Source organism: Paenibacillus rhizosphaerae, from assembly GCF_014192015.1.
GTDB classification, from domain to species: Bacteria; Bacillota; Bacilli; order Paenibacillales; family Paenibacillaceae; genus Paenibacillus_AQ; species Paenibacillus_AQ rhizosphaerae.
On the sequence record NZ_JACHXJ010000003.1, the window covers coordinates 57,672 to 115,342 of the forward strand.

The 57,671-nt window shown below is 52.3% G+C and carries 43 protein-coding genes (2 of these 43 cut by a window edge); 5 read left to right on the forward strand and 38 right to left on the reverse strand.

From position 1 onward, the window contains the following. The 5 genes from FHS19_RS16900 to FHS19_RS16920 all read right to left on the reverse strand — a co-directional run. Position 1: a 1-nt sliver of a TetR/AcrR family transcriptional regulator gene (locus tag FHS19_RS16900; protein WP_183583059.1), read on the reverse strand. It extends 596 nt beyond the left edge of the window; just 1 of its 597 coding nucleotides falls inside the window; the start codon is cut by the window's left edge — 1 of its three bases falls inside, at position 1; its stop codon lies beyond the left edge, outside the window. A gap of 66 nt (positions 2–67) precedes the next feature. Beyond that, on the reverse strand, positions 68–1,543 hold the full coding sequence (locus tag FHS19_RS16905) for an FAD-dependent oxidoreductase (RefSeq protein ID WP_183583060.1): 1,476 nt from the start codon (positions 1,541–1,543) through the stop codon (positions 68–70). A 261-nt stretch (positions 1,544–1,804) separates the two neighbouring features. Beyond that, on the reverse strand, positions 1,805–2,323 hold the full coding sequence (locus FHS19_RS16910; RefSeq protein ID WP_183583061.1) for a P-loop nucleotide/nucleoside kinase family protein: 519 nt from the start codon (positions 2,321–2,323) through the stop codon (positions 1,805–1,807). Between the two features lie 66 nt (positions 2,324–2,389). After that, positions 2,390–2,746 carry a VOC family protein gene (locus FHS19_RS16915; RefSeq protein WP_183583062.1) on the reverse strand — a complete coding sequence of 119 codons (357 nt, stop codon included), beginning with the start codon at positions 2,744–2,746 and terminating at the stop codon, positions 2,390–2,392. Positions 2,747–2,983: 237 nt separating this feature from the next. After that, positions 2,984–4,480 (reverse strand): alpha-L-fucosidase, encoded by a 1,497-nt coding sequence (locus tag FHS19_RS16920; protein ID WP_183583063.1) that lies wholly within the window; start codon positions 4,478–4,480, stop codon positions 2,984–2,986. A 184-nt stretch (positions 4,481–4,664) separates the two neighbouring features. Between FHS19_RS16920 and FHS19_RS16925 the strand changes: the two genes are divergently transcribed. After that, positions 4,665–5,507, forward strand: coding sequence for an AraC family transcriptional regulator (locus FHS19_RS16925; protein ID WP_183583064.1), 843 nt, complete (start codon positions 4,665–4,667; stop codon positions 5,505–5,507). Between the two features lie 122 nt (positions 5,508–5,629). Here the strand turns inward: FHS19_RS16925 and FHS19_RS16930 are convergent, their stop codons facing one another. The 4 genes from FHS19_RS16930 to FHS19_RS16945 all read right to left on the reverse strand — a co-directional run bounded on the left by FHS19_RS16930 (position 5,630) and on the right by FHS19_RS16945 (position 12,091). Beyond that, on the reverse strand, positions 5,630–7,489 hold the full coding sequence (locus tag FHS19_RS16930) for a beta-L-arabinofuranosidase domain-containing protein (protein WP_183583065.1): 1,860 nt from the start codon (positions 7,487–7,489) through the stop codon (positions 5,630–5,632). Between the two features lie 134 nt (positions 7,490–7,623). Beyond that, a complete protein-coding gene (locus tag FHS19_RS16935; protein WP_183583066.1) occupies positions 7,624–8,652 on the reverse strand; it encodes an endo-1,4-beta-xylanase in 1,029 nt (342 codons plus the stop codon). A gap of 63 nt (positions 8,653–8,715) precedes the next feature. Beyond that, positions 8,716–10,251 carry a glycoside hydrolase family 43 protein gene (locus FHS19_RS16940; RefSeq protein ID WP_183583067.1) on the reverse strand — a complete coding sequence of 512 codons (1,536 nt, stop codon included), beginning with the start codon at positions 10,249–10,251 and terminating at the stop codon, positions 8,716–8,718. Between the two features lie 19 nt (positions 10,252–10,270). Beyond that, positions 10,271–12,091: a family 43 glycosylhydrolase gene (locus FHS19_RS16945; protein ID WP_183583068.1), complete on the reverse strand. Its 1,821-nt coding sequence runs from the start codon at positions 12,089–12,091 to the stop codon at positions 10,271–10,273. 178 nt (positions 12,092–12,269) lie between these two features. Between FHS19_RS16945 and FHS19_RS16950 the strand changes: the two genes are divergently transcribed. Further along, positions 12,270–13,046: a helix-turn-helix transcriptional regulator gene (locus FHS19_RS16950; RefSeq protein WP_183583069.1), complete on the forward strand. Its 777-nt coding sequence runs from the start codon at positions 12,270–12,272 to the stop codon at positions 13,044–13,046. A 146-nt stretch (positions 13,047–13,192) separates the two neighbouring features. Here FHS19_RS16950 and FHS19_RS16955 read toward each other — a convergent pair whose 3' ends face one another. The 9 genes from FHS19_RS16955 to FHS19_RS16995 form a co-directional block, all read right to left on the reverse strand. After that, positions 13,193–14,140 carry a carbohydrate ABC transporter permease gene (locus FHS19_RS16955; protein WP_183583070.1) on the reverse strand — a complete coding sequence of 316 codons (948 nt, stop codon included), beginning with the start codon at positions 14,138–14,140 and terminating at the stop codon, positions 13,193–13,195. 17 nt (positions 14,141–14,157) lie between these two features. Next, on the reverse strand, positions 14,158–15,069 hold the full coding sequence (locus tag FHS19_RS16960; protein ID WP_183583071.1) for a carbohydrate ABC transporter permease: 912 nt from the start codon (positions 15,067–15,069) through the stop codon (positions 14,158–14,160). Then, a complete protein-coding gene (locus tag FHS19_RS16965) occupies positions 15,066–17,618 on the reverse strand; it encodes a DUF5696 domain-containing protein (RefSeq protein ID WP_183583072.1) in 2,553 nt (850 codons plus the stop codon). The genes FHS19_RS16960 and FHS19_RS16965 overlap by 4 nt, the downstream gene beginning before the upstream one ends. Positions 17,619–17,635: 17 nt before the next feature. Continuing rightward, a complete protein-coding gene (locus FHS19_RS16970; RefSeq protein WP_183583073.1) occupies positions 17,636–18,262 on the reverse strand; it encodes a Yip1 family protein in 627 nt (208 codons plus the stop codon). Then, positions 18,252–19,715 (reverse strand): hypothetical protein, encoded by a 1,464-nt coding sequence (locus tag FHS19_RS16975; protein ID WP_183583074.1) that lies wholly within the window; start codon positions 19,713–19,715, stop codon positions 18,252–18,254. The genes FHS19_RS16970 and FHS19_RS16975 overlap by 11 nt, the downstream gene beginning before the upstream one ends. A 16-nt stretch (positions 19,716–19,731) precedes the next feature. Beyond that, the gene (locus FHS19_RS16980; RefSeq protein ID WP_089550090.1) at positions 19,732–20,595 is read right to left on the reverse strand and encodes a carbohydrate ABC transporter permease; all 864 of its coding nucleotides are present in this window, start codon (positions 20,593–20,595) and stop codon (positions 19,732–19,734) included. Between the two features lie 13 nt (positions 20,596–20,608). Further along, positions 20,609–21,568 carry a carbohydrate ABC transporter permease gene (locus tag FHS19_RS16985; RefSeq protein WP_183583075.1) on the reverse strand — a complete coding sequence of 320 codons (960 nt, stop codon included), beginning with the start codon at positions 21,566–21,568 and terminating at the stop codon, positions 20,609–20,611. A 12-nt stretch (positions 21,569–21,580) separates the two neighbouring features. Continuing rightward, a complete protein-coding gene (locus FHS19_RS16990) occupies positions 21,581–24,463 on the reverse strand; it encodes an extracellular solute-binding protein (protein WP_183583076.1) in 2,883 nt (960 codons plus the stop codon). A gap of 93 nt (positions 24,464–24,556) precedes the next feature. Beyond that, complete coding sequence (locus FHS19_RS16995) at positions 24,557–25,951, reverse strand: ABC transporter substrate-binding protein (RefSeq protein ID WP_183583077.1); 1,395 nt, start codon at positions 25,949–25,951, stop codon at positions 24,557–24,559. A 277-nt stretch (positions 25,952–26,228) separates the two neighbouring features. Between FHS19_RS16995 and FHS19_RS17000 the strand changes: the two genes are divergently transcribed. Continuing rightward, the gene (locus FHS19_RS17000) at positions 26,229–26,999 is read left to right on the forward strand and encodes a helix-turn-helix domain-containing protein (RefSeq protein WP_183583078.1); all 771 of its coding nucleotides are present in this window, start codon (positions 26,229–26,231) and stop codon (positions 26,997–26,999) included. Positions 27,000–27,110: 111 nt separating this feature from the next. On the opposite strand, the gene FHS19_RS17005 is transcribed toward FHS19_RS17000, so the two are convergent. The 9 genes from FHS19_RS17005 to FHS19_RS17045 all read right to left on the reverse strand — a co-directional run bounded on the left by FHS19_RS17005 (position 27,111) and on the right by FHS19_RS17045 (position 42,365). Then, positions 27,111–29,846, reverse strand: a complete 2,736-nt coding sequence (locus FHS19_RS17005) for an endo-1,4-beta-xylanase (RefSeq protein WP_183583079.1) — start codon at positions 29,844–29,846, stop codon at positions 27,111–27,113. A gap of 136 nt (positions 29,847–29,982) precedes the next feature. After that, positions 29,983–30,876, reverse strand: coding sequence for an ABC transporter ATP-binding protein (locus tag FHS19_RS17010; RefSeq protein WP_183583080.1), 894 nt, complete (start codon positions 30,874–30,876; stop codon positions 29,983–29,985). A 3-nt stretch (positions 30,877–30,879) separates the two neighbouring features. Then, positions 30,880–33,753 (reverse strand): ABC transporter permease, encoded by a 2,874-nt coding sequence (locus tag FHS19_RS17015; protein WP_183583081.1) that lies wholly within the window; start codon positions 33,751–33,753, stop codon positions 30,880–30,882. Positions 33,754–33,804: 51 nt separating this feature from the next. Next, a complete protein-coding gene (locus FHS19_RS17020) occupies positions 33,805–34,863 on the reverse strand; it encodes an efflux RND transporter periplasmic adaptor subunit (RefSeq protein ID WP_246426668.1) in 1,059 nt (352 codons plus the stop codon). After that, a complete protein-coding gene (locus tag FHS19_RS17025; protein ID WP_183583083.1) occupies positions 34,826–35,557 on the reverse strand; it encodes an ABC transporter ATP-binding protein in 732 nt (243 codons plus the stop codon). The genes FHS19_RS17020 and FHS19_RS17025 overlap by 38 nt, the downstream gene beginning before the upstream one ends. 223 nt (positions 35,558–35,780) lie before the next feature. Beyond that, complete coding sequence (locus FHS19_RS17030; protein ID WP_183583084.1) at positions 35,781–37,214, reverse strand: glycoside hydrolase family 43 protein; 1,434 nt, start codon at positions 37,212–37,214, stop codon at positions 35,781–35,783. 128 nt (positions 37,215–37,342) lie between these two features. Further along, positions 37,343–38,974 (reverse strand): response regulator transcription factor, encoded by a 1,632-nt coding sequence (locus FHS19_RS17035; protein ID WP_183583085.1) that lies wholly within the window; start codon positions 38,972–38,974, stop codon positions 37,343–37,345. Beyond that, the gene (locus FHS19_RS17040) at positions 38,952–40,715 is read right to left on the reverse strand and encodes a sensor histidine kinase (protein WP_376771914.1); all 1,764 of its coding nucleotides are present in this window, start codon (positions 40,713–40,715) and stop codon (positions 38,952–38,954) included. The genes FHS19_RS17035 and FHS19_RS17040 overlap by 23 nt, the downstream gene beginning before the upstream one ends. Positions 40,716–40,733: 18 nt before the next feature. Further along, positions 40,734–42,365 (reverse strand): extracellular solute-binding protein, encoded by a 1,632-nt coding sequence (locus tag FHS19_RS17045; RefSeq protein WP_183583887.1) that lies wholly within the window; start codon positions 42,363–42,365, stop codon positions 40,734–40,736. 397 nt (positions 42,366–42,762) lie between these two features. Here FHS19_RS17045 and FHS19_RS17050 point away from each other — a divergent pair, with 397 nt between their 5' ends. Next, positions 42,763–43,554, forward strand: a complete 792-nt coding sequence (locus tag FHS19_RS17050; protein ID WP_183583086.1) for a helix-turn-helix transcriptional regulator — start codon at positions 42,763–42,765, stop codon at positions 43,552–43,554. Positions 43,555–43,615: 61 nt separating this feature from the next. Here the strand turns inward: FHS19_RS17050 and FHS19_RS17055 are convergent, their stop codons facing one another. The 3 genes from FHS19_RS17055 to FHS19_RS17065 all read right to left on the reverse strand — a co-directional run bounded on the left by FHS19_RS17055 (position 43,616) and on the right by FHS19_RS17065 (position 47,474). Continuing rightward, positions 43,616–44,989: an ABC transporter substrate-binding protein gene (locus FHS19_RS17055; protein ID WP_183583087.1), complete on the reverse strand. Its 1,374-nt coding sequence runs from the start codon at positions 44,987–44,989 to the stop codon at positions 43,616–43,618. Between the two features lie 354 nt (positions 44,990–45,343). Then, entirely contained in the window at positions 45,344–46,114 is a 771-nt protein-coding gene (locus FHS19_RS17060) for an alpha/beta hydrolase (RefSeq protein WP_183583088.1), read from the reverse strand. Between the two features lie 61 nt (positions 46,115–46,175). Further along, a complete protein-coding gene (locus tag FHS19_RS17065; protein WP_183583089.1) occupies positions 46,176–47,474 on the reverse strand; it encodes an SGNH/GDSL hydrolase family protein in 1,299 nt (432 codons plus the stop codon). 319 nt (positions 47,475–47,793) lie between these two features. On the opposite strand from FHS19_RS17065, the gene FHS19_RS17070 reads away from it, so the two are divergent. Then, entirely contained in the window at positions 47,794–48,558 is a 765-nt protein-coding gene (locus tag FHS19_RS17070; RefSeq protein ID WP_183583090.1) for a helix-turn-helix transcriptional regulator, read from the forward strand. Positions 48,559–48,576: 18 nt separating this feature from the next. Here FHS19_RS17070 and FHS19_RS17075 read toward each other — a convergent pair whose 3' ends face one another. The 8 genes from FHS19_RS17075 to FHS19_RS17110 form a co-directional block, all read right to left on the reverse strand. After that, positions 48,577–50,121 (reverse strand): carboxylesterase/lipase family protein, encoded by a 1,545-nt coding sequence (locus FHS19_RS17075; RefSeq protein ID WP_183583091.1) that lies wholly within the window; start codon positions 50,119–50,121, stop codon positions 48,577–48,579. Between the two features lie 55 nt (positions 50,122–50,176). Beyond that, on the reverse strand, positions 50,177–51,943 hold the full coding sequence (locus FHS19_RS17080; protein WP_183583092.1) for a type 2 periplasmic-binding domain-containing protein: 1,767 nt from the start codon (positions 51,941–51,943) through the stop codon (positions 50,177–50,179). 39 nt (positions 51,944–51,982) lie between these two features. Beyond that, positions 51,983–52,891 (reverse strand): carbohydrate ABC transporter permease, encoded by a 909-nt coding sequence (locus tag FHS19_RS17085; protein ID WP_183583093.1) that lies wholly within the window; start codon positions 52,889–52,891, stop codon positions 51,983–51,985. Continuing rightward, positions 52,888–53,808 (reverse strand): ABC transporter permease subunit, encoded by a 921-nt coding sequence (locus FHS19_RS17090; RefSeq protein WP_183583094.1) that lies wholly within the window; start codon positions 53,806–53,808, stop codon positions 52,888–52,890. Before FHS19_RS17090 ends, FHS19_RS17085 begins: the two co-directional genes overlap by 4 nt. Before the next feature lie 428 nt (positions 53,809–54,236). Beyond that, entirely contained in the window at positions 54,237–55,517 is a 1,281-nt protein-coding gene (locus tag FHS19_RS17095; protein WP_183583095.1) for a glycoside hydrolase family 27 protein, read from the reverse strand. Positions 55,518–55,644: 127 nt separating this feature from the next. After that, positions 55,645–56,559 (reverse strand): helix-turn-helix transcriptional regulator, encoded by a 915-nt coding sequence (locus FHS19_RS17100; protein ID WP_183583096.1) that lies wholly within the window; start codon positions 56,557–56,559, stop codon positions 55,645–55,647. Between the two features lie 143 nt (positions 56,560–56,702). Continuing rightward, positions 56,703–57,326 carry a 50S ribosomal protein L4 gene (rplD, locus tag FHS19_RS17105; protein WP_183583097.1) on the reverse strand — a complete coding sequence of 208 codons (624 nt, stop codon included), beginning with the start codon at positions 57,324–57,326 and terminating at the stop codon, positions 56,703–56,705. A 335-nt stretch (positions 57,327–57,661) separates the two neighbouring features. Beyond that, on the reverse strand, positions 57,662–57,671 hold the 3' end of the coding sequence (locus FHS19_RS17110) for a CD3324 family protein (RefSeq protein WP_183583098.1). 254 nt of this gene lie beyond the right edge of the window; only the last 10 of its 264 coding nucleotides appear in the window; its start codon lies beyond the right edge, outside the window — the gene reads right to left on this strand; the stop codon is at positions 57,662–57,664.

The following is a 57,671-nucleotide window of genomic DNA, read 5'->3' on the forward strand; positions in this document are numbered from 1 at the left end:
ATGTCAAGTACCCCTTTGCCGGAAGCTACCGTTTTCTATCAGTATATCAAATCCATCTTCACTATCGCTATCGTCTGACCAGCTCGAACGGGGATTCCGGGAACCGTGGAAGCATTTCTTCAAGAATCGTTTCAACGGGTTGGCCGTTGTCCGCCGTAAGACTGGAGAGCAGCTTCCTGCCTTCTTCCGAAGCGGTTAACACCTGGACTGCGGTTTCAGGATTGAAAATGTTTCGGGGAGATACCGATAACGTATTGACCGCCCAATAAAGTCCATAGAACTTCCAATCGGGTTTGGTGACGGCATACCTGAGGAACAGTTCCATATATTCGCGGCTGAAGGCATTCTCCTTGCTCGAGTCCGCCCCATCGTATTCGACTCCCTCCCACCGGAGATCGGCCGTACAGTTCAGCCAGAACGCCGGCTCGATGGCCTCTTTGATTCGGCGAAGCACGCCGCGCTCCCAATCGGGCCGCTTCTCAGCCCGCTGTTCCCGCAGACACGCCTCCAGAATGTCAACAGAGATCGCCGCAACCGTCATTCCCTGGCCGAAAATCGGGTCATAAATGCAGTAGGCGTCGCCCAGAACCAGTAAGCCCTGCGGCCACCGCGGCATCTGTTCGTATCGATGGCAGTACAATTCCGGGACGCGGAAAGGTCTGGGTGAGGCGATCGGTTCAAAATCGCGGACGATTTCCGCAATCTTCGGGCTCGGAAGCTGCTCCAAGGCGCGCTCGAATTCGGCGGCATCCGTCGGAGGGTAATTCCCGCCCGGACGGGCGAGCAGCACTTCTGCCGTTTCGTTTTCGATAAAGGAGAAGACGCTCGTATACGTACCGCTGGCAGGCTGACCTTGAATGTTGATAACGTCCCACTCATCGATTAAATGAGTCAGATGCGGCGGCACTTTATAGCGGCGGGTGCTGTATCCGAGCGAGACCTTCAACAGATCCGGCTTGGGAACCTCGTAGCCCAGGTCCGCAAGCCAGCCCGAGAGCTTTGAAGATCGCCCGCTTGTATCAATAACCAGGTCGGCCATCAGGGCTTTCTCCTTGCCGGACTGCTCGCGATCTCTGGCTTGCACCCCCATTACCTCGGATCCTTCTGGGCTCGTTAACAACCCCGTCACCTGGTGTCTCGTCAGAAATTTCACGTTGGAAATGGCTGCCGTCCGCTCGCGGATGACCCACTCCAGAAGCGCCCTGCTGAATTTAAGATCATCCCGGTCGTACTTCATTTCCAGGGTGCCGTACTGGTTCATGAAATACGCGGTTTTGTTCAGTGAAGACGGGCAGCCGTTCGCGATCATATCCTGCTCATAGCCAGGAAAGAGCCGCTCAATGACCGCTTTCCCCCGCGGCGTAAAGCGATGCGGATGGAATGCCTGAGGCGTTCCCGGCCGGACGTCCGGCCCTGTCGGATAGGCATCATTTTCGACGATCAGCACCTCTTTGAAATGTTCCGAGAGCACGCGTGCGGTCATGAGTCCCGCCATACCTCCTCCGATGACGATAGCCTTGCTTGTGATCGCTTTGTTAACCATAAAATGATTCCTCCCTAATTTTAGATTGACTCATTCAGTCGATAAAAATTCAAAAAAATATGATGTGTTACAATTTTAGATTGACTCAGTCAGTCAATGTTATTATGCGGCGATTAACAGTTATTGTCAACCCCTTTTTCGAGGCATCAGCAGCTGCCTTATCAGACACTTTCGGACACAACAAAACGGCGGCCGGCGAAGACTTGATAATGGCAGTCTATCGCTGCGGCAGCCGCTGTTTAGCCGCGCTTTCCGTTACATTCAAATATGGACGTAAAATCTGTTGTTTTGGATCACTCCCGCGGCAATCTCGGCCGGATCCCGCTGATTCGTATCCACAAGATAATCCGTATTGACTGCCGCTGTTTTCAGTTTATTTAGCAAAAACAGCGAACGGTCCAATGAATGAATATCCCCCCGCTTATTGAGGCGCTCCGTTATCGTTTCTTCGTCTGCGTGCAGTACCGCATATTTGAGCTGTACGTTTAAATCCGCAATATGCCGGCAGAACCACTCGAATTCATCCTCTACGACAAAGTCGATCACGACATGATAACCGCTTTGGATAAAGTTTCTGGTGACCGATAGAATATTCATCCAAGCTAAACTTAAGCGTTCCTCCCATGTCGGCGCAGGCTCCGTCATATACAGGTGGAGTAAATCGTCGCCCTCGATCAGCACGCAGCGTTCCACGAGCCGCGCCAATTCTTTCGACGTGGTGGATTTTCCGACCCCGAGCGGTCCGGAGATCAGATAGATTTGCTTCGTATCTCCATCCATATGTAGCCATCCTCCTTTCTACAAAAAAGCCTTCGGCTCCGTCTAACCCTGTCCAATCAGCTGGGATCACACTTCGGTTATATGCCAGAGCACGCCGGCGGGATCCAGCAGATGGATGGCGCGTCTGCCGTACGGCTGCATTTCAGGGGACTTTACTTTAACGCCGTATTTTCCGATGACACCGGAATGTTGAAGATGGCTCCACCACGCATCCAAGTCCTGAACGCATAGTTCCAGCATATAGTTCATCTGCAATTCAGCGTTCTGATAGTTCTGTAAATGGAACTCCGTTTCGTCCATCCGGAAAATCGTGAGCTCATCGCTGGTAAACATCTTTTCAAATCCCAAATCCTCATAGAACCGCACGGCAAGCGGATAATCCTCACCGGACGGAACAAAAGGTCTTAACTTCAGCGATTTCATCGTCATCATCTCCCCAACTATGATAAGAAAAACATCTACCGACGTACTTTCTAAGAAGACAGAGATCAGGATGTTTAGCCTCTGAAGCTTTATACCTTCTGAGCTCTTTATAAAAAACGCCCCTCGGCATCATTATAACAGCCGCAGGGCGTAATCCAACGAGTATTAAATTTTTATACCGATCATATGCCTAACTCAGCCAGCGATGCTGGTCTTTCGTTTGATCATCAAGCACTGTTATCCAAGCTCAATAGCCAGGCAGTGAGCATAACTTGTCGGCCTATGCTCCGGGAGGGAAACAACCAAAGCTCCGTAAGGCTGTTCGAACGCTACATCGCCCACGCCCAGCAGCCGCACGGACTTTACTTTGTCGGCCGGCGTCAACGATCGAATGACGGCGAGATGATCCTCCGGCCAGCTCATTTGAAAGGCATAGAGGATATTCCCCTTCTGCGTGAATCGGTAATCTGCCGCTGTCCATTCCACTTTGTTTTCCGTGAAGTGGTCAATGACCACCTGAGAAGGACCTTCTCCTGACACGCGGAACGGGCGGGTGCCAAATATTCCTTCTCCGCAAACTCGAATCCACTCGGCCATCTCTCTGAGGAGATACGTGCACTCCTCGTCGATCGTCCCATCCGGCTTCTGCGGAATATTCAAGAGAAGATTGCCGTTTTTAGAAACGATATCGACCAGGATTTCGATAACGTGCCCCGGCTTTTTATAGACAGACCGCACATTATAGAACCAGTCTCCTACACATGTATCAGTCTGCCACGGCTCGGGCTTAATGTCGGGCTCTTGGCTCCTTTCGATATCCAGCACGCCTATCGCATATATTTCCTTGCGCCGATCCTTCTGGTTATAGACCGCACGGTTCACGCCGCCATGGATCGCCGCGCTGGTATTATACAGGTGCGCGACAGCGCGGAGGCCAGCCTCGTAAGCAGGATCATCCAGAGATAGCTCCGGCCGCTCCCAGTAGCCTGGTGCGAACGGCAGCCCGCCGTCTGAATACAACAGATCCGGCTGATACTTGTCAATGATTTCCTTGATCACGGAAAACCAGTGACGATGCCACCACGGATTAGATGTATACCAAGGCGCAATCGAATCAACCTGTATCCTTCCTTGATGGTGTTCCTGATTGGGCAGATACAAATCTTCATTCGCCGGATCGTTCCCATCATAAGGGATGCCCGCAAAGGGTCCCTGCTTATCGCTGCCTTTATTCCAGTGGAACCAGCTGAATGTGGCGCCGAGATGCTCCGTTAGACCAAAAGGCAGTCCACGCCGTGCAGCGGCATTCTTCCACAGAGCAACAATATCTTTTTTGGGTCCCATATTGACCGAATTCCAGCGATGAATGCTAGAATCATAATTGAAGAAGTTATCATGGTGCATCGCCTGCGCTACGAAGTATTTGGCCCCGGCTGCCGTGTATAAGTCCATAAGTGCATCCGGATCAAACGCCTCCGCTTTCCACAGCTGCACAAGATCTTTATAGCCAAACTTCGATGGGTGCCCGTAGTGACGAATATGATAACGGTATTGTTCCGAACCTTCGATGTAGATGTTCCGTGCATACCAGTCTCCGTACATCGGTACGGACTGGGCGCCCCAGTGTGACCAGATCCCAAACTTGGCGTCCCGGAACCACTCCGGACATTCGAATTGGCGGAGCGATTCAAGGGTAGGTTGATAGGGGCCTGCGGCGATTTCATTCCAGTTCATCGATATTGCCTCCTTTGTTAGTTCGAATTAGGAATTGATTTAATCCTAGCAATCCTCATGCGATGAATGAATATAGAATCCTAACCTTCTGTTGGATAAAATTATCTATGGATAAACCATGACAACAGGGGCTTCAATTCGAAACTTGAGTTCAATCTATCTATAGGAAATGGAGAACGTGGATATGGGCAACCAATCATTAGCCAGGCTGTACATGGAGAATCTGGATGTACGGGTAATAGAGATGGGATACAACCAGGTATGGACGGATTGGCGGGAGCTCGACTATACGCCGGATTTTAACAAGTTTTATTTGATTTGTGACGGGGAGGGATGGCTAAAAATCGGCGATTCGGAATTCACTCCGAAACCCGGGCAATGGTTTCTGATGCCTCATGGCGTTAAGCAATCCTATTCTTATACTTCAGGGCCCAGGTACACCAAATATTGGTGCCATTTTACCGCTCGGGTTGGAGATCGCAATCTCTTTGACCTGATTCAAACTCCCCTGTATGTCGATATCAAAAATGACAACGAAGCGATCCGGCTGTTCCGCGAATTGCTCGAAAGCGATTCAGCTGCTTCCATTAGCGGTCCGTTGCTTGTGAAATCAGCCATGCTGAGACTGGTTTCCTATTACATAGAGCATGCAGTTTCCTCCGAGGTCAGCCTCCATCGTTGGACGGAGCCCGAACCTCTCGAACAGGTGATTTCGTATATTCAGAACAACTACCATCACGCCTTGACCATTACGGACCTGGCAGAAAAGGCTCACCTGCATCCCAACTATTTCATCCGTGTATTTAAAAGGCAGTTCGGCATTTCACCGATCCAATACATCAAAAAAAGAAGGCTGGAGGAAGCAAAACTGCTGCTTGTGACGACGAACCTCCTGTTATCTGAAATCGGCGACCGGGTCGGAATATCCGATATCTCCTATCTTTCAAGGATTTTCAAGGAATCGACCGGCTTCTCACCGACCGCATACCGGATTACCTTCAGTTCTCATCCAGCGGTATCGTCTTAATTTAAATGTGGTACAGCCACCTTTAATACGTAAAAAAATGCTGCTTGTACAAGCACCATTCGAATGATTTCGGGCTTTCACCCCGATCCCCGTTTCCACTGACCGCTTTCAATTCCTCTTTATTATGATTTTACTTTAAAGTAAACCTGGTATGGTTCATATCCTATATCCCGGATTCTCCTAAATGGAATGGCCGGGTCCTGGTTTACGGTTTTAAAGAAATATCTCCAGCTCCCCCACTCCCGTTCATTTTCCATCGTCAATTCGGATGCAGCGTCTTGGATGTCAGCAAACAGTATTCTCTCGGCATCACAAATACCTGCCAGCACTTCGGGCCCATAGCGGAAGGCACCGATGCTCTCATCATCTGGAAGCGGTATGAACCCGACTCCTATAGGCAAGATCACGCTGACCTTGTCGCCATCCATCCATTGCCGTTCAATTTTATAAAAAGCCGTGCTGTCTTTGGTTTTACCGTGAAGTTCGGAGTTTACGTAAATGGCCGCTTCCGATGTAATCCATTCCGGAATCCGAAAACGGAGCGAGAAGTTCATAGGTTTGAACGTATTTACTATAAAATCAAACTTTTTGTACGAAGGCATGTTTTCATACAGCTCTGTTTTTTCGTTAAGTTTCTGAAATCCTGTAATATCAGAAGAAGTTAGCAGGCTTCCGGTCATATGGTCTTGTTTTTGAATGAGGCGAATGTCTTCGCCATCCACTGTCGTTGTTAGTTCCGAGTCAAAATACTGGCATACAAAGAAATCGTTATCGTCCCTGTAATATAAGTTTCGATTTAAAGCAGCATTCGCCTGAACCATGGTGCCATGGCAGCAGAAGAAGCTTTCGGTCTCCGAACTCCAATCCTTACGCAAGCCTGCCATCATTGGGAGGAAATACGTCAGCAGTCCGGTTGACGGATGATTATGCTTATTACCTGTTAATCCATATTCTTGATAATAGGCCTGCGCCATAATACCGTTATACAAATTGTATTCGATATATTGCGCATAAGCAGGATCACCTGTATGTCTGAACAAAAACTCCGCCAGACGCATCATGTTATACACCGTACAGTGTTCCTGATTTTTGTCACCCAGCCTGGACTTCATCTTCATTTTTGGCATCCAGACTTCTCCAGCGGTTTGGCCACCAGTAACAAGGAAGCCTCTTTCCGTCACGGCGCACTTCCAATAGGCCCTGACAATATCCATCCACCGCTCCTCCCCCGTTACTTCATAGGCCTTTGCACAGCCCAAAACCTCAGGAATCGTCGTATTGGCATGCATATTGGTAAGAGGATCTTTTCCTTCTACTAGCGGTTGAAAGAGTCGGCTGCGATAATACCGTTCCAGCAGGTTCCTGTATTTATCTTTCCCCGTAATTTCAAGCAGTTCAGCCCAAATTTCAAGCATCCCCCCCGTTTCCGCATCCAGAATGTCATCGAACTTTTCTCTTGAAAATGTACTGCTCCATTGCACAAACCAATCCGCAAATCGGTCGGCGATGTCCAAGGCTTTCTGATTGCCCGCAAACAGATACATGTCGACAAGACCCATAAAGGTCTTATGAAGATTGTACTGAGGCGCCCAAATATTTTTTCCGTTCGCTATCCAATGCAAATATTTCTCCGGGATGGGACCTACCCACTGCCCTCCATTATCCTTCTGGCATTCGGCCAACTCGTCTATGATCAGGTCCGATTTCACCTTCAGCTCCGCATCCCCGCTCGCATCATAACGGATTGCCGCAGCAGACAGCCAGTGCCCCAAGAAATGGCCGCGAAGCTGGCACACCGGGGATTCCCAGCCCCCGTGCGCTCCTGGCGGAATATCTCTTCCCGTGTATCTTCCTGCTTCCAGATTAAAATTAAATAGAAGATGGTTACTGGTTAGTTTCATCAGATAGTTTCTGTTTGCTGCTTCTCTGCGTCTTAGCTCGTTATCATGGAGCTTCACATGTTTCCCTCTCAATTCTTCCATAACCGAACCCCCAAATAGATTAATTTGAAGCGTAGGATGTGACCCCCGGGATGATTAACAAAATCAGATGATCATTGAAATTGGATCCGGGACATCCTCCCAAATCACCAGGTTCGTGACGGTGGAGCGGCGACTTAATCGTTATTCTCCTTCATGACGCCGGAATTCGCACTCGTTCCTACTGTCTTCAGCACTTCCCAATAAGACGGTTTGGGCTGATGCTTCACATCAAATAAGAAGGGCCAGTTCTTCCGGCCCCTTACAGGAAAATGGTCCAGCCAGGTATAATCATCGGCAGCGCCCCAAAAAGTGACGGATGTGATATGTTCGCTGTATTCCTGGAACAACCGGAAAAATTGTCCGTAACGTTCCGCCTGAAGAGCCAGCATATCTTCGGTCGGAGCCGTGAGGTCGGTCCGCCGGTCATCGAACGCAAACATCGAAACGTCCAGCTCTGTAATGTGCAGCTTCACGCCCAAACTGGCGTATTTCTCGATCGCCCGGCGGAAATCGTCCAGCGACGGATGATACAGGCTCCAATGCGCCTGAAGCCCGATGCCGTGAATCGGCACTCCCTGCTCGAGCAGTGATTTGACGAGTGTATAGATTTTCTCGCTTTTCACCGGATCAGACTCGTTGTAATCGTTGTAGAACAGCAGCGCCTCCGGATCGGCTTCATGGGCATACTCAAACGCCTTGGCGATGAAATCCTCGCCGATGATGTCGTGCCACTTCGAGGGCCGCAGCAGTTCGCTGCCGCTGTCGGACACCGCTTCGTTCACTACGTCCCAGGCATAGAGTTCTCCCCTGTAATGGGAAACGACCGTATTGATGTGAGATTTCATGCGGGCCAGGAGCGTCACCCGATCCGCCGGGCTGCCATCTTCATGCTCAAACACCCATTTCGGCGTCTGATTGTGCCACACCAGCGTATGGCCCCTTACCCCCATGCCGTTGGCTTTAGCCAGAGCCACCAAACGGTCTGCCGCCTCAAACGTATACCGGTCCTCCGCGGGATGCACCCTTTCGAATTTCATTTCATTTTCGGCCGTCACGCTGTTGAAATGCTCGATAAGCAAATCACGCTGCGTATCTAACGTCACCGGATTGACGGCGGCCCCGACCATAAACTGTTCTTTAAACGCTTCACGCAAACTCATCATACCCATCCCCTCCTAGAGAAGTTCTATACTTCAATGCTCATGAAAGACACCTCGGAAGTCGGATTACTTCAACACCTGGTATTGAAAATCGGAAAAATCCGCCGTCCCTCCAGCCTCCCGGGTGGAAAACAAAAACAGGCCGATGCGGCATCCCATAAAATGGTCCAGCTTGTATACCATCTTGTGCGTAATTCCGAGCTGCTGCCAATCCGCGCCGTCCCGGTAATAAAACATGCACTCATCCGCATTATTCACGAAATTGCCGGTTGCCTTGAGCGTGACGACGTCTCCGGAAACGGGAATTCTGGCGACCTCGGTCCCGGGCTCTTCGTCGACCAATTTGCCGAATATAGAGCGGTCTTTGGCTTCTCTCGCCAGCATAACCAGATAGGATCGGCCGGCCTCCTTGGTCAGGGCGATCAAGCCGTACGTGCCGATCAAGAAGCACAGCCCTGCATAATCGCCATCCTTCATCCCGCTGCCGTCCAGCGTGACCGTCGCTTCGCATGCCGGTCCCATGGCGCGCTGCGTCAGCGTATTGACCGCAAACGTCAAATTGGGGCTGATCTTTCCGGATTGGATCCGGTAGACTCCCGGTTTGTCCGTTACGGACCATAATGCATCGTCAGGCGTATGATTCCACTGCCAAACGTCCTTCAGGCGCACGTTGCCGTGCTCGTCCGGCGTGTAATGAAAGTCGTCGCTTCCAACCAAAGGCTGGTAGGAATAACCGGGTCTTGTGCTTGGCAGTTCGATCATTTTGGGTGCTTCTGTGGCGAATACCGGAAAACCGTTCTCGAAGCGCAGCGGAACAAGCACCGGAATCCGGCCGACGGCGCCGTGATCCTGAAACAGAACGGCCAACCATTTCCCGTCCGGTGTATCCACGATGCCTCCCTGCGCTACGCCCGAATTAAAATACCCCATATCGTCATTAAAGACCTCTCCGCCCGTAAACTCGCCCTCCAGGGAATCCGCCGCAAAGCAGGCCTGCGTCCGGCGTCCCGTCGCCTTTGAAATATGGATAAAGAAGGCGTAATACCTGCCGCCGATCTTATAAAAATGGGCACCCTCATATCCGAGATGGTACGGCTCGCGTTCTTTGACGATGATACGGTTCAGCCCACCGGGCTTGGGACCGGAAAGATCCGCCTTCAGTTCGAGCAGGTGAATCTCGGCATTCCCGTAAATCAGATACGCCCGGCCGTCATCGTCAAACAACAGCGAGCAGTCGTGATAAAAGCCTTCGATGTATTGTTTCGTCCATGGACCGGATACGGTATCGGCCGTGTACAGATAAGTTCGGCGGGTATCGTTCGCCACGAAGATAACGTAGAATTTCCCCTTGTGGTAACGAAAGGATGGTGCCCACATGCCCTGTCCATAAATATGCTTGCCGTCTTCGAGCCGCTGTGCCGGCGTATTGTCCAGAACGTCGTACACATGTGAAGCCACTTCCCATTGAATCAGGTCGTATGAACGCAGAATGACGCAGCCCGGCATCATGTGCATCGTCGTGCTGACCATATAGTAGGTATCCTCTACCCGGATCACGTCAAGATCCGGATAATCGGCCCAAATAATCGGATTTGGATACATATTCTCTCTCTGCCCCTTCCTAGTCGCGTTTTACAATGACTTCGATCGAAACCTCGGCCAAAGCCGGGTTCAAATCCCTTTCTTCGGTCAAATCAAGCACCGGGTATCCGTCCACATCAAAATGAACGCGGCGGATTCCGGAGCCTCTAGGCTCCTCTACTCCCGGTCTGGCATGGTACACGTTCCAAGTGACGCCCTCATCATCCGTAACGTAGGAATTATGGCCCGGACCGTATTCGCCCGGGACGCTTCTCGACGTCAGCAGCGGATAATTGCCCTTCGTCCAGCTGCCGGGATTCAGCAGGTCCGCATTCGTGTCGGCGGTCAGCAGGCCCACGCAATAAGTGGCGTCTACCGCTGCGCTCGAGAAGGTTATAAAGATTCTGCCATCCCGGATCAAGGCAAACGGCCCTTCATCGACAAAGGTATGGTTATTGGCCCAGCCAACGTCCGGTCGGGTTAACAGCACCGGGTCGCTCGTCAGCCTCCACGGCTCTTTCGGATCCAATTTCGCGATATAAATCCAGGCACCAAGATCTTCAGGCACGAACTGCCGTTCCGACCAGGCCGCGTAACATTCCCCGTTCACCTGGATGACCGTCATGTCCAGGGAGATCACCTTGCCCGCCTCGCATAACTCGGTACCGTCTTTCCTGACGACGCGCCGGGGCATCGACCAGTCTGCGGCACAGGTGGGATCCCCACCCTCGCGCAGCTTCATCACATGGCACTCTTCATCGAAAAATTCGCCTGTCGTTGCCGCATGAAAAATGTACAGCCCGCCCTCAATGATATGGAACTCGGGCGCCCATAACAGCCCTTTAATGTGATCATAGGTTTGTGTATCGAGAATTAAGGACTCGCCGGCCTGAACAAGACCGGATATCGTTTCTGCTTCCCGGATATACAAGGTTCGGTTGCCGTCGGCGTCGTTGGTCGCAATGAAATAATACTTGCCGTTCCATTTCGCGATACAAGGGTCCGCCCGGTTCGCCGCGACCGGAAATGCGTAATGTTCCTGACGGACCGTTCCCTTCACCCGATATGTTCCGGACCGGTCCCAGCGAACCGCCGCCGCATCCCAGTCCACGGCCTTGGGAGCCGTGGTGCCATCGCTGTATACTGCAGTCGCTTTGAGCATCTTCAAATCCTCGGCCGATGCCGCCGTGATGCATTCCGGGACCTCGATAGCAACATTCTGCGGAACCGTAAGCCGGCATACGAGGCGTTGTGCGGTTTCCCGCGGAACGCGGATCACATTTCGGGGCTGTATGCCTTCAATGTCAGCTGATACGGCTTCCAGAGTAAACGGCTCAGCTCTTTCCGGAGTCCCGGCGCCATCCAGATCATTAAGATCCTGTATCTCATTTCGGTAGCTGCGTCCGTTACTGTCGCACCAGTGAATGACGTAGGCCTGGCATGATTCATCATATTCGCAAGTGGCGTCGAGAACGTAAGCATCGCTCTTCAAATCGACCAGCCCGACTTCTTGATATTGCAGCAAATCGTTGGAAGTAAAGAACAGCACCGCCCCTCTGCTTTCTTCATCCTCCTGGCCATCCGCCTCTGTCCGTACGGCAACAACGCCGAATCTTCCGTCGGCCATGTGGAAGAGGTACGGATTTTTCAGGCTTTTGGCTCGGAGCTTCCCGTTTTCATGATGCGTGGCTTTGGCGAACAGAACGCCTGAATTATGGTTCAATGCCTGAAATTGATTGCCGTCCCCGCTATAGGCAAGATGCATGCTGTGCGCCAGCCTGGACGCATAGATGATGTCCTCCTGCGGGGTGCGCGTATAGCATAAGACCTCGATGTATTCGCTTTCCATTTTTGAAATCATGGCATGACCTCACTTTTATTGATCATTTCAAATACGGATGCCTAAACGGAGTCTCGCCACTTCTTACTGTTCTATTGACTTTGTATTGTGTTTACTATGAAATTATAAAATAGGACATTTTGCCAATGAATGATCTATGCTGACAGAAACTTGATCTATTCTAAGATTGGAGATTGCGATGACGACATCCATTTACTATGTCGGATATGATGCCGCCCATCCCGGAGACTTTATTTATGACATTCCGGAAGGGCATGATTTTTGGCTGCTTATTCTTACGCAAACCCCTGCAGAGTTCTGGGTTCAGGGAGAAATCAGGGAATACCCGGCAAACTGTGCCGTCCTCTTTCCCCCTCGCCAAAAGATAATGTACCGCGCCTGCTCAGGCAAATTTGTGAATGACTGGGTCCGTTTCGAAACGGACGAATCGTACATTCTGGGGACGACGCTTCCGCGGGGCGTTCCGATTCCGGTGCCGGATCCCGGTTACTGCCGCCAGCTGTTTCAGCTTCTGGCCACCGAAAATTTTTTCAGCTGCGATTACCGTGAACTCTCCATCGACTACCTGTTCCGGATCTTGTTCAACAAGCTGCTTGAAGCTTTTCAATCCAAGGAAAATTCGCCGCATTACCAGAAACTGCTGGATCTGCGCAAGGCGATTCATAACCGTCCCGGCGGCGAATGGAGCGTCCCCTCCATGGCCGATGATGTTCATTTGAGCCCCGGGTACCTGCAAACGCTGTATAAGTCGACATTCGGGATTTCCTGTATGGACGACGTGATCCAGTGCAGAATTCGCCTCGCCAAGGAAAGGCTGATTTACGGCTCGCTCCGAATCGCCGATATCAGCGAGCTGTGCGGATACAATAATGTCGAGCATTTCTCCAGACAATTTCGGCGTATCGTGGGCTGCACGCCTCGTGAATACCGGCAATCGGCTGATTTACGGCTTTGAGACGCTGCCGGCATGGCCATTTTTTTCTTGCGAGATCATGAAGCCGAAGCTCCGAAACTTATACTTTCTGATCTCTTAAAGAAACGCCTTCCGGTACCAGCCAGCTGCAGCCTGATTCCGAAAGGCGACTTGCATTTTATCCAACGTTACCCGACGATACCGGTCCGCTCGATGCTTTCCACAAAGTACCGCTGCACGAACAAATAAATAATGATCAGCGGCAGGATGGCCAGCAAGATGCCGGTATCCTGCACCATGCTCATATAGAAAGGATCCTTGTTGGTCGCAACCCCGCCTTCGAGCATGATGGAGAGGTTGTGCGGCAGCGACGCCAGTTGGGTGGACATCACTTTGCCCGACGTTAAATACGTGGTCGTAAAGAAGCTGTCATTCCACTGCCATACAAACGAAAACAGCAGCACGGTGACGATGGCCGGAACGGCATTAGGCAGCATGATGCGCATGAAAGTTTTGCCTACGCCCGCCCCATCGATATAAGCCGCCTCCTCCACTTCTTTCGGGATGCCCCGGAAAAACTGCCTGAAAATAAAAATGTAGAGACCCGCCTTCAGCGAGTTTGCGGTGACCGAGGTGAGAAAGAAAGGCCAGTACGAATCCAGCAGGTTCACCGACTTCCCGGTCAGTAGGGGGATCAGCCCCATGAGGCTGAAATCCTTCAAATTCATGTAGATCGGTATCAGAATAGTCGTTGGAGGCACCAGAATGGTCAGGATGACGCCTCCAAAGAGCAAATTGCTGCCTTTAAATTTAAGCCGCGCAAAGGCGTAGCCTGCAAACGCACAGGACACGGCCGTCAGGATCGTCGTCATAGCCGATAACGTGAACGTATTGAACAGCGTGTGCCAATAGTCCATGATCGATATGGCTTGTTTGAAATTGTCCAGCGAATAATGCTCCGGGATAAAGACGACGATCGGCGAATACAGGTCGCTCTTGTCCTTGATGGCCGTCGAAATTTTTTGAAGAATAGGGTACAGAATAACAAACGACAGTCCTGCCATCAGGACCAGCCGCACGACGGTCCACAGCCAGCGCTTCCAGCTTTCGGGCGACAATAAACGGGCGATGATCAACGCTGCTCACGCTCCTTCTACTCTTGATAGAAAATTCTTTTGGAAATGAAAAACGTAATGATCAGCAAAATGACCATGATCGCCAAGAAGTAGATCCAGGCCATTGCCGAGCTGAGGCCGAAATTGAAATTTGTGAATCCCGTTTCCTGGATCAGCTTCGTCATTTCGCTCCGGGAGAACGAGTCGATCACCGTATAGATCACGTTGACGAGGATCAGCGGGCTGACCATGGGCAGTGTGATTTTCCAGAACGCTTCGTAGCCGGTCGCTCCTTCGATCTTGGATGCCTCGTACAGCTGGGGGGATACCGACTGGATCCCTGCAAGGAAGATCAATATTTGCACGCCCGACTGGCTGACAATCTGATAGATGCGGTCCACTGCGCTGGTCAGGTACGTAACGATGTTTTCGCTGACGCCGGAATTGATCATAATCCGCGTCAGCTCGCTGGTACCAAGACCGCTCACGGCGCCGCCGGCGTTCTGCTCATTGATGGCTTGAACCAGGCTGGTCGTCTCCAAATTCGCGATGACTCCGGAGGCCAAGATGACCGGCAGGAAAAAGATCGATCTGGCAATGGCTCTGCCGACAAACCTTTGGTTCAGCAGTACAGCCAAAAACAGGCTGAAGATCACGATCAGCGGCACGTTGATGACCATGTTGACGATCGAGGTCGTCAGCGTACGGTTAAAGCTCGTATTCACCGTAAGAGCTTCCACGTAATTGGAGATGCCGATAAAGCTGATGTTCATGCCGCTTGCATTGGCCTCGATGGAGCTGAAGCTGTACCTTAATGAAGAAACTAACGGGATCAGAAAAAAAAGGAGGAATCCCAGCAGCCACGGCAAAACGTAGATAAAGCCCCAAAGCGCCTTCTGTTCGGCGTACGTCCGCCGCTTCGTGCCGCCGAATTTCAGTATAGACTTCAAGATTGCACACCACCCGTCAAATAGCTCTCGGCTTTCACCGTTTGGCCGCCCACCTTCACATCCGAACGGTTATAGTTCACAATGACGTAAATACCGTTCCCGTACACGGTCTTGAACACGCCTTCGCCAAGCTTCTCATGGCCAGTGATCGGCTCATTCCGGACGTTCTTCAGCACATCGTTCAACTCGCGGTACATTTCGGCGGCCTGATCGATCCACTGCTTGTAATGGACGGCATACAGGTCGTTATAATCCGTATCCTTCACTTTGTCATTCGGTTCATAAATCCATTCGAAATACACGCCCGCCCCGTATTCGAGGCATTTCAGGATATACTGCCGTTCATCCGTATAGGTTGACAGGTTAAACGGGCTTCCGGTGTAATCAACGTACCCGCGGGTGACCATTTGATAGAACGGGATCTCTTCGTCCTCGATCTTGAACTGGCTGCCGGACATCGGCGCGTTCGTAATATCCGACAAGAATGGAAGTGCATAAGCGTTGCCGCCGTCCGCCATGACCTTCAAATTCTCCTGCGAGATGCTGCCCAGCGCTTGAACCGATATGCTCTCGGACTGGGTGCGATCCAGCTGATTGTGCTTTCGGTAATCGCTGTTGAGCTGATCGGCGAGATCCCGGAGTGAAATGCCGACAGTCTGGTACCCTTTCAAGCCCTTCAGCAATAACTCGGTATAGGATACGGCAAGCCGCGGGGATACCACGTACGACGGCGACTTATCCCGGTCTCTTCGATTGAGTGCCTGATCCAACGGATAGAGAGCAGCGGGAACGCCTCTCAACGTTCTCGCAGCATTTGCGTTCTCATCGAACCCCTTTCCCGTATTCGCAGTCAGAACCGCAACGTCAGGAAAGAATGAAACTCCTTGATCCCGTGCGAACGACAAGAAGCCCCGCAATCCCTTGCTGCCGCCGACCGCTTTGTCGACCGAAATGTGATCTGGTACCTCATGATTCATTCCGCCATTGAACCAGCCTGAAAATTTCAGTTTGATGTTGGATATGTCGCGGCTCTTCATCTGGTTGATGATTTCCTCCGATTGTTCGAACGTCGTGAGAGGCTCAATTGTCCGGTAAGGAATGCCGGCGACATGCTTCTGTTTGGCGATGCCGCCGACCAGCTGCAGGTAGAACGGCGTATCTGCCGCATCGGTGGCCTGCTCTGGCTTAGGGAGACCGCCATGCTCCTCCAAATAACGCTGGTAATAGTGAGCCAATCCTTGGTAAGAGGCTTCCTCTTTGCTCAAAAACGCGTACCGGACCGAAAAGTCCGTTTTCATCGCCTGTTCCTGGAACCTGGGCAGCGTGCGCTCCTGGCCGTTCGCTTGCAGCGTCACTTCTCCTTTGTTCATGACATTGAAGCTGGGATATACATAGTTATAGCTGTTCAGTTTCCCGCTGATATCGGCATGAATGGCCGCAGCCGATGCGCCTTCCTCGATGATGCCGAGGATCGCGCCGCTCTCCCGAATGATGCCGAACACCGGCAGCCGGACCGGCTGCTCGGTCTTGGCATCCTCGGTCGTTTTCATCGTCAGGTCTTCCCCGTACACCGGCTGCTGATAAGCGGGATACTGCTTCTTTCCGTTATTGAAATGGATGAGCGCACCGGAGCCGTCCGGCACGAAGATTGCCCCCTGCTCCTTGGAGCTGCCGGCGCCGAAAAAGCTGAGGAAGGAAATATTCCCGATCGGATATGCGCTCGGATATTGAATACCGGATGCTGGGATTTTGGCGACTAAACTGCCGCCGTCCAGGGCGTATTCGATCGATGCCAGGAATATCCGCGGTTCCGGCTTCTCCTGCGTAAAGTGCAGCTCCTCCATGTCCTTCATCAGGTCCTCTTCGGTATATCCGGCATCGTCGAACGCCTTGAAGGCGCGATCGAGCTGGAGTCCATTTAAGGCGCTGTCGTTGCGGACATACACCTTTTTATCCGGATCTTCTTTATAGGCGATTTTCAAAGCCCGCTGACCCGTTTTGTCCAGCTTGCCCAGCATTGCCTCCATTCGCTCGCTGCTGAGCATCATCGGCAAATCGGCTGCCGATTTCACGGCCGTTCCGAACTGGTACGTGACCCTTACCCCGCTTGGAATCGGTTCGAATTTGATCTGCTTATGCGAGACGCTGTCCGTGAACGTATTGATGGAATTCACCTGGCCGAAATTGTTGTAATAATCGATCTTGAGCTGGGACGAAAGATTGGCTTTGTTCACCCCGGAGGCGAGCGGGTCCTTACCTTGCTCCGGCGGGTTGCTGTACCAAGTCTCTCCGGTCTCCTTATTTAATACGGCAATGGCGCCCGAACTCTCATCGACAAACAGCCGCAGTCGTTCATTTTCGGCCACGCCTTTCATACCGGCTGCGCGTGCGTCGGTAAATGCAGCTTTCAAAGGCTGGCCCTTGGTGAATTCGGCTGCAGCTGGTGCATCATTCGCCCCGGTATGGGCCGCGTTCGAATCGGCGCAGCCGGCCAGTGCGATCCCCGCGAGCAGTACCGGGAGCCACAGGGCGTTTCTGGCTTTGCGCATGGTTTCTCCTCCTTTCTTTAATTTCTAAGCATAATTTCCTGGTAGATCACGTGAACGAACGAAATCATCTGCTGAATCAGTCCGAAAAACAGCAGGCAGATAAAAGCCATGAATCCCATCGCCACGATCGTCAGCAGAATCGTCCCGATGGTCTTCGACGGTGAGTATTGATGCACGGTCATGTTGCCGACGAACAAGAGATACGCCGACCAGAGGTAGGCCGCGCTGCTGCAGAAGTAATAAAAAGCCGTCTCCTGGAGCGAAATGACGTTGCTGAGCCAAATCCACGGAAAGTTGATGATCATCATCGGAACGAGGGCAAAGCACGTCGACGTAAAAATTTCAACAAACTTCCCTTCTCCGTCCATGAGCGTCGTCAGCGACCAGTTAGCTAAGCACCAGAACAAGACCGGGACAACGATGTACACCACTTCCATCAGGCTGTTCATATCATCCGGATTGGACAGGTTGACCAGGAAGCCGCTGTACTGGTTGCTCAGGACATTCGTGATGATCATCAAAAACAAAATGATCAAAGAAGCGATCAGGGTGTGCCGCTTGTTTCGTTCGTATTTCAGATCCGAATAGGCGTTAAAGGGATGCACAATGAGATAAAGCGGGTATTTTACGTGCTCACGATTCAATCGTTACACCTCCTTGTCTTCTCATCCGCTTACGGAGCTTTTTGAAGAACAAGAGAACCACGGCGAGCACGATCAACCCTGTCATGACTGCCGGGAAGTATTCTCGCAGCACCTGTTTGCGGTAAAGCAGGTAGGCCTTTGAATAATTGGCATAGTCGTAGCTTTCCTTGAAATACTGCATCGCCCCTTTGTAGTCCCCTTTTCGAAGGAGGGCCTTACCCACGCCGGAATAAGCAAATTCCAGGTTCGCATTCGTATTGATCGCCTGCTGATAGAGATCAAACGCCTTTTCTTCATCGCCCCTGTAGTAGCTCCGGACCGCTTCGTTTAACATTCGGCCGTACGCTGTCGTCTGAAACACCGTAATCTCGCCGAATGCCTTATCCAGTACAAGAAAATCGTCCCCGACCCGTTCAATCGCCGCAGGAGTATTGAATTGGCCCAGTTGGTTGCCCAGGCCACCGAATATGTACATCAGATGTCCATCCCCGCTGTATGTGAAGACCCTGCCCCGCTTGGAATCGAGGACCGAATACATCTCGCTGTCGGTGACATCGATATCGATGAGCCGGGATGGACCGATATCGCTTGAATACCGGATATCACCCACCAGGCTGAGATATCCTGTCCGCCGGAGAATATCGTTGCCCTGCGCGTTCAATTTTTTGATCGGGTTATTCGAATAGTCACCGCTCGTTGCGTAAATGAAGCCTTCGTCATCCATATCCAGGTTCGTGAATTCGGTAGGCGTAAACATCACCATCCGGCTCCGCTGCGCCTGCGTAGACATCTTTTTCCAGAACAGTTCCACCGGATCGACCGTCACCCGGTTTGCGCCGATGAACGAGGTGAACGCCCCGTCCGCATTGAATTCCATGAAACCGTCAAATACGCCGGTCGACATCACGTAGATTCGCTGCGCCTTGTCGACGACCACCCGAACCGGCTGGAAATCGAAATTGGCCTGCAGCAAGTCTGACTTCGGCGCTTCAAGCACTCCTGCCATCCTTAAGTTTGAATCCAGATGGACCACCCGCTTATTGCCCGTATCGGCGATAAACAGTTCTTTCCGGTCGGTCACGAATATCCCTTGCGGATTATTGAACGTATCCTTCTTCCCCTCGCGGTCAAAGGAATCTACCACTTTAACCGGCTTAAAATGCTGGTCGAGAATGACGATACGGTTGTTGCCGGAATCGAGCACATAGATCTCTTTGTCAGCCGTTACATGGATGTCGCTCGGGTTTTTGAAGGGGCCGACGCCAAGCTGCGCGCCATTCAGCAAAAACGTGGCCTCATAGGCGGCGGGAGCCGGGGTGGTATCATTCCAGAAGGAATAATTGTAGGAGGCGCTGCCTTCGGCGTGAGCCACGTTTACGCCTATATTCGTCCCCAGCAGGCAGCAGAGGGCAGCCAGGAGGTACATTTTCACTTTGGGTATGCTTATTCGCATCGTGCTAGTCTCCCCTCTATTCTTTCATTCCGGAGGTGGCCATCGTCTGAAGGACATTGCTCTGCGAAATGATAAAGAGTGTAATCGGCACGACCATCAGAATCAGCGCGACGGCGGCCCCCACGCCTGCACGGGCAATCCCGCCCGCGGTGATTTGTCCCAAGGCGTAGTGAAGGGTCTTGAGGTTCTCGCTGTATATAAAATTGCCCCCGTCCGAGCCCCACAGCATCGGAAACTGCAAAATCATCAGTGTTAACCATGCAGGCTTCACATTGGGCATGACGATCGTCCAATAAATCCGGTATTCGTTCGCCCCGTCGATTTTGGCCGCTTCCAGCAGGGCATCCGGAATCTGTTCCATGAACTGCTTCATCAGGAATAAACCTAACGGGAACGCAAGCGATGGGACGATAATCGATGCGTGCGTATTGATCCAGCCGAGCCACGACATCACCATATAGTTGGGAATCGCCGTAACGTGCCCGGAAAACATCAAGGACATGACGACGATGGAGAACAGGATCCTGGACCCGGGAAAACGGTATTTGGCCAGCGGATAGGCCGCGGCGGACGACAGCAGGATATGGCCGACGGTCCCTACAATCGTAATGAAGAGCGTATTGACGATGTACCGGGACAGCGGCACCCAGGAATTTCCCATCAGCGCCACCAGATCGTAAAAGTTATCCATCGTCGGATTGTTCACAAAGAATCGCGGCGGAAACAGGAAAAGCTCGTTCAGCGGTTTAAAAGCATTATTGACGGCATAGATCAGCGGCAGCGCCATGAATGCGCCGAATACGGCCAGGAACGCGAACAGCATAAAGCTGACGGTAAAAGAGCGGTTCAGCCTTCTCGGCATCCGAAAGGCGGCCATCATTCTCGTAACCAAATCACTCCCCTACCTTTCTTAGCAATCCCTGCGTCAATTTGTTGGCACCTAACATCATGGCGAACAGCACGGTCGCAATTGCGGATGCATACCCCATTTCAAAGCGGATTGTTCCGTAATCCATCAAGTGCGTGACGATCGTATGCCCCGCATAGTTGACGCTGGGGAATCCTGCGAGCGCAATCGAGATATCAGCCACCGCAAACGAGCTGGTGATCTGCATAACCGCGCCGAACATCAGCTGCGGCCTCATGGACGGCAGCGTAATGAACCACAGCTCCTGCCAGCGGTTACGGATGCCGTCGATCGCCCCGGCTTCAATCAGGGATTTGTCGATCGTCTGCAGCCCCGCGATAAAAGCCAGGAAGCTGGTGCCCAAGCTGAGCCACAGCTGGACGATCATAATGATCGGCAAAATATATTTTTCGTTCGTCAGCCATTGAATCGGTTCCAGCATAAAGCCGAATTTAATTAAAAAGCCGTTCAAGTAGCCGTATCTGTCGCCTGAAAAAATAATGAGCCAAATAAAGAAAACGTTGCCGGAAATCGACGGCGCGTAGAAAACAAGCGTCATAAACGCGCGGACCTTCGGGGACAGCTCATTGATAATCCATGCAAACAAGAAGCAGGCCAGATAGCTGATCGGCCCGCAAATGACCGCGAAGAGCAGCGTATTTTTCAGCGCGATCATAAAAACGTCGTCATTCAAAAACAATCTGGAGTAGTTCTGCCACCCGACAAACCGGGGGAATTCCAGCATATTGAAATAAAAGAAGCTGAGAACGATCGAAAAAATGACCGGAACCACCGTAAAGGCAAAAAAGATCAGCATGTACGGACTCATCAAGATGTAATAATGCTTGTTTTTCTTCAGTTCTCTCCAAACGTTGGCCAGCCGCGACTGCTTTTTGGGCTGCACGAGGCTCGAAACGGCGGCCTTGCTGGTTGTTTCGGCTTGCATCCGATTCCCCCCTTATTGTTCAGGTAAATTGAATTCCTTCCGCTTGACCGCGATTTCGTCATTGATGTATAAGAGGTAATCCGACAAAGCCTCACGGGGATTCTCACTGGCGTTGACGACTTTGCGGAATGCGTTATCCAGGTGTCGGCCGGTAAAATAGCCGCCCGGAACCTGCGGGATTCCTTTGACCCATTTCCACTGATTCTCCAGATTACGATAGTCTTTAACCGGCCAAGGCAGCTCCTCGAGCGCCTCGACGTTAGCTGTCGGATAACGGGCCGCTTCGCCCATTAACCCTTCCATCTCGCGTCCGTAAGCGATTTGGGTATCCTTATCCGTCCACCATTTCATAAATTCCCAAGCGGCCTCCTGATCCCGTGCGCCCTCAAGCATCATCACGCCGGTCGTGTGGCTGGCCACCTCATGATGGATCGTGCCGTTCTTCTCCGTGCCGGGCACCATCGTAAATTCCCAAAGACCCTTGATTTCCGGCGCCAGGACGGTCAGCATGTTGTACGTCGTATAATCCGCGATGCCGATCGGCATTTCGCCGGTCCGGAACCGGTTCGGGAAGTCGGCCAGCAGCGGGAACTTGTAGCTCGTATAGAACTGCGTCCATTTCTTAAAGGCATCCATGGAAATCTCGGAATCCAGGGCGCTCTTTCTGCCGCCGTCCCGGTAGAATTCGCCACCGTTCTGGTACAGCAGCATGGAGAACGTCGGATTAGGCACCAGGCTCGCGTTGGCGGCCTCGATCGGCAGATAAAATTCCATATTGTGCTTCTGCAATACCGAAATCATGTTGTAGATATCCTGCCACGTTTGGGGCGGCTCCAGGTTAAGCTCCTTCAGGATATCCTTGCGGTAAAAGAGCATCGGGAACGACTGCTGCTCCGGCAGCGCGTAGACGCCTCCGTCATATTCGTAAGGCACCAATCCGCTGTCGCGAAAGCGGGATGCCACCGTGTCATAATCGGCAAACTTCGACAGGTCGGCGGCCGCCCCCCTCATGGCATAGTTCACGGGCACGTCTTCGCCAATCTGCATGGCCACGTCCGGACCTTCCCCGGCGAGCGTCGCGGGCAGCAGGATGTTGGCGGGTACGAGCTTCAGATTGACCGAAATGTCCGATTTCGGGGTAAACGAATCATCGATCAGGTTTTTCAACACCTGCGCCTGATCCCGCCCCGTCGTAATCCAAACCGTCGTCGATCGTTTCTGCTTGCCGGTATTGCCGATGCTGTCATAATCCTCGGTATAAGAAGCGGTGAGCGCCCCGGCTTCATGCTTCACCACTTGCAGAAACGACGCATCCGCTCTCGGCAGCTTATGATCCGGTGAGGAAACAATCAGATAATCCAGTGTAAGCGGCTGTTCCCGGACGGTCAGAATCCAGGTACCTAAGCCGCCGACGTTGGTCTTGAAGGCCTCCAAACGGTTCGCGACTGTATCCGGCCGTTTGGCCATCTCTTGGAGCTGCTTGACCATCGTGTGCAAAATGGCCACCTTGTCGCTCTGTTCGCCCGTCGTATGTTCCAGGTAATCGGCTACGCTTTGGATCGTTTCGGCTTGTTTGCGGAACACCTCCGCCATCTCCGGGATCCGCTTCTCCAATTGGTAGTCCCGGTACGGATCGGGTGAATTGGACGTGATCATCAAGATTTTGCGGTACATCTCGTTCAGCTGCAGCACGCTGGACTCGATCGTCTGGATCAGCGGGGCCAGCTCGCCAAGGGAAACCGTCATGCGAATCCGGTGCTTGCCTTGGGTCAAGTGGAACAGGTACGGCTCATCTTCTCCCAATACGTACATGCTCCAATCCCTGCTGAATTCAAAAGGAATCCGTTTCATCTCTTTGAACGGAACTTTTCCGTCAATCGTCAGGCTTCGCGTGGCGAACACGCCGCGCAGCTGATCCTGCTTCTCTTTTAAAGCAATTTGATACAAGCCGTCCTCCGGCGCTTCGAATTCCCACTCGATCCACTGTCCCGGCAGCTTCCAGTTCAGCCCCCCAATTGTGTTGATCCGAATTTTGGACACATCATATGGAATAACCGTCGGGCTCGATCTGTCAGAAACCGGATACAAAGTCGGAGAGGATTTATACACCGCATCCTCTGCCTGAATCAGGGTGTACTGGTCTTTGACCGGCTGCAGCCCTTCGGCTGAATAATCGCTCTTGATTTCTGCGTACGTCTGTAATGCTTCTTCCTGGTACAGCTCGATATAATCAATGGCCATAGGCTCACGCAATGCCGTCAAGGTCATGCTTTGATTGCCTTTGTCAAAATAGAACAAATAGGGTTCGTCATAATAACCGCTGCGGTCGGTGACGGATTCGATCTGCCATATCGGCTTCTCCACCTGACTTGGACGCAGATCATTGCCTCTGTCGTCGCGCCCGATCTTATCGTCCCGGTTGCCCCAGACCCGGTCAAACGTAACCAGGTCGGCCCCCTTAAAGGGCAGCTGCTGATTTATCGTCAATCCGCGCTCAATTGCAGAACTTTTTCCTTCAACCGGCAAATACCGGATCCGGATGTTGTAGAGGCCCGGCTGTTCGATAGGTACGTTCCAGCTGATGGAACCTGACTCCGGCGTGAGGACGGCGGTTTCCCCCGACGGATGGACAACCTCGAATCCCGGCCCATCGGTTTTGGAATAGTTCTCGCCTTCGATCCGGATAACCTGATCCGGACGCTTCGCAGCCGAATGGGCTTTTACATAGGCATCATAGCCGCCGTCATCTCCGCCCGACCCCGTAACAGCAGCAAAATCGGCCATAGCTTGAACGCTTCGAACTTCGGATGATCCGGAAGGGTAGAAGGCCCAAATGGACGCTAATAGGGCAAGGACGAGCAGGACAGCGACGTAGCTCTTCTTTCGGTTGTTCACTCTTTTCCCTCCTGAAGCAAGAGACATGTCATGTCAATAACAGTCCCCGTTAGAGAAAATCTCTAATAGGGACTGTTGCTTCTACATGTGAAATTATTTCGATCCGTATACCTCATCAATGGCTGCCTGGAAAGGCGCTTTGTACTTTTCTACCACAGTAGACACCGAGGTTCCGCTGGTAATTTCGCCGAGGAAATCGTAGAACTTCAGGTTCGGGAATGTGAAGTGGTCAAGGACAATCAAATTTGCGGCGACTTCCTTCGCATTGTTAATGTCGTTTTCGTCCGTGAACGAGGTTTCATAGTAGGCCTGGTCCGGATAGTCATACATCGAATCGACATCGTTGATTTTCTCCCAAATATAGAGCAGCTTATCCGGATCCTTTACAGCCTTAGGGATGAACAAGGATTGATAGAGGCCTTCGTATGAGTGGTACGTGCTTGCACTAGGCCCTTTAGGGAATGGCACGAATCCGATATCCGCATCAGGCATATCCTTCTTGAAACCGCTAAGTTCATAGAGCGCTCCCGTGTACATCAACGTGTTGCCTTGGCGGAAAAATTGGCCCGGCTCCGTCCAGTCGCCGCCTTCGGTTGGTCTGGCCACTTTTTCGGTTGCGATCTTGGAAATAAAATTAAGCGCTTCGGTCGTTTTGGGGTCTTCCAGGTTTTGCTTGTTATCCTTTGTCAAACTCGTTTCGTTGGAAGCGAGCGCAAATTCGAGCGGCGCCGGGTTAGCGAGCCCCCAGGAATCAAGCTTGCCGTCATTGTTCGTATCCTTGTTGGCTTCTTTGGCCACTTGCAAAAACGTATCCCAATTCCAGCTGTCTTCATTGACATAGTCTTGAAGCGACTTCAAGCCAAGCTTGCTCATGAGCGTCCGGTTGTAAAAAATACCCATGACATTGTTGCCCTGCCCTTCCGAGAAACCGTAACCCCTTCCGTTATATTGCATGTATTGATTGGTCACACTCTGATTAAAGGCTACCGGATTCTTCGTATACTCATCGACGGGCCACAGCAGATCCTGTTTCACAAGTGCTGGAATCGTGTATGTTTTGCCCAGTCTGACGATATCCCCGAGCGGCTCGCCGGCCAGCAGGGAAGCCGTTACTTTTTGCTGGTATTCGCCGTAATCGATCGCGACGTATTCTATTTTGAAGTTATGCTTCTTCTCCAGCTCCTCCAGATTCTTTTTGCGCTGGATGTTATCCGGGTTATCCTCCGGGATCGTCATATCCCACCACGATACGACCTTGATCGTTCTGCCGCCCATGTCGAAATCCATGTCAGGCGTCTTGTACGTTTGCTCTGCATCCTTCTCCGTACCTTTATCTTCCGTGGTGGTTGCCGCGGTCTCGGTGCTCGTCTCCGCCGTACCGGCGCTTGACCCGGTGGTGCTTGACCCGCTTTTGGACCCGCCGCTGCTGCATGCCGAAAGCACAAGTAACAGTGTGCAGAGCAGAAGCATCATTTTTCCAATACGCATTCCTCTAATCCCCCCGTTAAAGTGATTTGCATCCCAATTACATTCAAAGTGTAGCGCTTACATCGAAAAGGCAACAACCTGTGGTAAATTAGGTATTCTACCCGTCAAAATATAGATTGCCTGTAACCCCTTACATTACAAATAGCCAATAAGTAAACAATGGCTAGCAATATAAAGAAAAGCACATTGTTTGCGTATCGGGTTCTTTTTCATAATGAGAGATAAGCATCTTCACCGGAGCCAACGTTTTAATGAAAAAGAAACAGGGGGGAATATCGTGTATAAGGTGCTGCTTGTTGATCCCAATCATCATGCGAAAGAATGGATGAAACGTATGCTGGACAGACACCAAGCGGAATTTGAATTGGAGTGCCATGCCGCTGCTGCTGCCGAGGCGATGTCAATGCTCTCCGCCCAGGATCATCAGCTGGTATTGATCAGCATGAGAGCCTCGGAGGAAGAGGGACTTCAGCTCTGCGGCCGCATTCGGGAAAAAAGCCGTGTCCCGATCGTTCTGATCGGCGGGCGCAATGAATTTCAGCTTGCCCGGAAGGCGTTATATTATCAGGTGAGCGACTATCTGCCCGACCCCGTATCGCCCGAGGAATTCGCGGCAAGCCTCGATAACGTGAAGCGGGAGATGGACGAAGCACCATTGTCCGGACATCAATCGGTCCCATGGGCAGGAGCCGTTCAGCAAGCTTCCGCCGCCGTCTCTTCGGCCGGCATCATCGACAAGGTAAAGGCGTATGTGGAGGAGGCGCTGCATCAGAACATCACGCTGAAGGAAATCTCTCATATTTTTCACTTCAACTATTCTTACCTCGGCCAGAAATTCAAGGTTGAAGAGAAGATGACCTTCAAGGAGTATCTGCTTCAGCAGCGCATGGAGAAGGCGAAATTCCTGCTGGAGAATACCGATATGAAGGTGTATGAAATCGCTAACGAGGTCGGTTATACCGAGATGGACTGGTTCTACAAAAAGTTCAAGACGTATACTGGTGTAAGCGCTAACAAGTATAGAAAGACTCTGATCATTACAGCGTGAAAAAAACCTGTCCAAGTGGATTCTATGAAGCCTGATCACCTCATCCCTAAAACCAAAGGCCGCTTCCCGGTTGTCCAACCGGGAGCGGCCTTATTCGTTCTCGCTCTGGGGTTATTCCAATGTTAACAATCCGATGTTAGACAGGTTCTGCCAGGTTCTGTCCGACGTATCATTCCAGATCGCCACGCTGTCGCGTAGCCCGTCGTCATTCTCGTCATTATTGACCTGTACGTCAAACCCGATGAGACTGCCCGCCTTCGGCGGTGCTCCGACCCAATCGACCGCGGCTTCGATGATGTAGCCGGTCGGGGTCCGCTTCGCGGCAGATGCCAAATTTGCGCCGAGCGATCCCGGGTTGACCGACGGTTCGTTATCGAAGTTCACACGGTACTGCCCGTCGTCACCGTCATACGAACCGGTTCGTTCATTGTTCTGATCGATGAAGATTTCGACCGAATCCTGCTCCCACGCATTGGCGCTCCGCTTGGTCACCAAAGAGTCGGTCACCTCGGCCAGCACGTACAGACGGTGATCGTCCCAGAGCATCCGGACCTTGGCCGTTGAACCCGAGGATCCGCTGACCCAGCGGTCGGTTACGATCTGCTCGGCCTTGTTCCATATTTCATCGATGTCTCCGTCGATGGCCGCCGTTCCTTTTACAGCCTTGGCTGTTCGCGGACCTTCTGCCATCGTCAACACGCCATACCCGGACGTATCGGTGTCCTGTCTGTGATGAATATCGTTCCAGGATGCCAGCTCTTCCGCTGAACCGGACCGGTCTCGAATGCGGACGTCAAAGCCGATTTCCTTTCCGGTGTGCGCACCGTCGATGGGGATCGAAGCTTCGATCTGGTATCCCTTTTCCGTTTTTACCGCCTTATACTCGGCCGGTTTATGCGGATTCGCGCCGCTGCGCCGAAACGTAAACTTTTTGTCGTCCGCCTCATAAGCATTCGTTTTGCCGTTGTTGCCGTCCATGTACACCTCGACGGAATCATTGCCGTTGACTGTGGAATCTTCGACATCGACCCACACGTACAGATGTCCCGCATCCCATAACGTCTTATAAGTCGCTGCCGCCTTACCGCCTGTCTGGATCGGTACGGACTGCGCCACATTCCATCCCGCTTCCGCCTGGCCGTCAATCTTTACACCGGCCTCCAAGGCTTTCGTGCGCTTCGTTTCAACCGGAACCTTCGCCGGGTCGACGAGGGCCCAGTAAGCGTATTTGGCTTGCAGCCGTTCGTCAAACAGCAGCGGCCAATTGTTGCGAACGACCGGGAACGTGCGCAGCCAGGTGTTCAGATCGTCCTTGCCCCAGAATATCACTGCACTGAGCTGATCCGAATGCTTCCTGAACACGTCGAAGATCTCTCTATAGCGGTTGGCCTGCTTGATTTGCAGTTCGGTTGGAAACGTCTCATAGGCGTCCATATCATTCGTATAGATGCTCATGTCCAGTTCGGTGATCTGCTGATCGATGTCAAGATCCCGGAACGCTTGAATCATATCATCGAGCTCCTGCACCCGGGGGTATTCGATCCCGATATGCGTCTGGTGGCCGACTCCGTCAACCGGAATTCCTTTGTCCTTCAAACGCTTAATCAGATCATGCAGAAACTGCCGTTTCACGGGATCATTCGTGTTGTAATCGTTGATAAACAGCTTGGCGTCCGGATCGGCCGCATGTGCATAAATGAACGCCTTTTCAATGAATTCCTCGCCTGCAATTTGATACCATAAGCTGTTACGAAGGCCGCCTGGCTTCTGGTCGCCGGGCTCAATGACCTCGTTAACGACGTCCCAGGCGTAGATCTTTCCCTTATACCGGCCGACGACGGAATCGATATGCTTTTTCATCCGCGCGAATAGAAGCTCCTTGCTGGCCAGGTTGCCGCTGCTATCGTAGAACACCCATTTCGGCGTCTGGGAATGCCAGATTAATGTGTGCCCTCGCATGGCTATGCCATTATCCAGGGCGAAGTTCACGATTTTATCGGCTGCCGTAAAATTGAATTGACCCTCCGTGGGCTCCGTGGCATCCCACTTCAGCTCGTTGCCGGCCGTCAGACTGTTGAAATGCTTCCGGACGAGCTCTGCATCAGGGCTGTTCGGATTCTCGATTTCATTGACCAGCAGGGCCGTTCCCAGCTTGAATTGGCCGGCAAACACGTCCTTCAGGCTCGGAATGTCCTTCTGAATCTCGATCGGAACCGGATCCGGAGCACGCTCAATTAAGACATCGTCCACGTAAAAATCAAGTGTCGGATCATCGAAGGATTCGATATAAACGGCCAAGCTTTCAATCGGGTGCTGTAAGGTATACTCTCCGCTGAGCTTGACCCATCCGCTGTCACCCGCCTGAACCGACTTGACGAGCTCATAAGCATTGGCACCGTCCGTCGTGCGCTGGACCACGATTGATACCGGCGAGCTTGGCGTTCCGGCAGGCAGCTTGATCCAAGCCGATAAATGGTATGTCTTTCCTGTTTCCATGATTGGCGTCACATCGAGCTGCGGGCCGTTCCAGCCCTGGGTTCTTCCGGTGACCTGCATACCGTAAGATCCCGTATGGGCAGCCGCAGGGGAAACCGTCAAGACTTCACTGCCGCCGCGCCCGTACCAGCCTTGGAGCGTCCCATCCTCGAAATCTTTGGAGATGCTTACCGGGACGCTGTCTGCCGCATCACTCGTCTCGGCTGTTCCCATGCGGCCTTCAGAAAGCGGGCCGGGCGATTCCTGCTCTGCACTGGCCAGGTTCGGGCGTGTGCCGAACGATGAAGGTGCCAGTACGAGAACAAGCGCGAGCAGCAGCAGTATGGAACGTTTGATTCGGTGCTTCTTCATGAATCCACCTCTCCTTATGTCATCTATTCCATTAAAACGCCTCTAGACGGCGTTCCATGGCCATGTAATGGATCGCTGTACATCTAGTTGTGGATGTGCCTTTTATTAACGGACTAGACCCGAGGGTCATCCGGGTTCAGACCGTTTGCCTTTCGTTCGCCGGGTACAGAACGATACGCCCCTCTTCAAGCTCGACGCGAACTTTGTTGCTGTCCTTGAAGCTCCCCGTGTCCAGATAACCGGCAGGAATTTGCAGCCGGCCGGCCTTGTCGAGCACCGCATACTCTATATGGCTCTCGGCTTCCCGTCGGGCGGTGTCGGCGTCCATTTGCGTCAACACGTCGGAATAAGAGATCCTGCGGATCATCTCAGCGGACGTCTTGCCGTCACGGATCTGAACAACCCGGTCCACCTTGCGGGCCAGCTCCGGATCATGGGTCACAATCACAATCGTAATACCGATCGCCCGATTCAATGTCCGGAACAAATCGAGAACCTGATTCGACGTGCCCGTATCGAGCGATCCCGTCGGCTCATCGGCCAGCAGCAGCCGCGGCTCGTTCGCCAGCGCGATGGCGATGGCCACCCGCTGCTGCTCACCGCCGGACAATTCGCTGAGCTTGTTCTTCACCCTGTGGCTCAGACCGACCGCCTCCAGGAGCTCGAACGCGCGTGCCCGGCGTCTTCGGCCCCGCAGAAGAATCGGCAGCTCTACATTTTCGATTGCGGTCAAATAGGGAATCAGGTTGCGTGCGTTATTTTGCCAGACGAACCCGACCGATTCCCGCTTATATTTCACGAGGTCGCCCTCGCTGAACGCGAGCAGGTCCTTCCCGTCTACGAACAGCTTGCCGGCCGATGGCTTGTCGAGGCCGCCCAGCATGTTGAGCAGCGTCGATTTACCGCTGCCGGAATTGCCGATGATCGCCATGAATTCACCGTTCTCCACCTGAAGGTCCAGCCCCTGGAGGGCGACGACTTCCAAATCCGCCGTTTTATAGATTTTGACGAGCCCTTCACATTGAATCATGAGCTACTCCTCCCCAAGCTTCAGCGCCTGTGCGATGCGGATTCGTGTCAGCCGGTACCCCAGAATGAGCAGCCCGGTCGCCAGCGTGAACCCGATAATGCCGTACAGCTGCAAATAATCGCTGAGCTGATATGTAATTGTGAATGGAGGGACTTGTTCTTTCGATGCAAACGACATTTCAAACAGCGGCACGAATTTCATACTCGTCAAGTTGCCGATGAACACGCCGATGAGGACCGCGGCCCCCGACGTGAGCAGCTGTTCGCTGACGAGCATGCCGATCATTTGCGGAAAAGAGATGCCCATGGCCCGCAGAACCCCGTATTGAAGCGTCCTGCCGGATAAGGTCAGCACCCAGAACAGCAGAAAACCGATGAAGCTGACCAGCATCGAGATGGCAAAACCGAGCGTCATCACACCGTTCATCGCCAAACGGAACGGATCGTTCCTGGAATGGACCAGCTCCTGTGTCGCGTCCCGCAGGCTCGTCACCTGCAGCTTCTTCTCCTGCAGCTGCCCGTAGATTTGTTCGCTGCTCGCGCCGTCCGCCAGCTTCAGCCATACTTCGTACGGCTCGACTGCCAGCCTGTTCTGAATCGTGCCCAGGTGTCCGACAACGAGATGCGGCTGCTCGGGCTTTCCGCCTCCTTGATCGGACGGCAGCGGATTCCAGCTGGGCCAATAATCGATGATGCCGTATACCGTGAACATCGCCCCGTCCAGACTGTCCCAGTACACCCGAATCGGATCGCCGGGCTTCAGCTTGGCATCCTCCGCGAGTGAGCGCGAGATGAGGACGGCCTCCGGATTCGGGGCGATCAGATTCAAGTAGCTGTTGATCGGATGCTGCAGCAGCCCCTCCTTCATCCAAGCGATATTGCCGAAATCCTTTGTATCGATGCCAAAGAGAGCCGTTTTGCCGGACTTGTCATTGCCGCCGGCACTGAACCTGGCCTCCGGCTTCTTGAACACCCTAGCTGCCGCTTGCACGCCGTCCAGCTCCTTAAATGGCTCGAAGGGCGGCTCCGTATACTGAACCCGTTTCTGCACTGTTACCGTTGCCGGTTCGGACTGAGGCTGTCCTCCCGCCCCTGGGGATACGGGCGGAGGCGCATCGCTTTCCCACCTCGTCGTCAGTGCGATGTCTGTGCCGACGGCATACCGAACCTTGCTGTCCATATTGTCGTTGATCGTCCTGGCCGCATTCGCGCTGAACAGACCTGTCGCCACCGTCATGACCAGGAACACCTGAATGGTCAAATACTGCCCGGACGAGCGGCTGATCTGAATAAGCGTATGATACAGTGCCGGCGGCCATCCGTTTCGGCCCAGCCAATAAACGAGCCGGACGAACCAAGGGTATACCCGCAGAACCAGCAGGCCGCCTCCAAGCGCAAAAAGAGCCGGCGTCAGGAACAGCAAAGGATCGACCTGCAGGTCGGAAGATCCCAGCGCAAGCCTCCGTAAATCCTCCTGACGCTGGTTGAAATTGTACAGCAGGTAAGCCGCCAGGCTGACGAGAACGAGATCCAGACCTGTCCTATGCCAGATCGACAGCCGGGTCAGGCGCGCCGTTTGCTGCTTATGGCTTACGATGCTGGCCCTCGTTGCAAGAAAGGCCGGAATCAGGATCAGAATGATCGACCCTGCCACGGCGGCCGCAGCCACTTGATAGGCGCTGCTCGTCATGCTGACCTTCAGCGCGGAGCGCTGCACGAACTCCAGAAACCCATTGGAAGCGCCAAGCAGCTTCGTAAACCATACGCCGAGAAACGGTCCGGCGGCCAGTGCGGTCAGGCCGAGCAGCAGGCTCTCCAGCAGGTAGGCAGACATGATCTGCAGACGGCTCGCTCCCCGGCTGCGGAGCACGGAGATTTCTGTTTTTTGCCGGTCAATGATCAGATTGGCGGTCATAAATAAATAGAATGCCAGCATCAGCATGACAGGGGTATACAGCGAAAGCGTCACGGTATCGAGCTTTTCCTGTTTGCCCAAGTACGATGCGATAGTCGGGCTCGCCGGAATTTTGATCTCGGCTACTCCAAGCCTTCCCTTGAAATAACGCCGGACGTCCCGGTCCGCCTGGGTGAATGCTTCAACTTTGCCTAGCGTCAGCTGTTCGTAATTAAGCGCGAGCCGCCATTCCATGCTGGAAACCCTCGCTTTGCCGCCCTTCGTAAATTCGCGCTCGAACTGCTGGAATGGGATCAGGAACCCGTCCTCGTTCTCCGTGGTCAGAAACGGCAAATACCGGTCCGCATCCGGATTCGTCTCTACGATGCCGACCGGAATGACCCGAAATCGTATACTCCCGCCATCCTGCGGTTCTACGGTCAGCTCTTCGCCAAGCTTCCGCTTGGTCGCCAGCTGAAACTTCTGCGTGACCAGAGCCTCGATGATACCGTCCGAACGATCCGCCGGCATCCGTCCCTCGATCAGCCGGACCCGCTTCTCCAGTTCCGACAGCGACATAAAGCTTCCTAACGTCTTTTGCGATTGCTTCTCTTGGGCCGAAGCGTCTGCGCCGTATACCTTCATCTTCTGCGTGAACCGCTGTTGATAGAACGACAGCGCCTCCAGCCCCATCCGCTCCGGAATCGTCTTCACGAACCGGTCGGCGCTTTCGACGGCTTCCGTCGTCTTTGCGTCCATGGATGGTGCCGAGACCGTGGTGCTTATTCGGAGAAAGCCCGGATACACGCCGCCCCCGGTCTGCACGGACTGCAGCTCCTTCTGTAACGTCCGCTGCAGGATGGCTTGCGAGTACAGCGGCATGGAGCTGAACAGGGCCACGCAAACGGTAAGGCCAATCCACAAATTCAGCTGCAGCCACTTGTTGTTGGCCATCTTGCGCAGGATCATCGTCCACAAAGCCAATACATACACCCCATCCCTGATGCCCGGTCGGCCCGGGCTATAGCTCTTCGGTTAATTGTTCAGGATGACCTTTTGGCCTTCCTCAAGGCCTTTGACGATCTCGACTTCCGTCGGCGTCGTCAATCCGATTTCGATATCAACCTCTTTACGGCGTTCACCTTCGGCGATTTGAACATAGGAACGTCCCATATAGGAGCGGATTGCGGAGCGGGGCACAATGATGGCGTTATCCCGCTTCTGAAGCTCGATTGTCAGCTCGGCGCTGTCGCCGACCTTGACATCTCCCGGGGCGTTGTCCATGCTCATGAAAATCGTTACCCCGTTCTTCTCAGCCTTCGAACTGTCGGCGGCAGCCGGCAAATCCGAAGGGGCCTGAAGAACCTTGCCCTTATAGTCCTTGCCTTTATATTTGAGGCTGACAGGCATTCCGGCTTTGACCGGATTCAGATCCTTACTGTCCGCCGCAACATAGGTCAGCTGCACTTTGGACGGGTCGGAGACGGTGACGATCGCTTGATAAGCATTCACGTTGTCTCCCGCATTCAGTTTCTCGACGAACGTCACCGTTCCCGAGACGGGAGCGTACAAACGCGATTGGCCAAGCTTGGCCTTCATCTCCTGCAGCGACATCCGCTCGCGCTCCAGGTCGATTTCCTTGAGCCGGAGATCGACGGCGCCACCTCCGGCATCGCGTGCCTGGTTGTACAGCAGCTGTGCGCGCTCTACATTCAGCTGCTGCAGGCGAACCTGAAAATCCAGGTCGCCCGTCTCCAGCTCGGCCAGCAGATCGCCCGCCTTCACTTCCTGGCCCACCGTCACCTGAATCGATTTCACCCTTCCGCCCATGTCCTTGAAGGAAAGCGCTTCGGACTGGGCCGATACGAAATAAGCCGTTCCCTTCAGGAAGGTCTGAATCTTCCCGCGGCTGGCCTGCACGAGGTTAAACTGTTCTTTGGCCGGCTCGACCAAGGGCGGCTGCAGTGTTTCCGGTTCGACCGGAAGGAGCGAACAGCCCGCGAGCAGCATCAGCGCCGTCAGCAGCGCGGCGATCCGCAGCAGGCGCCGGTCTATTTTAGATAAGGGGAGATTCGTTCGTTGTCTGCGATACAATATTTCCATCCTCCAATGCGATAACGTGATCGACAAGCTCCATCATCCCGGGGTCATGCGTCGTAAGGACGACCGTCATCCCCGATTCTTTCACCAGCTCGCGAAAAATGCGGACAACCTGCAGTCCCATCCTGCTGTCCAGCTCGGCGGTCGGCTCATCCGCTATCAATAGCTCAGGCTGGTGTACGATGGCGCGGGCAATGGCTACACGCTGCTGCTCGCCACCCGACAATTCGGTCGGCCGGTGCTTCATCCGCTCCCGCATGCCGACCCGGTCAAGCGCATGCTCCACTGTGTCCCGGTTACCCTTCAGTCCGGCGATACGCAGCCCAAATTCAACATTCTCATAAGCGGACATCAGCGGAATCAAACCATACGACTGGAACACGAGACCGATCTCCTTGCGCCGGATCTGGCTGCGTTCGGAGCCGGATAACCGGGTGATTTCCCTCCCTTTGAAATACACCTGTCCCTCCGTGGGATCGTCTAATGCGCTGAGGATATTCAACAGCGTCGTCTTTCCGGAACCCGAGCGCCCCCGCAGAGCCACAATGGTTCCAGGCGGAATGTTCAAATGGATATTCTCCAAAGCGGTAACGGCTGTATTCCCTCTGCCAAAAATCCGTTTGATCCCGCTTGCCCGCAGAATCGGTCCGCCGCCCGTATCCTTCATCTCCGTTTCCTTACTGGTCATTGCACCCGCCCCTTTGTTCTGACCCGATTCCGCTTCACCAACCTATTTTAGCGCTTCCATTCGGAGGGAGGTACCCGCCAGTTCCCGTTCGTTTACCTGAGAAAATGTAGATTTATGCAAGCTGCAAGTGCTGCTGCAGTGTATTTGCAAAAAAAGCATGCCGCCCGTTGGAATGGACGGCATGCTTTAATGACCTTGCTTTCAGATATTCGTCACCGGCACATTATCGAAATTGCCAATCATCGATCTGGAACAGCTCGATATCCGGCTTCCCTTTAAAGATCAGGAACAAATCATGCACGCCTTCGGCACCGCTGACAGGTGTCACCATTTCGCTCCACAGTCCGCCGGTCGAAGACACATGAAGCGTACCGATCATTCTGCCTTCAGGGCTGTCCAGGCGGAGCTCGATGATTCCCCCGTCATTCGCACACGATACGGACGCCGAAAACGCTGAGGCCCCGGCGCCGAAATCAACGCCGGACACGGCGGTCCAGTCGCCATGATGAATGTCCGTTAAAACCATTAACGCTTCAGCCTGTTCCAGTCCATCTGTCTGAAGCTTACGGACATTCACGCCTGCGCACCAAGCGATCGTCTCCGCTCCAACGCGGTCATATGGATTCAGCGGCTTGATCTGCTTAACACCGTCCATGTCCGCGTTAATGGTTTGAATCGTACCTTCCTCGTCCATGAACACCCGATTGAGGTGGGTCGACCGGTACCCCTTCACCACGCCCATGGCCTTCGACAAAGTCTGCGCGTGATAAGCGATATACCAATCATCATGAAATTGGAAAATGGCGTGGTGGTTGTTGCCGCTGACACCGAAAAAATGGCCGGGATTTCTAAGAATCGATCCTTGGTACGTCCATGGCCCCATGGGGCCGGTGCTGGTCATGTAGGCAATTTCCCCTGCCGGAGGACTTCCCTCCGGCCGAACACCATTGTAGAAGTTGGAGCAATACGAATAGTAATATTGGCCGCCTACCTTATGAATGCCGGCATCCTCGAACATAAACGGAGCCGGAATCGGCTCGGCTTCGCCGATTACGCTGATCATATCATCACCCAACCGCATCATCCGGGCGGTCCCCGGATTCTCATCCTGGCCTTCCGGCACACCCCCGCCAAAGTAAATATAGCCCTTACCGTCTTCGTCTACCAGCACGGCCGGGTCAAAGAGCCATACGATGCCTTGGACACCCGGCGTGTCTCTCGCGATAAGCGGCCTGCCGATCGGATCGATCCACGGGCCGATCGGACTGTCGCTTGTCAGTACGCCGATGCCGCTGGCGTTGTTGGCAAAGTACAAGAAGAAACAGTCTTTGCCGTCTATTCTTTTGTGAGCCGCCGCGGGAGCCCAGGATTGCGTCGCCCACTTGGCCGCTCCTTCCGGACCTGCAACTTGAATGGCGCCATGGTCCGTCCAGTTGGCCAGATCATCCGAGGAAATCACCGATATGCGGTTTATCGTGCTGTAGCTGTTGTCCTTGACCGCTCCTTGTTCGTCATACTCCAATACATCGTCTGTATTGTAGAGGTATACGCGCCCATCGAACACCAGCGCATAGGGGTCAGCTCCAAATTTATGGGCGACAAGCGGATTTCCGTTTCGCGGCAGCTTGCCGATCGGTGCATGAACGATTTCATTCATTTTTGTGTCAACTCCTAATCAGCATTTTTGTCTAAACCAAACTCTCTTAAAAAGAGTAAGGCTTGCGTGCAGCGGGAACAACCTGTCCGATCCGTCCAGATCACCCGCCAAACTCTAGCTTTCAGACTTCAATTTAAAGAAAGCGTATCCCGGTATTCCTGCGGTGTGAGCCCCGCTGCTTTTTTGAAAAAACGGGTGAACGAATGCGCCGCCTCGTAACCGACAGATAACGCCACCTCTCGCACTTTCAAATCGTTGTCCCGCAGCATCTCCTTGGCTTTTTTCACCCGGCATTTGTCGATAAAATCGGATAAGTTGATTCCCTTCTCCTGTTTGAAGAACCGGGACAAATACGAGGGATTGAAATAATGAATTTCCGCTAGGCGCACCAAAGACAAATCCTCACTCAGGTGCTCTTCGATGTACTCGCAGATTCGGTCGACAATCAGCGAGGCGCGGTCCCTCTCCTGTGTTTGTTTGCTTAGAAAGATGGATTCCGCTACGCGCTTCAAGTAACCGAAGGCCTTCTCCATCGAGGGATGATCGTTCAGCCGCATCAATTTCCCGGTATCGTCGATCTGTCCGTGCATCCCCATACGGCCTATGCAGGAATGCAGCATCAGCGCAATCGTATAATAGGTCTCGATCGCTAACTGAACCTTTCCGTTCATCTGCAGCACGCTGGCCGCTGCCTCTTCAAGCGCTTGGAGAAACTCATCGTGTCTCCCCGATTCAAGATAAGCCGTCAGCACCTCCGCGGTCTGCCTGTCCGCAAAGCTAGCTTTGCAGTCGAATCCATCCAGCGGCTCGAAGCCGTCACGTACAATGATGGCCCCCCCGCTGCCGAGCCTTAACTGCTGCAGCTCCCGCAACCTTTCATACTGCCGCGTCAAGCTTCCCCACCTGCATGCTGCGCTGCTCAGCGCCAACCCGATGGTCAATCCAAGAGAACCGAAGCAGGATTCCTGAACCAGCTCCAGCGTCCCTTCCACGAACCGGATGAAATGGCTGTCTGTCCCGTTTTCGGCCTGTTCAGACGGTTGAAGAAACCAACAGGCGTCGCCATACTTGTCGGTGATCCCCATACTCCGGACCCTGACCGAAAAATAAGTGTCCCATATCCTTCTGACCGACGACAGAATTTCGCATCTTTCGGTATACGTCCTGTCCTCCGGGTACGAAATGCGGCCAAGGACCAGTACGACGGGCTGGGCGGGATCGAGGGCGATGTCCAGCTTGCTGAATTCGCGGACCAGCATGTCTGTATCCTCGCCCAATACACGGCTGTTCTGAAGAAGGTGCCTCATATAGTCCCCCTGCGCCATGAACTGGAACGCAAGCAGCTGTTCGCGGGACTGTTCCAGCAGCAAGCTGTCGAGATGTGCGCGTTCTATTTCGTCCAATACGTCCTGAACGGTGTCGGTCACCTTGGCGTACCCTTCCGTCTTCAGCACATAACGGACATTCGTCATTTGAATGGCACGGTACGCATATTCGAATTCGCTGTGCCCGGTCAAGAAAACGACCTTGCATCTGGGCCAGTACTTCTGGATTTCCTCGGATAACTCCAGTCCGTTCATCCCGGGCATGGCAATATCCGTCAAGACGATGTCGATTCTCGTGCGCGACATCCAATCCAGCGCTTCCTTGGCGGAGTAGGCTTTGCACACATCGAGCCGCTCCGGCTGATAGCGGTTAAACACTTCATATAATCCGTCCGTAATGATATCTTCATCGTCAACGATCAGCAGTCTGTACATCCCCGTTCTCCTCCCTGATCTTGATTCGAATGGCGGCCTGAAGTCCGCCCAGGCTGCTTCTGGACAAAAATAGTCCGCTGCCTTCTCCGTAAGTAAGCAGAATCCGCCGATGGATGTTGATCATCCCGGTCATTTCGTGGGATTCGGCTGGGCTTGATACCCGATGCTGGAGGGCTTCGAGCCCGGCATCGTCGATACTGACCCCATTATCTTCCACCTTGATGAGACATTCGGGGCCGGTATGCTCAAACGTGACGCGGAGAAATCCTTCGTTCGGCATGCTCTCCAGGCTGTGCTCATAGGCATTTTCGATCAACGGTTGGACGATCAGTCTCGGCACCTTGGTACGCTGCATGTCCGCCGGCAATTCGTCGAACTGGACACGGATACGCCTGGAAAAGCGGAGCTGCTGGATTTCCGTATACATTCTGGCATGCTTGATTTCTTCCGACAGCGTGACATGGTCTTCGCCATTGCGGGCGATGAACCGGTAATACTCGCCGAGCATGATCGTGAACAGCTCGATCCGGTCCGTATCGCCCGTCTTTGCCAGCGAGTTCAGGATAAAGAAGCTGTTATACAGGAAATGCGGTTTGATTTGCGACTGCAGCTGCTTCAATTCCGCCTTCTGCATCATCAATTTCTGTTTGAAATCTTGATCGATCAAGGTCTGCAGCTTGACAAGCATCTGATTAAACCGGTCATACAGATAGCCGAATTCATCCTTTTGCTCATGCTGGATCGGAATATCGAGGGTCCCGTCCTCCATCCTTCGAAAGCTTTGGACGAGTGAGAGCAGCGGACGGTGAACGTAACGGTAAGTGGACAAGGCATAAACGATGATGGCGAAAACCGATGTTACCGCAAATACCCATGCCCATAGATTAAATTTGATCAGCGGTCTCTTGACCGTACCCTCCGGTAAGTATGAAACGATGGAGAGACCCAGCTTGTCGGAATTGGCGATATTGAAATGGTACTCCATTTTCCCGATGTCGAGCAGTACCGTACTGTCGTTCAAGCCCTTATTCGTTTTTATAAAATCATCCAGCAGTCCCGGCGGCGTGCCGGTGCTGGACAATGTGAATCCAGCTCTCTCCGCAATCAGAATCGAGCCGCTGCCTGGATATACGCCAAGCGGTTTCAATGAGTCCTTCAGCTTGTCATTATCCAATTCGATTTGAACGAGATACAGCGGGTCATCCGCATTTTTCCCGCCAAACTTCGAGGCGGTAAGCTGAAGCGAGTCCCCCTGCCGCATCAGCCGGGCGCCGCTCCGTTCTCCGATGGAGCGTATTTCATCATATCTTTGCCGGTCCAGCGTACGGACGGCGTTGCTGGCCGAAATCGTTTTGCCGATCGAAAGGATATGGACATAAATATCTTTAATATACGGGCTGCTGTTTTTTATGGAAGTGAGACGGTGGAGCAAATAATTCACGCTGGACCTTTTCTCGGCGCTGTCCATCATCTCCCACGTGACGGCGATTTTATGGAGCTCACTTTCCTGCAAAATATCGAACTGCTGAATTTCAAGCCATTCGATCTCCCGGTTCAGTCCATCGAGATAGGACGACAACTGCGCCAGCGAATTTCTTGATATCTCTTCACTTGCGTTTGTATAGCTCCAATTGTACAGGTACACGCCGAGCAGAATAATCGGGAGGATCACCACCAGATACATCAGAACGAGCCTGGCCAGAATGGTATGACGCAATGAATTCACAGGAATCCTAATCAAATCAACGCCTCCGATGCACTAATCTTTCTGTTTGTCCGAATACCATTCATTGACTTCGGCCGTCATTTTGTCACCGCCCAGACGATGCCACTCCTCGACGAAACGGTCAAATTCTTCGATGGGATGCCCAAGTATAATGTTGGTGAACGTATCCAATGTCAGGGAGTCGAGAATCGATTGTTTTTCGATCATCGTATCGGTTGGCGCCCCCACAAAGCTCTCATACAATAACTGATTGTTCCTTTTATACCGGTCAAGGATGGAAAATGCTCCCGACGGGCCATAGGTTCGCTCCCAGCCCCAGCCGGACGGATCGTGTCGGGTCAGATAAGCCTCGATGTTTTTTTGAATCGCCCTTGCCTCATCCTTCAGCACAGAAGGGTTACCGGTTCGCCGGGCCTCTTCAATTTGGTAATAGGCGTCCAGATTCTTCAGCGCAGGATAGGGAGTAACGGGAGAAAGCTGCCATGCCGGATAAGGGGTGCTGTAATAGGTTTCATACTCGGCCGTCGCTCCCCAGTTCTTTTCGAGATGCAGATTGAACAACTTGATAATGGCCTCTGGATGCGGGACTCCCTTGCGGACGGCAAGAAATTGATGGGTAGCGAAGCGGAGAGGCACTTTCGCCTCTTTGCCCGTAGCCGATACGATGGGAAAGGCCTGCCACCTTGCATCCGGATCCTGCTCATGATTTCCCTGCACGACAAAAGATCCCCACTGTTCGCCGTACATCATGCCGTATGTACCTGCGGTAAGCTGTTCTTTGACCTTGATGCCGTCTTTAAACATAAATTCCTCGTCGATTTGGCCGTTCCGATACATATCCTGAAGAACCTTCAGTGCGGTCTTGACTTCAGGTTGAACAGCTCCGAATACGAGCTTGCCGGATGGATCGCGAATCCATATATTGGGGAAGGCGTCGTAACCTGCCATAAATGCCGACAAGCCCATCACGGGATCCCACAAATATTGGGTCACCGGGAGCCCCATCGTATCTTTTTTTCCGTTACGGTCGGGGTCATTCTCTGTAAACGCTTTCGAAATGTTCAGGACGTCTTTCATCGTATGCGGCGGCTGTAAGCCGAGGCGATTCAGCCAATCGGTCCGGATCCAAATATATTGTGCTCCCTCGATCGATGCGCTTGTCTCGGGAATCCCCATCAATTTGCCATCCACCGTGGCCGCTTCGAACGGCCCGGTCCCCTCCTGGCTCAAAATCTCCTTCGTAAACGGCGCCGCATATTTTTCATAGGCTTCGGTCAAATCCTGAATCAGGCCTGCATTGCTCAGCTGCCGCAGCTGCTCCGCATCGACTCTCACGACATCAGGCAGGTTTCCCGAGGCAAGCGCCACGCCCAGCTTCTGATTATAGAGGGTGCCTTTTGCCGTCCAATCGTATTTGATTTGGATGCCCAGAACTTGTTCATACAAGCGGGTCCATCGGTTATCTCCTAGGGTTTCTCCCGGGAACGCTTTGATCAGGTTGTCCAGATCATCGCTCGTCTCCCGCACGAAAGTGAGCTCAATCGGGGGATCATACTTCTCCAGGCCGGGTTCCGTGTAGATGTACTGACCATCGGTCTTCCCGGTTACCTCCTTGCCGTCAGACACCCCGACCCGTTCGCACGACGCCAGCATGGACAAGGGCATTGTGACCGTCAGGATTAGACCAACCACACTCCATTTGGGAATACGCAATGCGGCAACCCCATTTCGATTAGATTGATTAAAGCGTATCAAGACTATTATCTTGATGGCGTACTTACAAAACAACTCGCATCTTTTTACTTGCTCACCCGTTTTTTACTTTTTTAATGTAAGCGCAAACGTTTTCTCTATTATTTTAAATCGTTTTTATCATCCCTCCTATTCATAAACTAAAGAAATACCCCCGATAAATGTAGGACTTTGCGTCAGTCAATTCCACTTCATTTCTTGCTCGGCCAGCAGCTTCTTGATTGCATTCTTAAATGAGACCATATAATCATGATATTCTCTTGAAAATTCCGGAGCGAAATCTATGATTAGCTTAAAGGAGGCGGTGTACTTGGATATTGAACATCATCCTCATCTTGTCCCGAATATCTTTCTGTTCGTCGACCGTAGATGCTTTCCCGAGTGGACGATCCAAAAAGCGAAAATCGGCTTCCACGATCTAACGTTTGTGGTTGAAGGCATGGCGAATTACTATATTAATGGAGAGAAATTCACGGCGGAAGCAGGCGACATGATCTACGTCCCCGGGGGAAGCATCAGGGAAGCCCATACGTTCAAAGAGTCCCTCATGCATTCGTATCCGTTCAACTTTTTTTGGGCCGAACCGCATAATCATATTCATCTTCCGTTTAAAGGCGTCACCAAGAACGTGATCACCAAGGAGATTCTGGGGTATATTCGTGAATTCAGCCATGTATGGATGAGCAAGCAGCCGTTTTACCACATCCAAGCACGCGCTTTGTTCGAACTGATCCTCCACCGCCTGCTCACCAACGATTACCGGAAAGCTCCCATGCCGATCGATCCGCGGATCAAGAAATTAACCGAATATATTTCAGAGCATTACTCGGAGAATCTCTCGATCGCTGAATTGGCGGAATGGCTGCATCTGAGCCCCGTCTATTTGGGCAGGTTATTTAAGCAGAATACCGGTACGACGATCAAGGAGTATATCAAACGCATTCGCATCAACAACGCCGAAATGATGCTGTCTTCCGGTGACTTTACCGTGAAGACCGCGGCGGAAATGTGCGGGATTGACGATATTTACTATTTCAGCAAGCTGTTCAAGGAAATGAAGGGCTATCCTCCATCTGCTGCCAGGAAGCGCAAGCGGGGCTGAAGGTCCTCCTAGAATATAAGGAGTCCCCACTTCGGATATTTTCTTCGTGGGGACGGTACCGCTACTTTTTCCAAACTTCATCAATCGAAGCCTGGAATGGCTCTTTGTATGTTCCAATGACCGTGGAAACGGAATTTCCGTCAAGTATGTCTCCGACTAGCTCATAGTAAGGCATGGAAGGATACCCGTCTTTGCCATCGACAACGTTGATGCTTTCCCCTGCCATTTTTGCGTTGTTGATGTCGTCTTCGTTCTTGAATAACGTTTCGAGCGAAGCTTGTTTCGGGTAGTCGTAGATGGACTCGATATCGTTGATTTTTTCATAAATGTAAACCAATTGCTCGGGATGTTCGACCGCCTTCGGGATCGTCAAGTAATTCGGAATCGTAAGATGGGAGTGGTACTCTGTAGCGCTGGGCCCTTTAGGGAAGGGCAGAAAACCAATATCCAAATCGGGCATATCCTTTTTGAATCCGTCCATCTCATAATCGCTCCCGGCATACATCAGCGTGTTCCCTTGCCGGAAAAATTGGCCGGGTTCGGTCCAATCACCGCCCTCGGTAGGCCTGGCGATGTTTTCCGTTGCGAGCCGGGATATGAAGTTCAAGGTTTCTTTCGTTTTGGGATCCTCCAGATTTTGCTGATCTCCCGAAACGAGATTTGCGCCGTTGGCCGCCAAAGCCTGAACTAAAATCGAAGCGGAAGCGAGCCCCCATGTGTCCAGCTTACCGTCATTATTCGTGTCTTTGTTCGCCTCTTTAGCAGCTTGGATGAAGGTCTCCCAATTCCAGTCGTCTTCGTTCACGTATTCCTGCAGCGGCTTGAGGCCCAGTTTCCCCAGCAAGGTTCGATTATAAAAAATACCTGATGAAGCACCGTTGATGCCTGCCCTGAACCCGTAGCCCCTGCCCTCAAACTGCGAATAATCGTTCGTGTACTGCTGAATAAACACGTTCTGATTTTTCGTGTACTCATCAACCGGCGAGAATAAATCCTGCTTCACGAGCGTTGGAATCATCCAAGGTCTGGCCATCCGGATGATGTCGCCGAGCGGCTCTCCCGCTAACAGGGATGACGTCACTTTATTCACGTACTCGCCATAGTCAATCATGACGTATTCCATTTTAAAGTTATGCTTCTTCATGAGTTCGTCCAGGTTCTGCTTCTTTTTAATATTGTCCGGATTATCTTCCTTGATCGATTCGTCATACCAGGACACCCATTTGATCGTCCGTCCACCCATATCGAAATTCATTTCCGAAGTACCGCTCTCTTCGTTTTCGTCCGGCTTTGCGGGTGCATTCGCGCTTTCCTCAGCGGCATTTCCGCCGCTGGAACCCGGGTCGGCAGCGCCTCCTCCTGAGCCGCTGCTGCAAGAGGCCATCAGGATCAGAATCAAACACCAAACCAGCACCATTGACTTACGCTTTCTCATAAATACCCCCCTTTGGATATCGCTGCACCTCAAAATACAGCGCTTTCAAAAAAATGAGCTTGCACACGCATGCCTCCGTGATAACCGAAAGAATCGGTTTTCGATGCCGGTGGTTCCTGATGAACGGCAAGCACACGGATCATGTTAAATGGATTTCCGGCAAACGGCCATAGATAATCTAAATGGCATTTGTAAGTTTTAAACATCATTTCGGATTTTCAAAAATCCAGGTATATTTCCAATTTCCGCATTAGCAACCTCCCTTAACCTGAACTGCTGTAACAAATGGAATATGCGCTCAAAAAAAAGAAACCTATCCGTAAAGGAGAGGCTTCTTCTTCTTGATCCATGATGCTAAACCCGAAACAGCAGCTGCGAGAAATGATACAGATCGTTTTTCCAAACCGGCCAATCATGTCCGCCGCTTTCCTCGTACCAGACATGAGGAACGCCGTGCTTTGACAAATACGAGTGCGTCCGGTCACTGATATGCTTCAAGTCATCCCGGTCTCCGCAGGAAAGCCAGAGCAGTCTGAGCAGATTTGCTGCCTCTTCAGGATTCGGTACGAGCAGCTCGGGGACCTGGGTATTCGGCGCCGGAGAAAAGGCTCCTATCCAGGCAAAGCGGTCGAGATGATTCAAGCCGATATTCAGTGCCTGCCCACCGCCCATGGACAACCCGGCGATACCACAGTTCTCTCTGCCCGTTAATACCGGGTATTTAGACTCAATGAAAGGAATCAGATCATGAAGCAAATCGACCTCGAAAGTCTCGAAGGCTTTCACCTTGTCGGGATCGAATATGTTTCCTTCCGCCCTGTCGTTTGGCATCGCGCGGCCATTAGGGAGTACGACGATCATCGGCTCGAGCTTGCTGTCGGCATAAAGATTATCGAGCACGACCTGTATATTGCCGTGATTCTTCCATTCGGCTTCATCCCCGCCTATTCCGTGCAGGAGAAAGAGCACGTTATACTTTTGACGTTCTGAGTAACCGGGCGGGGTATAAATGAACGTTGTGCGGTCACAGCCGACGGTTTCCGAAAAATATTTCAGCGTTTCGATTTGTCCGTGGCTGATGTCCTCCCTATATTGGTCAAAGCCGGTTGGCGCTGTTTCTATCAATTTCTTTCTCCTCCCCTGTTATATGTTCTCTTGATTAAATCTCAATGGGTAAAAACTAGCTTTACAGCACATAACCAAACCCCAGAATAGTAAACCGTTTATGTTCGCTGCCCGCGGCCATGCGGATCTCCACGGTATGCTCCCCTGATTCCGCCTCATCGTACAAAATAACCGCACTGCCGTGCGTCCAGTTCACTTCATGCGGGTCAGCGGTCAGCTTGTGCTTTCCGTCCACCCGAATCTCCGCGGATCCGAAATCGCCGCTTCCCGAGTCTTTGAATACGAGAATGAGGCGCTTGCTCCTGATGGTCATTATAAAATTGCCCTCTCCCGATCCGGCTGTATGCATCCAGTTATGGGGAAATTGGGGCGTGCCGTAATCGTGATCGTCCATTTCCGCGAGCTGCAGATCGGTATCGGTCTCCCGAAAACCACCGGTATCGATCTTAGCGATCCCCTCACCGTTCTGGCGATCCAGCAGCCGGGTGCGGACGTAATCGTTGCCGATCAACGGCGGCTTGTCGGTCAGGACATCTTCCTCATCAGGAGCAGACCGGTCCGTGACTTCGAACAGCCAGTCCAGGCAATCCGCCATGATCTGATGGCCGCTATTCGTCGGATGATAGATATCATAGAAAAACTGCCTTTTGGAGATGACGCCTCCTTGATCCCTGGCCAAACCGAACTGATCCACGATGGCATCCTTTATGCTGACCATGGGAAGGTCGTAATGCCACCCGACCGGAGCCAGCCGGTCCTGAAGATTCCAGTCGTTCAAGAACACGCTGAACAGCAGGATCACCGCAGGCTGGCTATCGCCGCCAAGCGCCTTGAGCACCAAACTTTCATAGCCATTGCCCCGCGTCTCGTCGCCGGCGTCATTGACGGCAAACTCCACGACCACGATATCCGGATTCTCCTTGCCATCCCGGAGAACATCCCGATCGTAACGTACGATCCCCAGCTCCGATGGCGTGCCGCCTACTCCCGCTTTGATCAGACGGATCGAACTGCCTTCGGAGGAGGCGAACCGATTCCTGAAAAGATCGTACGACCTGTAGGCATAACAATTGGCAGGAAGCGGGGCAGCCCCGGCGCCATGGGTAATGGAGCCGCCGATGTAGGCGATGGTGACCGGCTCGCCTCTCTCCGCTTTGTCGATAGCCGCTTTCAATCTCTTATTGTTACCCCGATTCAAAAGAGATTTGGCGATCATGTTACGATAGGAGGGCCCCTCAAAGTCAACCGGAGGATCGGTCATGTCTTCGGCAGCTTGATCACCTTCATGCAAGTCAACAGGATCCTGCGGTGCCGCAGGGCCGCAAGGTTCATTCGTGGAAGCAGCTGGATGGTCCGTCATGGAAATCCCCTCTTCTTTGTTATTAGGAGCAACATGATCGTTTTGATTTATCAAACTCTATTATCCCTGCAACGGACGGATCAACTCAATCCGCATCTCTTTACATACCCACCCGATGTTTACGGCCTAAGGGGAAGAATTCCTACCCGATTTCCGGTCTGATGCAGTTTTCTGTAAGCCACAGGTTTCAGGGCCGTCCGCTTCTCGAATTCTCTTGAAAAATGGTGATCGTGCTGTTGCTAAGGTAGAACTCATAGGGTTTCGTTCATGTTTTCCTCGTTATAATATAGTAGAGATATCATTCCAAGGAGGGGTAAAGATGGCCCATATTCATTTTGTTGATTGCAACACGACGCACGCAAGCAATTTTGTTATCGACGTTCCCATGGGCTGTCACTGGCTCCTTGTCATCACCAAGACTCCGGCGCAGTTCTGGGTCCATGGAGATCTGAAGGAATACCCTACGCATAGCGTTATTCTCTACCGTCCGCAGCAGAAGGTTTATTACCGGGCATGCGCCGATCAATTCGTCAATGATTGGATCCGCTTCGAATCCAATGAACCCTATATTACGGAATCGCCGCTGCCCTCCGGAGTTCCATTTTCCTTGGATGATCCGGACTACTGCCATAAACTGCTTGAACTGTTATCCATCGAACACAACTTTCATCGGGATTACAGGGCATCTTCCATCGACTGCTTGCTTCGGACGCTGTTCAACAAGCTGTTGGAATCTTATTTTCATGAACCGATTACGCCTCAGTACTATAACTTATTGAAGCTTCGAACCGCGATCCAGAACGATCCGGGCGATTACTGGACGATTGCAAAAATGGCGGATTACCTCGGAATCAGCCCAGGCTACCTGCAGAGCATCTACAAGAAAACCTTCAGAGTCACCTGCATGGAAGACGTGATCAACAGCCGAATCCGGTTGGCCAAAGAATATTTAATTCACAGCACCCAAAGCATTGCTGAAGTCGCATCCCGATGCGGATATCAAAATGTGGAGCACTTTTGCAGACAGTTCAAACAGATGACAGGCTATTCGCCAAGAAAATTCCAGGAGCACGAAATGGCTTGAGATTCAAGTCACGTCATGCTAAGCCTCTGGTTGCAGGGCGGGCCTGTTCTTCTTGAAATATTGGTGCACCAGAAACTTCATGATCTCGCTCGGCTGTTCTCTGGAATATTCGGCCTGATCGGCAAAGAGCATTCCATACGGCGCTTCGGGGGTATAAGGCTCCCATCGCGGCAGTTCCTCTCCCGTTGCATCCAGCCCGTTCGGGTCCCCGGTACGAATGAAATTCGCCCAATAATTGCACATCTGGCGCGCCAAATCATAATGTTTGCCGACAAAAGGCCGCCAGCATTTCGCCAGCGTTTCAAAGAAAAACCAGAGATCCACCGAGTGGAAGGTGCCCGGATGATCCCAGCCTGGGATCTCGGCATCAAAATTGTAATAGTACAAAGGGGTACCGGAGCCGTTCTCGGCATCGGCCTGCGCGGCTATGCGGATCGCATATTCGATGCCGTTCACCGATGCCTTCTGCCGGCTCTCCTTTATGCTGTCCGATTGCACGCCGCAAAGCTCCAGGAACGCATCTGCGTCGTCTCCGAACATATCCACGGCCAGCTTCTTGAAGTCTTCAGGCGTATGGACGTCCGGAACGCTGAAGAACTCGGAGGACGTGTGCCCAAACATGACCGGCACCTTCCAGTGCTTGTTTTCAAGAAACAATTCAAACGGGTTGCCTACGCTGAACACCTGATCTGCGACGGTGCCCCAGAATCCCTGGTACTGCACAGCCTTGTCACGGAGAGTGACGGCATCCAGCTGCCGGGCTTCCGCAAGCGAAGATACGCCGAGGTACTCAAAAAATTTCACGCCGTCCTGTTCGGCTTCCGCCAAATGACTCCGTAGCGGAGGCATGCGGGTCCCCGGATACAGCTTCGTATAGATTCCGCTTTGAATGATCGCCTTCTGAAAAAGCCCCTCATTCTGAGGCGAAGTCAGCTGGGTCATCACGCTGCCGCCGCCGGCGGACTGACCGCCGATCGTGATGTTGTCCGGGTCGCCGCCGAAAGCTGCGATGTTGCGCTTGACCCATCTTGTGGCCGCCTGCTGATCGAGATTGCCGAAGTTAGCCGGCGCTTCGGGCGCTTCCGCCGTAATTTCGGGATGGCATAGAAATCCGAACACATTGAGGCGGTAGTTGATCGTAACGACGACGATTCCTCTCCTGGCGATGCGTTCGCCGTCGAACTCCATTTCAGCTGTGTGGCCGACCTGGAGTCCCCCGCCAAAATACCATACATATACCGGCAATTTCTCATCGGTTCGATGGGCCGGTGTCCATACGTTCAGGTAGAGGCAGTCCTCGTCCATGGCGATGTCCGGTTCAACGGCCCATTCCCGGGTATAGATGTTGTTATCGTCGATCTCCTGCCTCACCTGCATCGAGATCGGCGCGAATTCGTACGCCTTAAGCACGCCTTCCCAGTCCTTGGCGGGCTGCGGGGCACGCCACCGGTTGTCGCCTACGGGCGGAGCGGCGAATGGGATTCCCTTGAAACTGGTGATTCGGGGGTCGGCTGCAGGCAGTCCCTGCACCAACCCGTTTTCAACTTCTACGATTCGAAGCATGTGTAACGTCTCCCTTCATTGTTGGAATTCACCGGTACCTTCACAGCGGCTGTTCTCATTTGCCGGCCGATGCATCGGCACGCATTTGAACGATTTTTTGCGCTTTTGCCGTATCCGAAGCAAGGACTTCGTTCCAGCCGAGACCTTCCACATCGGTCTTCATCTTTGCCCACAGCTGGTCAAACTCCGCCTGGTCCTTCGCAAACACCATTTTCCAGGATACATTCTTTACATAGTCCGAAATCTGGCTGCGTTTATTTTTGATGTCCGAAGAGTCGACGCCGAAACTTGTATTAATATTCGGTACGATGTCGATCATCTTATTTATCAAATAGTAGTCTGTTGCGTTTTTTGCGTTATAAGTTTTTTGCCAGTCCGTGGTCAGGGCGGTCTTGTTAGCTTCTATAGTGGAACTCCAGTAATTGCTGTTATAGAATTCACCGGTGTCCGGGTCCTTGACAAAATCGCTCATGATCATGCTGTTAATCTTGCTCTGTCCGTCCTGGTATCCGCCGCCTCCATACTGATCCGGTACGGGCGTGTTCTTCTGAAATGCGGTCTGGCCTGCTTCCGTCAGCTTAAACTTGCCGTCCGCCGTCTTTTCATAATTAAATCCTTCAAAGCCATTCGTGTAGTACCGTAAGCCCTCGGGGGAAACCGACCAATCCAGGAATTCCATGATTCGTTCGGGATTCTTGGCCTTTGAACCGATGGCAAAAACCCTGCCGTTGCCGTAAAACGCATCACTGGTCTGAATGATCCGTGAATCCGCGATCGGGACTGAAACATAGCCGTCGCCGTTCTTGCCTCTATCAATGGAATTGTAGAACCCTCTCTGCCAGGAATACCATAAGAGAAGGACCTGTTTGTTGGTCAGTTTTTCGGAGACCTTGTTCCAATCCTGCGATGCGGAATCCGGATCGATTAACCCCATCTGATTGGCCGTAAAATAGAATTGCATAATCTTTTTGTACATGCTGTTGTCATCGATCAGCGGAACGATATCGCCTTTCGCATTCAGCTGCAGGGTTGTCGTTCCGTCCGGCTGCTCATAGCCGTACCAGTTGCTCAGCCAGCGTACGTTCTCCATTCCTCCGCCATCCCAATCCTTCCACAAGGTGATTGGAACGATCGGTTTACCGTCCGGATTCTTTGGATACTTTTCCTGCATTTTTTTCAGCACATTCAGCAGGTCGGTCAAATTGTTCAGCTTGGGCGCCCCTACTCCCTTGTAATAATCCCAAGGCAAAATGGGGCTGGAGTAAGGCTGGTCTTCCGAAAAAGTCGTTGGCGAAGTATCGGCTGTAAACGTCGGCATCGCGTAAATTTTGCCATCCGGATTGACTTTATCAAAGGCATCGTTGAAAGGTTTGAAGTGATTATCCACATATTTGGACAAGTACTTGGTGTTCTTGACCCTATCCGAGATGTCCATAATGAGACCGGCCGGGATGAGCTCTTCCAGCTGACTGTTATCGATGATCAGGAGATCTCCCAAATTTCCTGCTGCCGTCCTTGTCTTGTATAACTGGTCGCCGGCAACCTGCGGAGCAACTATGTTCAGCGTCAGATTAAATTTGTCCTTAAGCAGCTTGCCATACCATCCGGTTTGCTCGCCTTGGTAATTCGCCGCATTATCAAACACCGTGATCGTCAGCGGCTTGCTGTGATCTATGGCTGTGTCATTCGGGGATGTCTTTGCGTCAGTACCCGATTCCTCATTGGATGCGCTTCCACATCCAGCCAACCCGACCGAAGCCATGAAGAGGCAAGCGAACAATAGCATCACTGATTTTTTGGCTGCTTTTCTGCTCTTACTCATTGGCCATCCTCCTAATCCATTGGTAATATCAAGTGAAAATCAACCTTTGACCGCCCCGATCATAATTCCCTTGACGAAAAACCTCTGGAAGATCGGGTACACGAGCAATATGGGGGCAACGACGATAATGGTAACCGTCATGCGGATGGAAGTTGTGGTTTGCTCTGTGGCTAGACTGGCAATGGCAGTCGAACCGGCATTTTGCAGGTTGACCATGGTAGATAATGAGCTCGCCTGATTGATATAGTTATAAAGAATGAATTGCAGCGTGTATAATTTACTGTCCGTAACGAGCAGCAGCGTATCCTGAAAAGAGTTCCACTGATCCACGGCAGTGAATATGGCAACCGTCGCCAATATGGGCTTGCTTATCGGCAATATGATCCGGAGGAAGATCATCATCGTCCCCGCTCCGTCGATGCTTGCCGCCTGCTGCAATTCCTTCGGCGTCGATTCCACGAAGGTCTTGACCAGAATGATGAAGAACGGGGCAACGATGGTCGGCAGAATGTATGCCAGGAAATTGTTGGTCAAATGCAGGGATCTCATGGTGAGATACCATGGAATAATGCCGGCGTTAAAGAACATGGTTATGACAGTGAACCGGTACCAGAATCTTCTCCCCCACATATCCTCTTGGGAGAACATGAATCCCAAAAAGGCGGAGGCTCCTACCGTCAGCAGGGTTCCGATCACGGTTCTGCCCAAGGAGATCAGAGCCGCATTCCCCAGTCCAGGTATTTTAAACACATCCAAATAGTTCTGGAAATGGATGTGCCGCGGATAAAAGACGACGTCCCCCCGGGCACTGATATCGTTTGCGCTTATCGTATTAATGATGATGGAGTAAAACGGATAGACGCACACGCAAGCAAACAAGGTAAAAAGGACGTAGATCAATACCGTGATCAATTTGTCGGTCGGGCTTACCCGAACTGCTTTTCTCATACGATACTCTCTCCTCTTAACAATTTGGAGAATCCGTTTACCGAAAAGAGAAGAACAACACTAATCAAGCTCTTCAGCATACTGATCGCGACCGATACGGAGTAGCTGCCGCCCCCCATCGCCAGGTTATAAACGTACAGGTCCAGAACCTGTATGTTTTCCTTGTTAAATGCATTTTGGAATACGAAATATTGCTCCAATCCATTATTCAGAAAACTTGCGATTTGCAGCATCAGCAGAACAAAATATGTCGGGAGCATGCTCGGCAGGATGACGTTCCATATCACCTGCATTCTCGTTGCCCCGTCCACATGGGCCGCCTCATAAAGGGAATCATCAATTCCTGTAATCGCCGCTATGTACAAGATGGCGGACCAGCCTAGCGTTTTCCAGATCGTCCACAACCACATGGTGATCCAGACATGATCGGAGTTCTGAAGGAACAAAACCGGGGACTCGATCAGTCCCAGCTGCTTCAGCAGACCGTTGACGATGCCTTCGCTGGAAAACATGGAAAACGCCAAAGAATATACCAATACCCAGCTGATAAAATTCGGCAGGGTCGTTACCGTCTGCACAAACTTCCGGAACCGCACGGCCTTCATTTCGTTCAGGAATATGGCAAAAATCATGGGGAGCCATGAGAACAGCAGCCCCAATCCACTCATCCCGAACGTGTTCTTGATCACCTGGAGCAGCTGGTCGATCTTGACCTGATTTTCGATCAAGGAACGAAACCACTGTAAGCCGACAAACGGAGATTGGGACAACGGAATCGGCGGCGAGTAGTCGAAAAATGCATAGACCCATCCGTATAGCGGATAGTAGGCAAAGACAGCAAGCAAAAGCATGAAAGGAAGTATATAGAGAAATTTCCTAAAAGATATGCCTTTCGTGCTGTACTCTCGTATGCGCATCGTGTCACCTTCCCTTGTGATTCGTCTTGTCTTTCTATGCGGAATTATGCAAACGCTTTCAAACATTCAGAGAACTCACTGCCCCCATCCAATTCTCCGATCAAAAGGAATTTATTCGTATAGAACACCTCCATAAATCTCTCGAGATAGAGTTGACTATATAGAATGAACTAAGTTCAATCTATATAGCACTAAATTTAAAAAAATTGTAAATGACTCCCCTGATTTAAACAATGATGTATACCAACATCTAATTGATATATCATCACATCGAGAGCCCGATGCGCGTGGAGCGAAAATTTTTTCTTGTGGCCGTAGAGTCGTTCTGCTCTGCTGAAAGCTACTAAATTTGGTGATCTGAACAAAAAGGAAGCCTATCTATAAAAGATAGACTTCCTCTCGTCCTTTCTACATCAACAAAAGCGCTGCTACTCCGTTATAAGCCGGAACAAAGCGGCACCATGCGGCGGAACCGCAGAAGCCAATGTGCAGTCCAGCTCCCCGCGCTCCTCTCCGGTCCACAAGTTTTTCGCATGCGCCGAGCCGGAAATGCCTAACTCATCCAGCGACACGGAAACTTCGGCTGCTTCCTCGCCGATATTGAACAGCGCAGCGTAACGCTCGCCATGAGGACCCTCTGCCGCCCATATCACTCGGCCTTCGGACCGGCCCACCTTACGGGCACCGAAGCTGTGCTGATGCATGTCCAGCACATCCCGGTTCGTCAGCAGCGATAACGTCCACTCGTCGTTGTCACGCATCTCCCCGCCGAACATGAGCGGCGAGCGGAAGATCGTCCATAGCGTCATCATCGTCAGCTGCTCGTCACGCGTAAAGTTCGTCATCCGGTCGGGAAGGCTGCACCGAACACCGATGCGGCCCAGCGGGAGCATGTCGCAATCCGGCCAGCAGCCGGGCTTTGGCCGCCCCTGCCAGGTCTCGCAGCGGTCGAACATATCGAGCAGCAGCGGCCAGCGGTCCCAGAAATCGTCGGTCATCCGCCACATATTGGCATTAGCTTCAAGGAAATCGGCATGCTTCACGGGTGCAGGCCCGGGCGACAGGCTCAGCACCATCGGACGGCCGGCATGGTCAATCGCCTTGCGGATCAGCTCCATTTCCGCCAAATGCGGCCCTCCGTGCAGCCACGAATCCGCAATGTCATCCACCTTGACGTAATCGACGCCCCAATCGGCATACAGCTCGAACAAGGAATTATAGTATTCCTGAGCCCCTTCCTTGCCAGCGTCAACGCCGTACATGTCCGTGTTCCACCCGCAGAAGGAGCAGGTATGGGCGATATCCCTGGCCGTAACGTTCGTGCCCTTGATCGGCGTATTATCATGCACGGCCTGCCGCGGAATGCCGCGCATGATATGGATGCCGAATTTTAGTCCAAGGCTATGTACATAATCCGCCAGCGGCTTGAAGCCCTGGCCTCCCTCCGCAGACGGAAAGCGGTTCACCGCCGGAATGAGGCGCGAGTAGCCGTCGGTTTCCAGCCGGACGAAAGGCCTGTAAAGGTCTGAGACGGCTCCCGGCTCGTACCACTGAATATCGACGACGATGTACTCCCATCCGTAATCCTTTAAATGGCGCGCCATATATTCGGCATTGCCCCGAACTTCGGCTTCTGTAACGGTTGCGCCGTAACAATCCCAGCTGTTCCATCCCATGGGGGGGGTGGGTGCAAATGATTGATGCTGCATGACGTTCCTCCCGAATTGATTTCGTAGAATTAAATTGCTTTACGCCTCCTATATTACGTCCGGGAATAACGACCTTTCCATAGTAATCTTACGTCCATTATAGTAAAATATTGCGGTTCAACGCCGGCTAATCAGAAAAGCGTCTATCGACGTTATAATCCTCGAAAAACATCCGGCTGAACGTGAGCTGCCCCTCTTCGGAGCGGAAGCCCCCGGGCGTCAGCCCGGTCATTTTGCGGAACACCTTAATCAGGTAACTGCCGCCGGAATATCCGACCTGCTCCGCGATCTGTTCAACGCTCATATCCGTCTGCCGGAGCAGCCGCATCGCTTGCTCAATGCGGACCCGGTTTAAATATTCGCTCGGCGTCTGGCCGACCGCGGCCGCAAACGTGCGCAGCAAATGGTATTTAGACCATCCGAGCCGGTCCGACAGCTGGTCCAGGCTGATCATCGAGCGGTAATTCACATCCATATATTCGGCGGCCAGGCGCACTTTTTCCGGCCAGTTCCGGCGCTCGTCATGCGGCGCTACCGCATACCGGCACAGTTCGGATATAAATGAGTATACACAGGAAGAGGCCGTGTAAGGATCGGTAATCCGGCCGTGGCCTGCCTGGTCCCAAATCTCCTGCAGTGCGCGGACGGGCCGGCTTGTGGGCGGCAAGTAGGGAGCCTCCCCCAAGCGCAGCTTCGCTTCCTCCCAATTCGGCAGAATGAGCGATGGCCGCATCAGAATAAACACGAAGGACCAATGCGAACCGTCCGCTGGAAAATAATAGCGGTGATTACCAGGAATTTCGGTCATGATCGCCCGTCCCTGATCGATCCGGTACGTCTCCGTCCCCGACTCGAACATGCCCTCACCCTCCAGCGTATACTGGAACAGCAGCAGTGGGCCGTCCTTCCGCTCATGCCCGTCCCACCGGTACGACGGGTGCCTGATCACGTCCCGCCCGACCGCAAACAAATCGCACAGCGCCAGGTGCGAAGGCGCCGTGAAACGAAAGCCGTATGTGCCTGTCTCCGTACCGGATGCCATGCGGCTCCCTCCTTTTCTAGCAAGATCTTTTATATGATAAGGCTTGTAATAACTATATTCCATCCCTGTTCGAGCGCAAACTAAAAAGCCTGATCCGCTTGGGATTCAGGCTAAGACGGGTGCGTATGAAATTGATTTTCTCTCTAAATATAGATCTCCGTAACCATACTTATGGCATCTTTAGTGATAATGAACGTATCGCAATTCAGAATATCATATGCATTCAGCGAATCGGCTTCTGTTGTTTGCACACCCGGAATGTTATTTGCACTTTTATAGACCATATGATCTTTTTCAGGTAAGACAATGAGCGCTTTTCGATTGGCATCCAGAGCATTAAGCATGGCGACGATAGACTTTGTCCTGTAGCTCTCTAATTGAATGCTGTCGACGACAATGAACTTGTTATCTTGTACCTTAGCCGACAAGGCCGATTTGATCGCTAGACGCTTGACCTTTTTATTCAGGCGATAACCATAGTCGCGGGGTTTGGGACCAAACGCAATCCCTCCATGACGCCAGTGCGGCATACGGATCGAACCCGCTCTGGATCGATTGATTTTATTTTGTTTATAGGGCTTTCGGCCTCCGCCTCTAACTTCGCCGCGAGTTAATGTGGAATGCGTCCCGCTGCGCTTATTCGCAAGGTAATGAACAACGGCTTCGTGTAAAACGGATTCATTCGGGATCATACCGAAGATGGATTGTTCGAGTTCCATTTCACCGGTCACTCTACCATCCATATCATATACAGAAATCTTTAACAACCTAACTACCTCCTGATGATCCTTAAGACGTAATGGGCATTATATGCGTAGGAACGATCAGCCTTAAGCAAGCATAAATAGCGATAATTAGTTGTTACTCGTATGATTTATCATTGTTCCTTTATGCTCACTTAAACTGCTGCCGAAATATTCACGATGGCATTCACGACTTTAACCCCCTCTTCCCCTGCCTACATTTATACGTTAACAGATTGGATTTTCTGGATCTATATACGAAATGATGCTGTAGTGTTTAGTAACAAAAACGTAAAAACCCCCTGCAAGTCATATCATGCTTTCCGTCAGCATGGTTTGCTTGAGGGGGAAGTCCATTTCTACTTCTGA

Excerpts from the sequence above, each read along its gene's own strand:
- FHS19_RS16905 (WP_183583060.1), bottom strand. The coding sequence starts at position 1,543 with ATGGTTAACAAAGCGATCACAAGCAAGGCTATCGTCATCGGAGGAGGT.
- FHS19_RS16910 (WP_183583061.1), bottom strand. The coding sequence starts at position 2,323 with ATGGATGGAGATACGAAGCAAATCTATCTGATCTCCGGACCGCTCGGG.
- FHS19_RS16915 (WP_183583062.1), bottom strand. The coding sequence starts at position 2,746 with ATGAAATCGCTGAAGTTAAGACCTTTTGTTCCGTCCGGTGAGGATTAT.
- FHS19_RS16920 (WP_183583063.1), bottom strand. The coding sequence starts at position 4,480 with ATGAACTGGAATGAAATCGCCGCAGGCCCCTATCAACCTACCCTTGAA.
- FHS19_RS16925 (WP_183583064.1), top strand. The coding sequence starts at position 4,665 with ATGGGCAACCAATCATTAGCCAGGCTGTACATGGAGAATCTGGATGTA.
- FHS19_RS16930 (WP_183583065.1), bottom strand. The coding sequence starts at position 7,489 with ATGGAAGAATTGAGAGGGAAACATGTGAAGCTCCATGATAACGAGCTA.
- FHS19_RS16935 (WP_183583066.1), bottom strand. The coding sequence starts at position 8,652 with ATGATGAGTTTGCGTGAAGCGTTTAAAGAACAGTTTATGGTCGGGGCC.
- FHS19_RS16940 (WP_183583067.1), bottom strand. The coding sequence starts at position 10,251 with ATGTATCCAAATCCGATTATTTGGGCCGATTATCCGGATCTTGACGTG.
- FHS19_RS16945 (WP_183583068.1), bottom strand. The coding sequence starts at position 12,091 with ATGATTTCAAAAATGGAAAGCGAATACATCGAGGTCTTATGCTATACG.
- FHS19_RS16950 (WP_183583069.1), top strand. The coding sequence starts at position 12,270 with ATGACGACATCCATTTACTATGTCGGATATGATGCCGCCCATCCCGGA.
- FHS19_RS16965 (WP_183583072.1), bottom strand. The coding sequence starts at position 17,618 with ATGCGCAAAGCCAGAAACGCCCTGTGGCTCCCGGTACTGCTCGCGGGG.
- FHS19_RS16975 (WP_183583074.1), bottom strand. The coding sequence starts at position 19,715 with ATGCGAATAAGCATACCCAAAGTGAAAATGTACCTCCTGGCTGCCCTC.
- FHS19_RS16980 (WP_089550090.1), bottom strand. The coding sequence starts at position 20,595 with ATGATGGCCGCCTTTCGGATGCCGAGAAGGCTGAACCGCTCTTTTACC.
- FHS19_RS16985 (WP_183583075.1), bottom strand. The coding sequence starts at position 21,568 with ATGCAAGCCGAAACAACCAGCAAGGCCGCCGTTTCGAGCCTCGTGCAG.
- FHS19_RS16995 (WP_183583077.1), bottom strand. The coding sequence starts at position 25,951 with ATGCGTATTGGAAAAATGATGCTTCTGCTCTGCACACTGTTACTTGTG.
- FHS19_RS17005 (WP_183583079.1), bottom strand. The coding sequence starts at position 29,846 with ATGAAGAAGCACCGAATCAAACGTTCCATACTGCTGCTGCTCGCGCTT.
- FHS19_RS17010 (WP_183583080.1), bottom strand. The coding sequence starts at position 30,876 with ATGATTCAATGTGAAGGGCTCGTCAAAATCTATAAAACGGCGGATTTG.
- FHS19_RS17025 (WP_183583083.1), bottom strand. The coding sequence starts at position 35,557 with ATGACCAGTAAGGAAACGGAGATGAAGGATACGGGCGGCGGACCGATT.
- FHS19_RS17030 (WP_183583084.1), bottom strand. The coding sequence starts at position 37,214 with ATGAATGAAATCGTTCATGCACCGATCGGCAAGCTGCCGCGAAACGGA.
- FHS19_RS17035 (WP_183583085.1), bottom strand. The coding sequence starts at position 38,974 with ATGTACAGACTGCTGATCGTTGACGATGAAGATATCATTACGGACGGA.
- FHS19_RS17045 (WP_183583887.1), bottom strand. The coding sequence starts at position 42,365 with ATGCCCTTGTCCATGCTGGCGTCGTGCGAACGGGTCGGGGTGTCTGAC.
- FHS19_RS17055 (WP_183583087.1), bottom strand. The coding sequence starts at position 44,989 with ATGAGAAAGCGTAAGTCAATGGTGCTGGTTTGGTGTTTGATTCTGATC.
- FHS19_RS17065 (WP_183583089.1), bottom strand. The coding sequence starts at position 47,474 with ATGACGGACCATCCAGCTGCTTCCACGAATGAACCTTGCGGCCCTGCG.
- FHS19_RS17070 (WP_183583090.1), top strand. The coding sequence starts at position 47,794 with ATGGCCCATATTCATTTTGTTGATTGCAACACGACGCACGCAAGCAAT.
- FHS19_RS17075 (WP_183583091.1), bottom strand. The coding sequence starts at position 50,121 with ATGCTTCGAATCGTAGAAGTTGAAAACGGGTTGGTGCAGGGACTGCCT.
- FHS19_RS17080 (WP_183583092.1), bottom strand. The coding sequence starts at position 51,943 with ATGAGTAAGAGCAGAAAAGCAGCCAAAAAATCAGTGATGCTATTGTTC.
- FHS19_RS17085 (WP_183583093.1), bottom strand. The coding sequence starts at position 52,891 with ATGAGAAAAGCAGTTCGGGTAAGCCCGACCGACAAATTGATCACGGTA.
- FHS19_RS17090 (WP_183583094.1), bottom strand. The coding sequence starts at position 53,808 with ATGCGCATACGAGAGTACAGCACGAAAGGCATATCTTTTAGGAAATTT.
- FHS19_RS17095 (WP_183583095.1), bottom strand. The coding sequence starts at position 55,517 with ATGCAGCATCAATCATTTGCACCCACCCCCCCCATGGGATGGAACAGC.
- FHS19_RS17100 (WP_183583096.1), bottom strand. The coding sequence starts at position 56,559 with ATGGCATCCGGTACGGAGACAGGCACATACGGCTTTCGTTTCACGGCG.